The organism is Holdemania sp. Marseille-P2844 (genome assembly GCF_900120005.1).
Lineage (GTDB): Bacteria > Bacillota_I > Bacilli_A > Erysipelotrichales > Erysipelotrichaceae > Holdemania.
Genome location: NZ_LT635450.1, coordinates 1 through 55176 on the forward strand (window position 1 = coordinate 1; position 55176 = coordinate 55176).

Annotated in this window: 61 protein-coding genes (1 of these 61 only partly in view); 24 read left to right on the forward strand and 37 right to left on the reverse strand. The window is 51.2% G+C overall.

Annotated elements, in window-relative coordinates:
* Nucleotides 1-684: 684 nt before the first annotated feature.
* The gene (locus tag BQ7364_RS04705) at nucleotides 685-987 is read right to left on the reverse strand and encodes a hypothetical protein (protein WP_072683646.1); all 303 of its coding nucleotides are present in this window, start codon (nucleotides 985-987) and stop codon (nucleotides 685-687) included.
* A gap of 109 nt (nucleotides 988-1096) precedes the next feature.
* Here BQ7364_RS04705 and tgt point away from each other — a divergent pair, with 109 nt between their 5' ends.
* The 4 genes from tgt to BQ7364_RS04725 all read left to right on the forward strand — a co-directional run bounded on the left by tgt (nucleotide 1097) and on the right by BQ7364_RS04725 (nucleotide 4730).
* A complete protein-coding gene (gene tgt, locus BQ7364_RS04710) occupies nucleotides 1097-2236 on the forward strand; it encodes a tRNA guanosine(34) transglycosylase Tgt (protein WP_072683647.1) in 1140 nt (379 codons plus the stop codon).
* Nucleotide 2237: 1 nt separating this feature from the next.
* Complete coding sequence (queA, locus tag BQ7364_RS04715; protein WP_072683648.1) at nucleotides 2238-3260, forward strand: tRNA preQ1(34) S-adenosylmethionine ribosyltransferase-isomerase QueA; 1023 nt, start codon at nucleotides 2238-2240, stop codon at nucleotides 3258-3260.
* Nucleotides 3261-3263: 3 nt separating this feature from the next.
* On the forward strand, nucleotides 3264-3965 hold the full coding sequence (locus BQ7364_RS04720) for an epoxyqueuosine reductase QueH (RefSeq protein WP_072683649.1): 702 nt from the start codon (nucleotides 3264-3266) through the stop codon (nucleotides 3963-3965).
* A gap of 204 nt (nucleotides 3966-4169) precedes the next feature.
* Nucleotides 4170-4730: a TetR/AcrR family transcriptional regulator gene (locus BQ7364_RS04725; protein ID WP_072683650.1), complete on the forward strand. Its 561-nt coding sequence runs from the start codon at nucleotides 4170-4172 to the stop codon at nucleotides 4728-4730.
* Nucleotides 4731-4810: 80 nt separating this feature from the next.
* On the opposite strand, the gene BQ7364_RS04730 is transcribed toward BQ7364_RS04725, so the two are convergent.
* Nucleotides 4811-6586, reverse strand: coding sequence for a flavocytochrome c (locus BQ7364_RS04730; protein WP_072683651.1), 1776 nt, complete (start codon nucleotides 6584-6586; stop codon nucleotides 4811-4813).
* A gap of 314 nt (nucleotides 6587-6900) precedes the next feature.
* On the opposite strand from BQ7364_RS04730, the gene mgtE reads away from it, so the two are divergent.
* Together mgtE and BQ7364_RS04740 are read left to right on the forward strand one after the other, a co-directional pair.
* Entirely contained in the window at nucleotides 6901-8244 is a 1344-nt protein-coding gene (gene mgtE, locus BQ7364_RS04735; RefSeq protein WP_072683652.1) for a magnesium transporter, read from the forward strand.
* A gap of 99 nt (nucleotides 8245-8343) precedes the next feature.
* Nucleotides 8344-9264, forward strand: a complete 921-nt coding sequence (locus tag BQ7364_RS04740; RefSeq protein WP_072683653.1) for a DUF1848 domain-containing protein — start codon at nucleotides 8344-8346, stop codon at nucleotides 9262-9264.
* Between the two features lie 11 nt (nucleotides 9265-9275).
* Here BQ7364_RS04740 and BQ7364_RS04745 read toward each other — a convergent pair whose 3' ends face one another.
* The 4 genes from BQ7364_RS04745 to BQ7364_RS04755 all read right to left on the reverse strand — a co-directional run bounded on the left by BQ7364_RS04745 (nucleotide 9276) and on the right by BQ7364_RS04755 (nucleotide 11930).
* On the reverse strand, nucleotides 9276-9980 hold the full coding sequence (locus BQ7364_RS04745; RefSeq protein ID WP_072683654.1) for an HAD family hydrolase: 705 nt from the start codon (nucleotides 9978-9980) through the stop codon (nucleotides 9276-9278).
* Between the two features lie 88 nt (nucleotides 9981-10068).
* A complete protein-coding gene (locus BQ7364_RS04750) occupies nucleotides 10069-10764 on the reverse strand; it encodes a TVP38/TMEM64 family protein (protein WP_072683655.1) in 696 nt (231 codons plus the stop codon).
* Nucleotides 10765-10793: 29 nt separating this feature from the next.
* A complete protein-coding gene (locus BQ7364_RS18115) occupies nucleotides 10794-10952 on the reverse strand; it encodes a hypothetical protein (RefSeq protein ID WP_006060135.1) in 159 nt (52 codons plus the stop codon).
* A gap of 108 nt (nucleotides 10953-11060) precedes the next feature.
* On the reverse strand, nucleotides 11061-11930 hold the full coding sequence (locus BQ7364_RS04755; protein WP_072683656.1) for a YitT family protein: 870 nt from the start codon (nucleotides 11928-11930) through the stop codon (nucleotides 11061-11063).
* Between the two features lie 180 nt (nucleotides 11931-12110).
* Between BQ7364_RS04755 and BQ7364_RS04760 the strand changes: the two genes are divergently transcribed.
* The 3 genes from BQ7364_RS04760 to BQ7364_RS04770 all read left to right on the forward strand — a co-directional run bounded on the left by BQ7364_RS04760 (nucleotide 12111) and on the right by BQ7364_RS04770 (nucleotide 14672).
* Entirely contained in the window at nucleotides 12111-13025 is a 915-nt protein-coding gene (locus BQ7364_RS04760) for a LysR family transcriptional regulator (protein WP_072683657.1), read from the forward strand.
* 130 nt (nucleotides 13026-13155) lie between these two features.
* Nucleotides 13156-13632, forward strand: coding sequence for a hypothetical protein (locus tag BQ7364_RS04765; protein ID WP_072683658.1), 477 nt, complete (start codon nucleotides 13156-13158; stop codon nucleotides 13630-13632).
* Between the two features lie 209 nt (nucleotides 13633-13841).
* Nucleotides 13842-14672: a S24/S26 family peptidase gene (locus BQ7364_RS04770; protein ID WP_139248561.1), complete on the forward strand. Its 831-nt coding sequence runs from the start codon at nucleotides 13842-13844 to the stop codon at nucleotides 14670-14672.
* Between the two features lie 42 nt (nucleotides 14673-14714).
* Here the strand turns inward: BQ7364_RS04770 and BQ7364_RS04775 are convergent, their stop codons facing one another.
* From BQ7364_RS04775 to BQ7364_RS04810, 8 genes are all read right to left on the reverse strand, one after another.
* Complete coding sequence (locus BQ7364_RS04775) at nucleotides 14715-14978, reverse strand: helix-turn-helix domain-containing protein (protein WP_072683660.1); 264 nt, start codon at nucleotides 14976-14978, stop codon at nucleotides 14715-14717.
* Between the two features lie 467 nt (nucleotides 14979-15445).
* On the reverse strand, nucleotides 15446-15886 hold the full coding sequence (locus tag BQ7364_RS04780) for a peptidylprolyl isomerase (protein ID WP_072683661.1): 441 nt from the start codon (nucleotides 15884-15886) through the stop codon (nucleotides 15446-15448).
* Between the two features lie 57 nt (nucleotides 15887-15943).
* Nucleotides 15944-16435 carry a GNAT family N-acetyltransferase gene (locus tag BQ7364_RS04785; protein WP_072683662.1) on the reverse strand — a complete coding sequence of 164 codons (492 nt, stop codon included), beginning with the start codon at nucleotides 16433-16435 and terminating at the stop codon, nucleotides 15944-15946.
* A gap of 10 nt (nucleotides 16436-16445) precedes the next feature.
* Nucleotides 16446-18230 (reverse strand): DUF885 domain-containing protein, encoded by a 1785-nt coding sequence (locus BQ7364_RS04790; RefSeq protein WP_072683663.1) that lies wholly within the window; start codon nucleotides 18228-18230, stop codon nucleotides 16446-16448.
* 74 nt (nucleotides 18231-18304) lie between these two features.
* Entirely contained in the window at nucleotides 18305-19858 is a 1554-nt protein-coding gene (locus tag BQ7364_RS04795) for an ABC-F family ATP-binding cassette domain-containing protein (RefSeq protein ID WP_072683664.1), read from the reverse strand.
* A gap of 697 nt (nucleotides 19859-20555) precedes the next feature.
* On the reverse strand, nucleotides 20556-20861 hold the full coding sequence (locus BQ7364_RS04800) for a hypothetical protein (RefSeq protein WP_072683665.1): 306 nt from the start codon (nucleotides 20859-20861) through the stop codon (nucleotides 20556-20558).
* Between the two features lie 14 nt (nucleotides 20862-20875).
* Nucleotides 20876-21463 carry an HdeD family acid-resistance protein gene (locus BQ7364_RS04805; RefSeq protein ID WP_072683666.1) on the reverse strand — a complete coding sequence of 196 codons (588 nt, stop codon included), beginning with the start codon at nucleotides 21461-21463 and terminating at the stop codon, nucleotides 20876-20878.
* Between the two features lie 92 nt (nucleotides 21464-21555).
* Nucleotides 21556-22353: an HAD hydrolase family protein gene (locus BQ7364_RS04810; protein ID WP_072683667.1), complete on the reverse strand. Its 798-nt coding sequence runs from the start codon at nucleotides 22351-22353 to the stop codon at nucleotides 21556-21558.
* Nucleotides 22354-22464: 111 nt separating this feature from the next.
* Between BQ7364_RS04810 and BQ7364_RS04815 the strand changes: the two genes are divergently transcribed.
* From BQ7364_RS04815 to BQ7364_RS04825, 3 genes are all read left to right on the forward strand, one after another.
* Nucleotides 22465-23256, forward strand: coding sequence for a methyltransferase domain-containing protein (locus BQ7364_RS04815; RefSeq protein ID WP_072683668.1), 792 nt, complete (start codon nucleotides 22465-22467; stop codon nucleotides 23254-23256).
* A gap of 69 nt (nucleotides 23257-23325) precedes the next feature.
* Nucleotides 23326-24063: a carbon-nitrogen hydrolase family protein gene (locus BQ7364_RS04820; protein WP_072683669.1), complete on the forward strand. Its 738-nt coding sequence runs from the start codon at nucleotides 23326-23328 to the stop codon at nucleotides 24061-24063.
* A 118-nt stretch (nucleotides 24064-24181) separates the two neighbouring features.
* Nucleotides 24182-25345, forward strand: coding sequence for a glycoside hydrolase family 88 protein (locus BQ7364_RS04825; RefSeq protein ID WP_072683670.1), 1164 nt, complete (start codon nucleotides 24182-24184; stop codon nucleotides 25343-25345).
* A 337-nt stretch (nucleotides 25346-25682) separates the two neighbouring features.
* Here BQ7364_RS04825 and BQ7364_RS04830 read toward each other — a convergent pair whose 3' ends face one another.
* The gene (locus tag BQ7364_RS04830) at nucleotides 25683-26519 is read right to left on the reverse strand and encodes a MurR/RpiR family transcriptional regulator (RefSeq protein ID WP_072683671.1); all 837 of its coding nucleotides are present in this window, start codon (nucleotides 26517-26519) and stop codon (nucleotides 25683-25685) included.
* A 239-nt stretch (nucleotides 26520-26758) separates the two neighbouring features.
* Here BQ7364_RS04830 and BQ7364_RS04835 point away from each other — a divergent pair, with 239 nt between their 5' ends.
* Together BQ7364_RS04835 and BQ7364_RS04840 are read left to right on the forward strand one after the other, a co-directional pair.
* Nucleotides 26759-27187: a PTS sugar transporter subunit IIA gene (locus BQ7364_RS04835; protein ID WP_072683672.1), complete on the forward strand. Its 429-nt coding sequence runs from the start codon at nucleotides 26759-26761 to the stop codon at nucleotides 27185-27187.
* Nucleotides 27184-27669, forward strand: a complete 486-nt coding sequence (locus BQ7364_RS04840; RefSeq protein ID WP_072683673.1) for a PTS sugar transporter subunit IIB — start codon at nucleotides 27184-27186, stop codon at nucleotides 27667-27669. Before BQ7364_RS04835 ends, BQ7364_RS04840 begins: the two co-directional genes overlap by 4 nt.
* A gap of 118 nt (nucleotides 27670-27787) precedes the next feature.
* On the opposite strand, the gene BQ7364_RS04845 is transcribed toward BQ7364_RS04840, so the two are convergent.
* From BQ7364_RS04845 to BQ7364_RS04860, 4 genes are all read right to left on the reverse strand, one after another.
* Nucleotides 27788-28723, reverse strand: a complete 936-nt coding sequence (locus BQ7364_RS04845) for a hypothetical protein (RefSeq protein ID WP_072683674.1) — start codon at nucleotides 28721-28723, stop codon at nucleotides 27788-27790.
* 101 nt (nucleotides 28724-28824) lie between these two features.
* The gene (locus tag BQ7364_RS04850; protein ID WP_072683675.1) at nucleotides 28825-30075 is read right to left on the reverse strand and encodes a metallophosphoesterase; all 1251 of its coding nucleotides are present in this window, start codon (nucleotides 30073-30075) and stop codon (nucleotides 28825-28827) included.
* 311 nt (nucleotides 30076-30386) lie between these two features.
* Entirely contained in the window at nucleotides 30387-30863 is a 477-nt protein-coding gene (locus BQ7364_RS04855) for a DUF1648 domain-containing protein (RefSeq protein WP_072683676.1), read from the reverse strand.
* Between the two features lie 393 nt (nucleotides 30864-31256).
* Nucleotides 31257-33197 (reverse strand): FAD-binding protein, encoded by a 1941-nt coding sequence (locus tag BQ7364_RS04860; RefSeq protein ID WP_072683677.1) that lies wholly within the window; start codon nucleotides 33195-33197, stop codon nucleotides 31257-31259.
* Nucleotides 33198-33353: 156 nt separating this feature from the next.
* Between BQ7364_RS04860 and BQ7364_RS04865 the strand changes: the two genes are divergently transcribed.
* Nucleotides 33354-34274, forward strand: coding sequence for a LysR family transcriptional regulator (locus BQ7364_RS04865; RefSeq protein ID WP_083538432.1), 921 nt, complete (start codon nucleotides 33354-33356; stop codon nucleotides 34272-34274).
* A gap of 441 nt (nucleotides 34275-34715) precedes the next feature.
* On the opposite strand, the gene BQ7364_RS17505 is transcribed toward BQ7364_RS04865, so the two are convergent.
* Nucleotides 34716-34982, reverse strand: coding sequence for a hypothetical protein (locus BQ7364_RS17505; RefSeq protein WP_083538434.1), 267 nt, complete (start codon nucleotides 34980-34982; stop codon nucleotides 34716-34718).
* A gap of 255 nt (nucleotides 34983-35237) precedes the next feature.
* Here BQ7364_RS17505 and BQ7364_RS18585 point away from each other — a divergent pair, with 255 nt between their 5' ends.
* Complete coding sequence (locus BQ7364_RS18585) at nucleotides 35238-35411, forward strand: winged helix-turn-helix transcriptional regulator (protein WP_369802545.1); 174 nt, start codon at nucleotides 35238-35240, stop codon at nucleotides 35409-35411.
* A gap of 229 nt (nucleotides 35412-35640) precedes the next feature.
* Here the strand turns inward: BQ7364_RS18585 and BQ7364_RS04875 are convergent, their stop codons facing one another.
* A complete protein-coding gene (locus tag BQ7364_RS04875) occupies nucleotides 35641-36117 on the reverse strand; it encodes an NUDIX hydrolase (protein ID WP_072683679.1) in 477 nt (158 codons plus the stop codon).
* A gap of 218 nt (nucleotides 36118-36335) precedes the next feature.
* Here BQ7364_RS04875 and BQ7364_RS04880 point away from each other — a divergent pair, with 218 nt between their 5' ends.
* A complete protein-coding gene (locus BQ7364_RS04880; RefSeq protein ID WP_072683680.1) occupies nucleotides 36336-36968 on the forward strand; it encodes a bactofilin family protein in 633 nt (210 codons plus the stop codon).
* A 176-nt stretch (nucleotides 36969-37144) separates the two neighbouring features.
* On the opposite strand, the gene BQ7364_RS04885 is transcribed toward BQ7364_RS04880, so the two are convergent.
* The 7 genes from BQ7364_RS04885 to BQ7364_RS04915 all read right to left on the reverse strand — a co-directional run bounded on the left by BQ7364_RS04885 (nucleotide 37145) and on the right by BQ7364_RS04915 (nucleotide 44181).
* Nucleotides 37145-38188: an Rpn family recombination-promoting nuclease/putative transposase gene (locus BQ7364_RS04885; protein ID WP_072683681.1), complete on the reverse strand. Its 1044-nt coding sequence runs from the start codon at nucleotides 38186-38188 to the stop codon at nucleotides 37145-37147.
* Nucleotides 38189-38469: 281 nt separating this feature from the next.
* A complete protein-coding gene (locus BQ7364_RS04890; protein WP_308560273.1) occupies nucleotides 38470-39669 on the reverse strand; it encodes a MalY/PatB family protein in 1200 nt (399 codons plus the stop codon).
* 50 nt (nucleotides 39670-39719) lie between these two features.
* Nucleotides 39720-40898, reverse strand: a complete 1179-nt coding sequence (locus BQ7364_RS04895; RefSeq protein ID WP_072683683.1) for an NAD(P)-dependent malic enzyme — start codon at nucleotides 40896-40898, stop codon at nucleotides 39720-39722.
* 4 nt (nucleotides 40899-40902) lie between these two features.
* Nucleotides 40903-42366, reverse strand: a complete 1464-nt coding sequence (locus BQ7364_RS04900; RefSeq protein WP_072683684.1) for an aspartate ammonia-lyase — start codon at nucleotides 42364-42366, stop codon at nucleotides 40903-40905.
* Entirely contained in the window at nucleotides 42363-42806 is a 444-nt protein-coding gene (locus tag BQ7364_RS04905) for a 2-thiouracil desulfurase family protein (RefSeq protein WP_072683685.1), read from the reverse strand. Before BQ7364_RS04905 ends, BQ7364_RS04900 begins: the two co-directional genes overlap by 4 nt.
* Nucleotides 42803-43336 (reverse strand): Fe-S-containing hydro-lyase, encoded by a 534-nt coding sequence (locus BQ7364_RS04910; RefSeq protein ID WP_006060099.1) that lies wholly within the window; start codon nucleotides 43334-43336, stop codon nucleotides 42803-42805. Before BQ7364_RS04910 ends, BQ7364_RS04905 begins: the two co-directional genes overlap by 4 nt.
* The gene (locus tag BQ7364_RS04915) at nucleotides 43336-44181 is read right to left on the reverse strand and encodes a fumarate hydratase (protein WP_072683686.1); all 846 of its coding nucleotides are present in this window, start codon (nucleotides 44179-44181) and stop codon (nucleotides 43336-43338) included. The genes BQ7364_RS04910 and BQ7364_RS04915 overlap by 1 nt, the downstream gene beginning before the upstream one ends.
* 201 nt (nucleotides 44182-44382) lie before the next feature.
* Between BQ7364_RS04915 and BQ7364_RS04920 the strand changes: the two genes are divergently transcribed.
* On the forward strand, nucleotides 44383-44886 hold the full coding sequence (locus tag BQ7364_RS04920; protein ID WP_072683687.1) for a flavin reductase family protein: 504 nt from the start codon (nucleotides 44383-44385) through the stop codon (nucleotides 44884-44886).
* Nucleotides 44887-44889: 3 nt separating this feature from the next.
* Here BQ7364_RS04920 and BQ7364_RS18330 read toward each other — a convergent pair whose 3' ends face one another.
* Genes BQ7364_RS18330 through BQ7364_RS04945 form a run of 6 tightly spaced genes read right to left on the reverse strand, consistent with a single transcriptional unit; the run spans nucleotide 44890 to nucleotide 47876 of the window.
* A complete protein-coding gene (locus tag BQ7364_RS18330; protein ID WP_139248562.1) occupies nucleotides 44890-45084 on the reverse strand; it encodes a hypothetical protein in 195 nt (64 codons plus the stop codon).
* Between the two features lie 39 nt (nucleotides 45085-45123).
* Complete coding sequence (locus BQ7364_RS04925) at nucleotides 45124-45645, reverse strand: putative immunity protein (protein ID WP_072683688.1); 522 nt, start codon at nucleotides 45643-45645, stop codon at nucleotides 45124-45126.
* Between the two features lie 20 nt (nucleotides 45646-45665).
* On the reverse strand, nucleotides 45666-46079 hold the full coding sequence (locus BQ7364_RS04930) for a peptide deformylase (protein WP_072683959.1): 414 nt from the start codon (nucleotides 46077-46079) through the stop codon (nucleotides 45666-45668).
* An 8-nt stretch (nucleotides 46080-46087) separates the two neighbouring features.
* Nucleotides 46088-46672, reverse strand: a complete 585-nt coding sequence (locus BQ7364_RS04935; protein ID WP_072683689.1) for a DUF3795 domain-containing protein — start codon at nucleotides 46670-46672, stop codon at nucleotides 46088-46090.
* A gap of 18 nt (nucleotides 46673-46690) precedes the next feature.
* Entirely contained in the window at nucleotides 46691-46990 is a 300-nt protein-coding gene (locus BQ7364_RS04940) for an MGMT family protein (protein ID WP_072683690.1), read from the reverse strand.
* Nucleotides 46974-47876, reverse strand: coding sequence for a LysR substrate-binding domain-containing protein (locus BQ7364_RS04945; protein WP_072683691.1), 903 nt, complete (start codon nucleotides 47874-47876; stop codon nucleotides 46974-46976). Before BQ7364_RS04945 ends, BQ7364_RS04940 begins: the two co-directional genes overlap by 17 nt.
* 139 nt (nucleotides 47877-48015) lie before the next feature.
* Between BQ7364_RS04945 and BQ7364_RS04950 the strand changes: the two genes are divergently transcribed.
* The 3 genes from BQ7364_RS04950 to BQ7364_RS04960 all read left to right on the forward strand — a co-directional run bounded on the left by BQ7364_RS04950 (nucleotide 48016) and on the right by BQ7364_RS04960 (nucleotide 49788).
* A complete protein-coding gene (locus BQ7364_RS04950) occupies nucleotides 48016-48582 on the forward strand; it encodes a chromate transporter (RefSeq protein WP_072683692.1) in 567 nt (188 codons plus the stop codon).
* A complete protein-coding gene (locus BQ7364_RS04955; RefSeq protein ID WP_072683693.1) occupies nucleotides 48579-49136 on the forward strand; it encodes a chromate transporter in 558 nt (185 codons plus the stop codon). The genes BQ7364_RS04950 and BQ7364_RS04955 overlap by 4 nt, the downstream gene beginning before the upstream one ends.
* A gap of 118 nt (nucleotides 49137-49254) precedes the next feature.
* Nucleotides 49255-49788 carry a hypothetical protein gene (locus BQ7364_RS04960; protein ID WP_072683694.1) on the forward strand — a complete coding sequence of 178 codons (534 nt, stop codon included), beginning with the start codon at nucleotides 49255-49257 and terminating at the stop codon, nucleotides 49786-49788.
* A 125-nt stretch (nucleotides 49789-49913) separates the two neighbouring features.
* On the opposite strand, the gene BQ7364_RS04965 is transcribed toward BQ7364_RS04960, so the two are convergent.
* Nucleotides 49914-50129: a hypothetical protein gene (locus BQ7364_RS04965; RefSeq protein WP_072683695.1), complete on the reverse strand. Its 216-nt coding sequence runs from the start codon at nucleotides 50127-50129 to the stop codon at nucleotides 49914-49916.
* Between the two features lie 250 nt (nucleotides 50130-50379).
* On the opposite strand from BQ7364_RS04965, the gene BQ7364_RS04970 reads away from it, so the two are divergent.
* Nucleotides 50380-51126, forward strand: a complete 747-nt coding sequence (locus tag BQ7364_RS04970) for a copper homeostasis protein CutC (RefSeq protein ID WP_072683696.1) — start codon at nucleotides 50380-50382, stop codon at nucleotides 51124-51126.
* 96 nt (nucleotides 51127-51222) lie between these two features.
* On the opposite strand, the gene BQ7364_RS04975 is transcribed toward BQ7364_RS04970, so the two are convergent.
* Nucleotides 51223-51711, reverse strand: coding sequence for a helix-turn-helix domain-containing protein (locus BQ7364_RS04975; protein ID WP_072683697.1), 489 nt, complete (start codon nucleotides 51709-51711; stop codon nucleotides 51223-51225).
* Nucleotides 51712-51744: 33 nt separating this feature from the next.
* Entirely contained in the window at nucleotides 51745-52002 is a 258-nt protein-coding gene (locus tag BQ7364_RS17705) for a hypothetical protein (RefSeq protein WP_139248563.1), read from the reverse strand.
* A gap of 230 nt (nucleotides 52003-52232) precedes the next feature.
* Here BQ7364_RS17705 and htpG point away from each other — a divergent pair, with 230 nt between their 5' ends.
* Entirely contained in the window at nucleotides 52233-54128 is a 1896-nt protein-coding gene (gene htpG, locus BQ7364_RS04985; protein ID WP_072683699.1) for a molecular chaperone HtpG, read from the forward strand.
* A 161-nt stretch (nucleotides 54129-54289) separates the two neighbouring features.
* Nucleotides 54290-55176, forward strand: the 5' portion of a protein-coding gene (locus tag BQ7364_RS04990) for an HD domain-containing phosphohydrolase (protein WP_072683700.1). 469 nt of this gene lie beyond the right edge of the window; 887 of the gene's 1356 nt are visible here — the first part of the coding sequence; the start codon lies at nucleotides 54290-54292; its stop codon lies off the right edge, out of view.

The following is a 55176-nucleotide window of genomic DNA, read 5'->3' on the forward strand; positions in this document are numbered from 1 at the left end:
TTCCTTAGAATAGCTGCTTTATGAATTGACGTTGTATTTGTGCTTTTCTTCCTGTTTAGTTTTCAAAGATCGACGCCCTCTCGCGAGGTGCTCATTAATATTACCAAATCACCCCTTTTCTGTCAACTGATTTTTTAACTTTTTTTTCGATTTCTTCTTCCCCCTTTCATATCCCCTTTTGTTATCGTGTTTTTCGCTTATTTGATTATTTTTTTCTTTTATTTTGATGTTCAACAAGGAGCGCGTTTCCTGAATTCAAAGTTTATTCATGGCATCATTTTTACCCTTACGGATCCTAATCCTCTATTTATCTGCGATGAACTCAATTTTTATTCCGTCCCTCTTTTCCAGTTCGTCTTTTAATTCTGGATAGGGAAAACTTCCTTGTATAGTGCGAAACCACGCTTTGCTTTCGATAAGAATCGAATCAGACCCTGCATCAATTAAAAAGCAAGAGGATGGATTTCCCCTCGCTTAATTCTTCCTTGTAATAAATATCAATCAGTTAATTTCCAAGCGGGACTTTCAGAAGCAACACTTTCCTATATAATAGGATGAACGCGTTGGTTATCATTTTTCCCTTTTCTTCTTTACACTTTCCGCGGACCTTTTTTTATCCCGCTCCGTTTTCAGACAGCGGATAGAGTCTCATCGGTTAATTTAATTCAGTTTTCAACGTTTTGGTTAAAACATCGCGTCCAGAAAATCCTGTTCTTCCTCCCCCTGCTTCAGCTGCCGGATCTGCTGCTCCAATTCTTCGATCGTCGCCAGCCGCTGCCGGATCAGCGATGACAGTGCGGCGATCTCCTCGCTTTCCTTTTGATTCAGAAAGCATTGGTACGTCACCTTCCCTAACTGCAGCGTCGTTTGGAGGACCTCCTTTTTACATTGCTTGATCGTCTTGCGGCGGTTGTAAATTTCGATTCGCAGATGAAAATGCCGGCGAATCTTGCTGATCCATTGAATTTCTTCTTTGTTTTCTTCCATATTCCAGGCCTCCTCTTTCTTTAGACTTATGCCGGCGGGATTCAGCTTATTCCGGCTTTTCCTTTCAGGGAAGGGGCTTTTATGATAGAATAGTGGCGGTGAAAAATATATGAGTGCAATTCGATTTGAGATTACCCATGTGTGCAAACAGTCAGGCGCCCGCTGCGGCATCCTGCACACGCCGCATGGCGATGTAGAAACGCCGATGTTTATGCCTGTCGGCACCTTAGCGACCGTCAAGTTTCTGTCGCCGGAGGAAATCAAGGCATTGGGGGCCGGCGTTATTCTGGCCAACACCTACCACTTGTGGCTGCGGCCGGGCGAAGACATTGTTGATAAAGCCGGCGGCGTCCAGAAATTCATGAACTATTCCGGGCCGATGCTGACGGACAGCGGCGGATTCCAGGTCTTTTCGCTGGCGGACCGACGCAAGATTAAGGAAGAAGGCGTAACCTTCAAGAGTCATCTTGACGGCTCTACCTTATTTTTGAGTCCGGAAAAATCAATCCAGATTCAGAACAAGATCGGCGCGGATATCATCATGAGCTTTGATGAATGCGCTCCGTATCCCTGCTCCTATGATTACATGAAAAACAGCGTGGAGCGGACACTGCGTTGGGCCAAGCGCGGCAAAGACGCGCATCAGCGTCCGGAGGAACAGGCGTTGTTCGGCATCGTCCAGGGTGGGGAGTATCAGGATCTGCGCGAGATGTGCGCCAAAACGCTGGCGGAGATGGATTTCCCGGGGTATTCGATCGGCGGTACGTCCGTCGGTGAATCCAAGGAAACGATGTATAAGATGATCGATTACAGCGTCAAGTATCTGCCATGGGAGAAGCCGCGCTATCTGATGGGCGTCGGCTCGGTGGACGCGATTCTGGAAGGCATTCTGCGCAATGTCGATATGTTCGACTGCGTGCTGCCGACACGGATTGCCCGGCATGGCACGTTGATGACTTCGCAGGGCCGGATCAACATCAAGAAGCAGGAATACGAAGAAGATTTCGGACCGCTGGATCCGGAATGCGACTGCTACACCTGCAAAAATTACAGCCGCGCGTATCTGCGGCACTTGTTCCGCTGCAACGAAGGGCTGGGCAGTCGTCTGATGTCGATTCACAATCTGCGGTTTTTGTTAAGTCTGACGGAACAGGCCAGAAAAGCGATCCGGGAAGACCGCTTCGGTGATTTCAAAGCAGAGCTGTTTAAGAAATATAATCTGAACAGCGTGGACTCGAGGGGGTTCTGATATGAAAACAAGTGAATTTGATTTTGAGCTGCCGCAGGAGCTGATCGCGCAGACGCCGCTGGCGAAGCGGTCAGCGTCGCGGTTGTTAGTCCTGCATCGTTCCACCGGCGCGATTGAACACCGGCATTTCTACGATATCGTCGATTATTTAAAACCGGGCGACGTGCTGGTGCGCAACAACACGCGCGTCATTCCAGCCCGGCTGTTCGGCACGAAAGAGGAAACCGGCGCGCACGTCGAACTGCTGCTTTTGCGGCAGGAAGGCGACGAGTGGGAATGTCTGGTCGGCAACGCCAAAGTGGTCAAGCTGGGCACTATCATCTCGTTTAACGAAGGCGAGCTGAAAGCGGAATGCATCGGGATCGGCGAAAAAGGGCTGCGTCAGTTCCGGATGATCTACGACGGTATTTTCTATGAGATTCTGGAAAAACTGGGCAATGTTCCACTGCCGCCATACATCAAGGAAAAGCTGGAGGATCCGGAGCGTTATCAGACGGTTTACGCCAAGGTCAAAGGTTCCGCCGCTGCGCCGACAGCCGGTCTGCATTTTACGCCGGAGCTGTTCGATCAGCTGAAAGCCAAAGGCGTCGAGGTTGAGGATATCACGCTGCATGTCGGTTTGGGCACGTTCCGGCCGATGGATACTGAGGATATCGCCGATCATCACATGCATTCGGAATTCTTCATGATGGATCAGGCCACGGCAGACCGGCTGAATCAGGCAAAAGCGGAAGGCCGGCGAATCATCGCGGTCGGTACGACCAGCTGCCGGACATTGGAAGCAATCATGAGCAAGTATGGCAAGTTCCGCGAGTGTCATGAAGATACCGATATTTTCATTTTCCCTGGTTATCAATTCAAAGCGATCGACGGTTTGATCACCAATTTTCATCTGCCGAAGTCGACGTTGGTCATGCTTGTGAGCGCGTTTGCGACCAAAGAACAGATCATGACGGCTTATCAGGCGGCGATCGACGAGAAATACCGCTTCTTCTCGTTCGGCGACAGTATGTTCATCGAATAGCTTATGGAACAGAATAAACGACCGGCAAGTTCCAAACCGAAGATCAACTATTGGAAAATGAGCGTGGAGGAAATGGCGCGGATTGAGGCGGAAGGCCGACATCCGCGGCTGCTGATGCATGCCTGCTGCGCGCCGTGCAGCGCGTTTCCGCTGGAATTTCTCAGCGGCGTGTTTGAAGTTACGATTTATTACAACAACTCCAACATTTATCCGGCGGCTGAATATCAGCGCCGGCTGAATGAATTAAAACGATACCTGGACGAGGTGAATCCAACGCTGCCCCATCCGGTCAGCTTGATCGTCCCGCCTTATCAAAACGAGGAATTTACCGCACGGTTATCCTTTCTGAAGGATCAGCCGGAGGGAGCGGGCCGCTGCTTTCTGTGCTATGGTCTGCGAATGGACGAAGCTTACCGGTACGCCAGCGAGCATCACTTCGATTATTTTACGACTGTCATGACGATCAGCCGGCAGAAGGACAGTCAGAAATTAAACGAAATCGGCCGGCAGCTGTCGCACAAATACCCGGACGTTCCATATTTCTATTCGGATTTCAAAAAGAAAAAGGGCATCGACCGGGGACAGGAGCTGTCGCGGCTGCATCAGCTGTACCGGCAGGATTACTGCGGCTGTCTTTATTCTTATGAAAAACGGCAGGCTGATTTAAAACGCAAAGCTGAGGAAGCTTCATCGGATACCCGATGAAGTTTTTATTTGGCCGGCTTGTCCCGGTCAGGATGGTTAAATACAACTTGCGAGGTGGGCGTTCTTGTCCAGCGTCCGCTTTTTTTTGCGATCACGCTCACAGCGATTCATGGGCTATCCTGTTGTCACTCCTAATAGACATGACGTAAAAAACCTTGCAATCCGGGGGAATCCAAAAAAAGCAGCTTGTGGTATAATAAACCCATGAAAAAGAAGTCAAACAAAGAGAAAATTTTAGAACAGGTGCGGCAGCTGATCGCCGACGGGGCCTTTTCGGAGATCACAATCCGCGGAATCTGCGAACAGGCGGGGGTTTCCATCGGCAGCTTCTATCATTATTTTCAGGCAAAGGAAGACGTGATCGTCGAATTATTCCGCAGCAACGCCCAGCGGGCGCGGGAAAACGAGCGATTGAATCTGACAAGTGCCGACGAATGGGAAAACCTGCGGGCTTACGTTCGTTTTCAAATTTCATTCTTGGAAGAAACGTCGTTGGATCGCCTGCAGTTTCTATATGCTTACAACATCACACATTATCAGTCAGACAGTCTGTCGCAATACCGTCAGATCGTGCGGGAGCTTTTAATCCGGGCTGCGGAAAAAGGACAGATGAAACCGGAGTACGCCGCCCAGGAGGTGCTGGATCATCTTTTTACGCTGATCCTTGGCAATTCAATCCGCTATTGCATGGAAAACGGCGATTATCCTGTCGGCGAGCAGCTGATGAAACAGGTGAATCACCTGATCACGCTGATTGCGGCTTAACCAGAGCACAATCAAAAAAAGTGAAGCAGCTTCCTTACAGGAAAAACGGCTTCACTTTTGTTATGACTTACGCGCGGTCTTTATTTCGTTTTTTCCAAAGCGTATTGGGCGGCCTGCTGCCCCGCGATCCGGCCCATTGTAATAAACGATTGAATCGCAGTGCCGCTGCCTGGATATTCCTTATAGAACAGATCGCCGCTGCTGACTTCGCCGGCGGCATATAATCCCGGAATTACCTGATTTTGTTCGTTCACAACTTCGGCGTCCATCGTCGTCAGCGGACCGGCAAAGGTTCCGGACGTGTTCATCGTACATAAAACCGCATAGTACGGGCCTTCCTCGACCGGCTGCATCAAGTCGGCGTTTTTGTTGAAGTCTTCATCGTTACCGGCCGCGCAGAGTTCATTATACCGCTGAACCGTCTGCGTGAGTTTCTCCGGATCCATCCCGGCAGCGGCTGCCAGTTCTTCCAAGCTTGCGCCGGAATACGCAGTGCCGGCGTCCTCGGCGGCCTGAACATTCTCCGTTGCCCGGGCCGCATCCAGCAGAATGAAATATTTCGGCTGACCGGTTTGCGCCAGAACGACCGGCGTCCGGGCCGGGCGCGGCAGCGATTCGTCCATAAACCGCTGGCCGTCCAGACTGACAAACAGCCCGGCATAAGTAAATAAGTCCTGCATCGCCGCGCCAAACGGCAGAATCTGTGCGATCGCGCTGTCGTTGCCGACGATCTGCGCGCCGATTTCCCGCGCCATCAGCAAGCCGTCGCCTTCATTGCCTGCGCCGACATTGGTAATGGAATCCGCATAGGTCGGCGAATATTCTTTTTTTAATTCCGGATTGCGATCATAACCGCCGCTCGCCAGAATCACGGCCTCCGCATGGATGAGCACGGAGGTGCCCGTCGATTGCGTGGCTTCTACGCCGACAACCTCGCCTTGTTCATTCACGATCAGTTTTTCGCCGCGGGTTTCGGTCATGATTTCCACGCCCGCTTCCTCAGCTTTTTTCTGCAGCGGCAGAATAAACCCGGCGCCGCTGCCCGCGGCTGCGTTCAAGCCGCGGTTGGGCTGCATTTTCGGGTTTGGCGTGTCGATCTGATCGGAGAATTCCACGCCGTTTTCAATCAGCCAGTCAACATTGGCGCTGGAACGTTCCGCAATCATTTTCAGTTTGTCTTCATCGACATGATGCTGGCCCAGCTCGATCAGAAAATCAGAGAACAATTTGGGGCTGTCCTCAATCCCCTGTTCGCGCTGGAATACGCTGTCCGCAGCCAGAAGCTTGCCCCCGGACAGACTGGTGCTGCCGCCCAGCACGCCCATTTTTTCAATCAGCAGTACGGATTTTGACGCCGCCGAAGCTTCAACCGCGGCTGACAATCCAGCCACGCCGCCGCCAACGATCACGACATCGACGTCTTTTTCAATTTTTTCTTCCTTCGCGGTGGTTTCCACTTTGACATTCAGTGCGTCAATGTCCGCGCCCGCCGCCCTCAGAGCGGCTTCGCATGCCTGCAGGATCGCGTTGGATGTTTCCGTCGCCCCGGTCACCGTATCGACGCCCAACGACTGCGTCTCCATAATCCGAGCTGGCATTTTTTCCAGCGCTGCATCGCAGATCCCGGCAGTTTCCTGATGGTCGCCGACCGTTACTGCAGTGATTTTATGGTCTTTGACCTCAACCTGAACGGCGAGCGTTCCGCCGTGGCCTTCGCCTGTTCCCGGATAAGTTCCGTCTTTGACTGCCAACAGCGGCGAAGCTGGCGCCGCTTCTGATTTTGGTGAACCGCAGCCGGCGGCGCTGAAAGTGATCGACAACGCCAGAACCGCGGTGATTGCTTTTCTGATGCTCATTTTTTATCCTCCCTCTGGATTCTCTGACTCAAAACCGAACATGTTCGGTTTCATTGTACAGACTTCCCCTCACTTTGTCAACACCTTCACATGATCGAATGGCGCTTTCGTGTTGATCACCTTCAAATTTCCCTGAAAATAACTGCGTGAACAGTTGTTTTGACGTGGGAAATAAGACTATAATGAAAGCATTGGAAACGCAGTCCAGCCAGTCCGTCAGACTTTAACGCCGCGCCGGCATGATCCGGCGGCAGATTGACCTGGACGACGCTTTTTTACGCACAGCGCCGGTTCTTCCGGATCAAGGAGATCGTATGAAATTAGAAATCAGTAAAGAAGAACTGCGAAATTTTCTGCTGCACGCCACGGATGATCAGCTGGCAGAGATGATCGAGTTTATCCACCCGGTTGACATTCTGGAAGTCATTCATGAATACAAAGATGACGAAGACGTCATCATGAAACGTCTGCCTTCGGACATCCTCGCCGAAATTGTCGATGAGGAAGAAGATGAGGAGAAATATGGCTTGTTGTCGCATTTCTCCGATACCGAGCAGATGGTCATCCTCGAAGAAATGTCGTCCGATGAAATTACCGACCTGGTTTCCGTTCTGGACGAGGCGGAATCAGAAGACGTCTTAAGCAAGATGAACGTCGAAGACCGCCAGGAGGTCCGCGAGCTGTTGAGCTACGATGCCGATACTGCCGGCGGATTGATGGCGACGGAGTTTATCAGTCTATCCCAGCACATGAGCGTGCTGCAGACGTTGGAATATCTGCAAAAGGCGGCGCAGGACGCGGAAATGGCGTACTACCTGTACGTCGTCGATCAAAGCAACGTGCTGACCGGAGTCGTTTCCCTGCGGGAAATCGTCGCTCACAGCTTTGACACGCAGATCCGCGACATCGCCAATCCGAACGTCATCTCCGTGCCGGCCTCGACCGATCAGGAAGAAGTCGCGCGGATATTCAGCAAGTACAGCTTCCTGATGATGCCGGTTGTGGACGAGCAGGATCATATTCTCGGAGTCATCACCGTTGACGACGTCATGGACATCATTGAAGAAGAAAACACGGAAGATATCCACCGACTGGCGCAGATCAATGAGGAAGAAAAAGTCGACGGCAGTCTGATCGAATCGTTGAAAAGCCGTCTGCCGTGGTTGTTTATCAATCTGCTTACAGCGTTTCTGGCCTCTTCCGTCGTCGCCGTCTTCTCCGGCACAATCGAAAAGGTCGTCGCGCTGGCGGCGGTCAACCCGATCATCGCCGGAATGGGCGGCAACGCCGGCACCCAATCGTTAACGATCGTCGTCCGCGGCATCGCATTGGGCGAGTTAACCGGCGACAACGCCCGGCGGGTCTTCTTCAAGGAGTTCGGCGTGGGTATTCTCAGCGGCGTCAGCATCGGTCTGGTCGTCGCCTTGCTCTGCGGCGTCATGCAGCAGAATCCGATTTTCGGACTGGTCGTCGGGCTGGCGATGCTGCTGAACATGGCGTTTGCGACAATCGCAGGTTACGCCGTGCCGGTCATCCTCAAGAAAATCAACGTCGATCCGGCGCTGGCCTCCTCCGTCTTCGTGACGACGGTCACCGACGTCCTGGGATTCTTCTTCTTTCTCGGACTGGCGACGCTCTTTCTGCCGTATCTGCTTTGATCCGGCGCTTCGCTCTCATAAGCTGTCTTTCCGGCAGTCACAGGACTGCCTTTTTTAATGTCTTTGTGATATATTAAACCGGAAAAGGAGGCTGGCGGCATGCTTTTATGTTGTTCCCAGCGCACCGATCTGTGCGCATTTTACAGTGACTGGCTTGTAAACCGATTCCAGGCCGGCCTCGTCGATATCCGCAATCCGTTCGCGCCCCGGCAGGTGCTGCGCGTGGATTGTTCGCCCGGTCAGGTCGACGCGGTCATCTTCATGACCAAGAATCCAACGCCGATGCTGGATAAGATGGACGTCTTCCGTGACTATGCGGTCGGTTTTCAGATCACGGTGACGCCCTATGGCCCAGAGATCGAACCGGGCTTGTCGGATAAGCGGCAGGTTCTGGACAGCTTCCGGCAACTCGCCTGCAAGCTTGGCCCTTCCCACATGATTTTGCGGTATGATCCGATTTTCTTATCCGAACGTTATGACGAAGCGTTTCATTGCCGGGCGTTTGAGCGCTGCTGCCAACAGCTGGCAGGTTCCTGCACGCAGGTCATCATCAGTCATCTCGACTTCTATAAAAATACCCTGAAGCATCAGCGCGAGCTGAACTGGCAGCCGGATTCGCTGCAGCGATTTACAGCTCTGGCATGCCGGCTGGCTGACATCGGCAGCCGTTATGGAATGCGCCTGCAGCTGTGCGCCGAGAATCTGGATCTGCGCAGCGCCGGCATTGAAAACCGCAGCTGCATCGACGCAGAATGGCTGCGGGAGCTGACCGGGAAAACGTTGGAATATCCGCTGACCCAGGCGCGGGCGCATTGTCATTGCCTGCAGGTCACGGATTTGGGCGAATACAACTGCTGCGCCCACCATTGCCGCTATTGCTACGCCAACTTTGACGAAGCGCAGATCGCCTCGCGGCAAGCCCGGCACGATCCTGAATCCACGCTGCTGATCGGTCATCTGCAGCCTGACGATCAACTCATAACGAAAAAAAAGTCTGAACGGCAGCTGCGTCTGTTCTAGACTTTTTTATTTTATTCCAGCGTTTCAATTTTTTCCTGCAGCTTAGCCAGCGTGCCTTCAAACTCGCATTCCACCGGCAGGTTTTCCGTGTTTAACAAACAGTCGGTGATCAGCCAGCCTTCCATCCCCAGCGAACGGGCCGTCATGTCTTCCTTAACGTCGTTGCCGATCATGACGCACTGCTTCGGATCCAGATTCAACCGGGTGAGAATTTCTTCATAATATTTCGGATTCGGCTTGCAATAGCGGCAAACCTCAAAGGTTGTGATCCAGTCAAAGTCGTTTTTATCCAATCCGGCCCAGCGGATCCGGTTTTCCGTAGCGATCCGCGGAAAGATCGGATTGGTCGCCAGCACTAACGTATAACCTTTTTCTTTAAACCGTTTTACAATCTTATTCGCCAGCGGCGTCGGCGCGCAGGCTTCGACCGCTTCGTTGAATTCGTTGCGGTAGTAGTCGAGGAATTCATCCTCCAGCGTTTCATGATGCAAGCCGGTCAGGCGATCAAACACCTGCCAGAACACCTGTTCATTGGTAGCCCGGCCATCGTTGGTCACCATTGCGCCGGTGCCTTTCCATATCGTATCGACCAGCTGCTTCGGGTCGATCTTCCCCGCCATTTTCTTCGCCAGGCGGGAAAAATAACTGTGGACAAATTGATCTTGATCCATCGGCAGCAGCGTGCCGTCCAAATCAAAGAAGTATGTTTTTTTCATCGTCAGATTCCTTTCGCAATGGCTTTATTATACACAAATTTCCAGTTTCATGAAAGCGGACAATCTTGTTTGATTGTCCATTTCTCATTCATTTTCCCGATTCACTCCCGCGATCAGCGCGGCGTTTCTGGATCCAGGCGGCCGCCAGCGCGGCGAGGACGGCGGCAAGGGCAACCATCATCGCTTCCCGCACCCTGCCTTCAATCAGGAAGTTTCCGATCAGCGAACCGGCCAGCACCGGAATGATCGAGCCGAATGCGCAGGAAAACAGAAAAACCGGCCAGCGGACGTCCGACACCGCCGCCAGATAGGGCTTGACCAGATTGGGCAGGACCGGCAGAAGGAACATTAAAAAGCAATAGAGTTCTTTGTTTTTCCCCGCCAGCCAGTGACGGAAACGTTCCAGCATCCGCGTGATCTTCGACTTTGGCGACAGCTGGCCGAGCAGTTTTTCCGCAAACAGATAGACAACGCCGTTGCCCAAAACCATCCCGGTCAGAATTATGATCGTCCCCAACAAAGGCCCATAACTGGCGCCGGCCGCCGCCTGCAGCGACAGCGCGGGAATCAGCGACGTGATCACCTGCACCGCCTGAAGCAGAATCAGAAACAACACGCCCTTCAGCCCCAGCGCGCGAAAGTACAGCCGGATCGCCTGTTCGTCGCCGCTTTTCAATAGCGCGTTGACCGCCGGAAGAAAATCCAAAGCCGCCAGCACAAGCAAAAGTACGCCCGCGATTGCGGCGATTCCCTGCAGCCGATTCCATTTTCGTTGCTTCTTCATAAGAAAAAATCACCAGGGATCCCGGTGATTTATAGATGAATGACTTCCTGCGTCGTTTTAACAATCATCGTAATATCAGCGCCTGTTACATCAAAATCAACGTCTTTCACCGTTAAGCTGATTTCCTTTAACAGTTTCTCTGCTTTTTTCTGCGCGAGTTCATTTAACTGTTTAAACTCAATTTTCATATCTAACACCTCGCTTCTATTTTATCATGAAAGGCCCACTTTGAATATAGCGGAATTCTGACAAGTTTTGTCGAATTCTTAACTTTTTTATTGCATTTTGCGGGTTGTTTATTCTACTAACCGTTTGATAAAGTTGCCTGTGATCTGCAAGCCCTCGTTGACGATGATGAAAGCTTTGGGATCCAGCTGCGTAATCATCCGGCGCAGTTCATTGACCTCATCCTTCGACACAATGGTGACCAGAACCTCGGTTTCCGTCTGGGTATAGGCGCCTAAGCCCTTCCAATACGTCACCCCGCGCACAAAATCCTTGAGGATCCGGTTTTTGATTTCCGGGTTCTTGGTAAAGATCATCAGGCTCATCTCGATGTTCTGCAGGTGAACCTTATCGAGCACAAATGAATATACCGCCGCATAGATAATGCTGTAAATCGCGATCGGCAGATCAAACAGGAACGCGCACAGACTGTACACCAGCGCGTTGAACAGCAGCTGGATCTTCCCGACGCTGAACGCTTTCCAATGCAGCGCGGCATACACGCCGACGATATCTGTTCCGCCGCCGCTGGCCCCGCTGACCAGCGTCATCCCGATGCCCAATGCCCCGACGATCGCCCCGATGATGAGCGAAGCCAACACATCGTCCAGAATCGGCACGACTGGAATGGGAATCAGCGAGAAGCAGACAGTCTGGGTGATCAGTGAAAGTAGCGTCCCAAGAAAGAATTTCCGGCTCAGCGAGCGAAAGGCCATAAAAAACAGCGGCACATTGATTAAAAAGTTGATCACGCCCGCGATATCGAAACTGAAACGCATTCCCATCCGACTGACCAGCACGGACCGGATAATCTGCGACAGTCCGACAATTCCGCCGTTATAGAGATTGACCGGAACGACGAAAAGATTAATCGAAGCCGCAAACAGCGCCGAGCCGAACAGAATCATCGTGTAATCATAAATTTGTGAATGGCGTTTCATGAAATGGTTCCTCCTGGGTTTCCCACGGATCTTCTCTTATTTTATATGAACTGGGGTAATTCTGCCAGCCTATTTTTGAGTTTTCATCTTTCTCTTTTATCTTGTTCATTTCCCGATCAAATTAATCGGGAACCGGCTTGTTTTATGGTATGATAAAGATAAGTAAAGCAGGTGATTTGAATGGACGTCAAAGCGTTATCCTACTACGTCGCCATCGCCGATCAGAAAAGCATCAACAAAGCGGCTGAAATTCTGTACATCAGCCAGCCGGTTTTATCCCGAACCGTTCAGGCGTTGGAAGACGAGCTGGGCGTCCAGCTGTTAATCCGCAATAATCATGGGATTGAAATGACTCCGGTCGGCCAGAGCTTGTATTATTATGCCCACAGCATTCTTTCCCAGTTTGAGGAAATCGAACGGTTAAAGAAAACGTACCACGCGGTTGTGGAAACCCGCCTGCAGGTATCAACGGCAATGCTTCTGCTTCAGGATGCGATCGTGCAGGAATACTTCAAGTCAGTCCCCAGCGATCATGCGGTCATCAATATTCAGGAAACGGGCATCGAACAGGCGATCAAGAACGTCAGCGATCAGGGATCCGAGATCGCGATTCTGACGTTGAACTCCGTGCAGCATCGCGTCATGACCAAGGTGATCAAAGTTCAGGGCTTGCAGATGCATTCGATCAAGAAGGATGCGGTTTATGTTCATCTCGCCCAGTCGCACCCATTAGCCAGCCGAAGTACGATTACCACGTCCGAGCTGTTGGACATGACCTATCTGCGGATGCCGCAGGATTTCTACACCCAGCTCAATTACACCTTCAAAGTTGGCGATCAGGAACTGACCAATTTCAAGAAGACCGTGACTGTTAACAATTACCACACGATGATCAATCTGTTGAAGCACAGTGATTCGTTCATGTTCGGCAACTGTTGGCAGGCCGCCGATCTCAAGAAAGGCGGCATCGCTTCCATCCCTGTGGAAACTGACAATGTCTCTCGTCATTTGGTCTGGATCGAACGCCAGCGGCATACCTTATCTAACGAAGCCAAGCTCTTTCTGGATTTGTTTTGTTCATCACTTGCGGTATAACGTTATTTTACTAAGGTATATTTTCACAAAAAGCATAACCAGGCTATACTTTATTGGTATTACTCTCTCCCCTTTTTCCCCATTATAATAAAGATGTAAACATATTCTAATTAAGAGGAGGAATATTATAATGAAGAAAAAAGCGATTCTTGGTTTCATGACCGGTGCGGCGATCGTCGCGGCGACCACGGGGTCTTATGCGGCGTGGGATAAATTGAGTGTTACTAATGCACATCTAATTACAATTGCTAAGCCCGTTACAGTCACGTCCACATTATCAGGGGCTGATGAATTTAGTGTTTCAAACAACGAAGATAGTCGTGCTTTAGAGTCAGCTCCTGTATATACAGTTGAGATGCCAATTTCTGTTGAGCCATCAAATCATGAGGTTAAATTGACTCCTTCCGCAAGTTTATCTGGTGATATTACTAATAATAACCCTACTATTGAGGTATACAAGGGGGCGGAAAAGATTGATCTTACCAAACCGATTGATGCAGGAGATTATACTATAAAAGCTGCATTTACTATGCCAGATGATGCTCCTACTAGTTTAGATGATGTAACTGCTACAATAACAGCGACGCTCGTTCCAGCGACTAATTAGTATATATTTAAGCCATCTTCGGATGGCTTTTTTAAAAGTATCTTTGATTCTAACCTGAATACTGATAAAATAGAGATAACTGCGGGGATAGTAACATGGGGACAAAGAAAAAGTGGAGAGTTAAACCGAAGATTGTAAATTGGATATTCCGATTTATATCTTTTGTTTTGTTCTGCTATATCTTGGGAATGTTGTTCTTTCCCGATACCATGATCAAACTAACCGGTTTTCAATTCTATACGGTATTGAGCGGAAGTATGGAACCGAAGATTCCAACCTATTCGCTGGTGTTGTCGAAGAACATACAATCCGATGATGAGCTGGTTCCCGGTACAATTATTACCTTCCATGCGAACCGGCTGGGGGAAGATACAGTATTGACGCATACTTTAGCCAAGACCGAAGTAGAATCGGATGGCCGGGTACGGTATTATACACAAGCCTATGCTTATGAAGGGCTGGATGAATATCACACATACCGGCAGGATATCGTCGGCATCTACGTCATGCACGTTCCTTTCCTGGGGAAGATCGTCTTGTTCTTACAGAGTCAGTATGCCTGGTTCATCATTCCGATAGTGGTTGTCATCCTGTTCTTATCGTGGATCGTAGAACTGTTGATGGAGCGCAACGAACTGATCGGCAAGCGCAACGCGGATAAGTTAACCAGCGATCTGAAAGAGATCGAACAGGCTGAGTTCACCTTCGACAGCACAACCATTCAGAATTCCTTCCTTGTCGTCAAAGGACTGGTCGTTTATTCCGGACAGTGGCAGACGCCGATCGCCCGGATCGACTTTATGAATGAGAAATATGAAATTCTCGATACGGCACTGTTGTATCTGCGGCCGAAGAAATCCAAGCTGGAGCACAAGCTGAAGTGGGTAGCGGTGGTCAAATATGACAAGAAAATCAAATATCAGGACGCTCATCTCTACTCTCTGGATTATCCGTTAAGTGAGAAAGAGAAAAAACAGCTGAAGAAAAAGATCAGGAAAGAAAATCGCATGCTGAAAAAATCCAAGTCGAGGGCAGTCTGAAAAAGACTGCCTTTTCGTTGGATTCCTGTTAAAAGCCCGGCGTCAGCCGGCGACTTCGTTTTCCTCCTCGACGAATTCATACATGTTCATTTCGTCAAAATCACAGAATTCAGCGATGGTCATATTAAAACCTAACGCTAATTGATGAATCGTCGCGATTCCCGGATTCTTGGTATGTCCTTTGATGATGTTCTCCAGAGTGGACGTGCTCACGCCGGACATTTCGGATAATTTGTAGAATGAAATATTTCCTCTTTGTTTGCATAATTCCCGAATTCTATTCGATATCAATGTGACGTATTCCATAGTTCAGCTTCCTTTCTTTTGTTTTTTGCGGTTCTATGATAGCAACGTGGTTTCCAGATTATTCCCATATATGGAAATAATATTTTTGCAGGTAAATAATTTTGAAAGAATAGCTGAAAAAGAGAACGAAGAATTATCACGTAAACTAAAGATAAGTAGAAATTTCAAATAACATTTATTGCGAAAGAAGGAGGTAAAAAATAAATTTATCATTTTTTCTTATTTCTACTAATTTCAATTAAATAGGAATTACATCCTCTATCATAATCAATTTTTACAGATAATAAATACATTGTTTATTTCAAGTTTTTCATGAATTTATTCATTTTTTGATATATATTTTTTATGATGCCTGAAAACTTAGGAATATAAGTGCCGGCAAGAAGGAAATCAGACCCGGCCAAAGAAAAACTCTGCTTCTCCCGAAATCCTTGCTTTGGGAGAAGCAGAGTTAAATTAAAGATTGATTATTCTTCAGTGATTTCCACCTTGGTCATGACATCGCCGTTGCGCATGGCACGGACAGCGCCGAGGTTGTCCGTCACCTGACCGAAGACCGTATGCACGCCGTCCAGATGCGGCTGCGGATCATGACAGATGAAGAACTGGCAGCAGCCGGTATCCTTGCCGCGGTGAGCCATCGACATCGCGCCCGCGATATGCTTGTGCGGATTGTTTTTTGTTTCGCAGGGAATCGTGTAGCCCAGATCGCCCGCGCCGGTGCCGTAAGGGCAGCCGCCCTGGGAAACGAAATGCGGAATGACGCGGTGGAAAGTCTTGCCGTTGTAATAACCTTCCTTAATCAGCTTGACGAAGTTGGCGACGGTGATCGGCGCTTCGTCCGGATACAGCTCAAACGGAATTTCCGCTCCGTTGGCCATCGTAATTTTACCTTGAATTAAACCCATAATTTGTTCGCTCCTTTTCTTTCCTTCTTATTCTACTCTATTTTCAAAATCCTTGCATTAAGATTCGCAGGTCAGCCGGTACCGCACAACGATCTGCGGCGTACCCATGTCTAACGTCTTTTCCACAGGCTCGGCCGTAAATCCGCAGTGTTCATAAAACTGGCGGGCCTGGACATTCGACTTGAGAACCCACAGGACAAATGTGGAATAGCCGCGCTGGCGCAGCTGATCAATTCCTGCCTGCATCAGCCGCCGGCCAATCCCCTGACGTTGAAACTGGGGCAGCAGATACAGCGCCACGATCTCACCCAGCAGTTCACCGTTGTCTTCTTCCCTGCCGATCCGGCAGAAACCGACGATCTTGTCCGCCTGTTCCGCCAGCCAGATCTCCGCGCAGCCATTTCGCTTAAACGTTTCCAAGCTGCGCTGAAGGGTGCGGGTTTTCAGAAATTGGGGGTCGATCAGCCCGGCGTACGCGGCCTGCCAGCTCAGTGCGTGAACTTCTGCCAGACCCTGTGCATCCTGCGGACTGGCTTGACGGATTCTCATTCAGCATTCCTCATTTCTGGGATTGGATATACGTCTGGACGTCTTGTTCAATCAAGTCAAACGGACGCGGGCCATTATCCAGAATCACGCTGTAAAAGGCTTTCTGATCAAACCGATCCGACAGGGCTTCGCGGGCTTGATCGCGCAGCTGTTCCATCTTCATTTCGCCCACGCCGTATGGCAGCAGCACGCCCGGGTTGGCAACCAGCTGAGGATAAATCTGTGCCGCTGCGTCTTCATAGCCGAAATTGCTCAGGTAGCTTGTCAGATCTGCTTCGCTCCAGCCTAAGCCGTTCACCCCCATATCGCACAGGGATTGCAGATAGTAGCCGAACATTGCGTTGATCTGCAGGGTTTCAATCAGATTTTCATCGTCGATGCCCAGCCAGCGGTAAGCTTCCAGCGCGATGATTTCCGCCCAGCCTTCCGCGTAGGCAGTTTCCGAAAGGACACGGCGGATCGGGTGAGGATCGGTATTCTGAAAATAGTTATGTTGGTAACAATGTCCCGGAAAGCCTTCATGCGCCAGCGTAGTCCACAGTGTTTCGGAATTGTCGGCATAGGCAGGGTTGACCTTCATAATATTTTCCGTTTCCTGATCCAGCGGTGGAATCAGATAGTAGGCGATCGTATTCTCGCTGGCGATACTCGCATCAAGGAAGCTGACGGTATAGCGGATCGAGGGGATTTCCGGCACCACTTCCGTCATTTTCTTTTCAAATTCCGCTAACAGCTCCGCCGCGTCGACGGTCGGGAATTCCACAGCTTCCAGCTTCTCCAGCAGGCTTGGATCCTGCTGGAGAAGCGTCTGCATGCGCTGCAGCTTCTGAATCAGGAAATTCTCCAGCTCACTGGCCAGCTCCATGATCGTCTGATCGGTGCCGGTTTTGGCTTGCATCAACAGCTGGTAATAAGCGCGGCCCTGCTCGCCATACGCTGCCGCCAGACCGCCCTGCCCCTTGGCGCTGCCGCGCAGGGCTTCCAGTTCTTCCCGGACATGACGGTAGCTTGGCAGATAGGTTTCCTTCATCAGCGTTTCATTCTCGTTGGCATAGCGCTGACGCTGCTCGTCGCTCAGGCTGTCAATCGCGGCCAGCTTTTCCTGAAAATTAACGATCAGGGCATTGTCGTCTACCTTTTCCACAAACCGGTCGATTTCGGCCAGCGTGCTGTCGAGGGTTTCATCCTGCAGGAAGTAGCCGCGCCGAGCCTGGTTTTGAGTATAGGTCACAGCTTCGTTAAGATAGCGTTCTACATCCGCCAGCAGCGTCAGATACAGCTGGACGTCCTCTTCCGTTTCCATGCGGAACTCGAGGAAGTTCTGATTTAACGCGCCGATCAAGCCTTGGTTCGGCTCGAACAGAAATTGCAGGGGCATGTATTCGTTCATCGCTGACGTTTGTTCCAGATCGCGCTGCAGCAGCTGATAATTGAGCTGCTGGACGGCCGTGAGATCCTCCGGCTTGAACTTCAGTAAATTCTGCAGCGCGGCTTCGGTTTCCTGTTGATGGCGCAGTTCATCGGCTTCGCTCAGACTGCCCAGCGTCATCGGTTTCTCACGGATGCCCAGAGCCGCGGGATCCGTCGCTGAAAAATGCAGCGTCAGGGCGTCCTGCGTCAGCTGGCGGCGGGTTTCCTCCATCAGGAATTCATCGAAAGCTTTTTGAACTTCCGTGGTTCCCGTCTGCGCTTGCGGCGCGGGACTCGCTTTTTTTGCGGAAAACAGCGCGCAGCCGCTGCCGGACAGGATCAGCGCGGATGCCGCCAGCGCCAGTCCGATTTTTTTCAGGTTCATGTTTTTCCTTCTCCTTTCGACGACGTCGGTTCGTCATCGTTAGTTTAGCATCAAAGCGGGCGGCGCATACGTGATCAGCGGCGCAGACTGACTTCGCTTAAATCCCAGACGACGTCTGCCAGATCGGTGTAGAATTCTTTTTCATGACAGACCAGCAGCACCGTTCCCGGATATTCAGCGATTGCTTTGTGCAGCTCGTCCTTGGCGTCCTGATCGAGATGGTTGGTCGGTTCGTCCAGAAAAAGCACGTTATACGGCGTGTTCAGCAGCTTGCACAGCCGCAGCTTCGCCTGTTCCCCCCCGGACAGCACCATCACCTGACTTTCGATCTGATCCGTCGTCAAGCCGCACCGGGCTAACGCGCTGCGGATTTCATATTGGGAATAGGCGGGATAGGTCTGCCACAATTCCTCGATGCAGGTGCGGCGGATCGGCTCGGTGATTTCCTGTTCAAAATAGCCGATCTGTACATGCTCACCCAGCTGGACGGAACCGCTGACCGGTGGGATCAGCCCCATCAGGCTTTTCATCAGCGTTGTCTTGCCCAGTCCATTCGCGCCGGTAATCACCACTTTCTGACCCTTTTCCTGCACCCGGTTGATCGGTTTGGACAGTGGTTCGTCATAGCCGATCACCAGATCGCTTGTGGAAAAGATGACCTTGCCTGGGGTTTTTCCCATCTGAAAGCGGAACGTCGGCTTCGGCTTTTCCGCGCTCAGCTCAATCCGTTCCATCTTCGCCAGCTTCTTCGCACGGGAATTCGCCATGCCGCGGGTCGCGACCCGCGCCTTGTTGCGGGCGACGAAATCCTCCATTCGGGCAATTTCCTGCTGCTGACGCTGATACGCCGCTTCCAGCGCCAGCTTGTTCTGTTCGTACAGGCGGTGGAATTCGTCGACGTTGCCGACATAGCGGGTCAGCCGGCAGTTTTCCACATGGTAGATGAGATTGACGACCTCGTTGGTAAACGGCATATCGTGAGAAATCAGGATAAACGCGTTTTCATAGTTCTGCAGATAGGTTTTCAGCCAGCGGATATGCTGCTCGTCGAGATAGTTGGTCGGTTCGTCCAGAAGCAGAATGTCCGGTTTTTCCAAAAGCAGCTTCGCTAACAGAATTTTCGTGCGCTGGCCGCCGGACAATTCGCTGACGTCCCGATCCAGCCCGATCTCGCTCAGCCCCAGCGCCTGGGCGACTTCCTCAATCTTGACGTCGATCTGGTAGAAATCATGGTGTTCCAGCGTATCCTGCCATTCGCCGATCTGTTCCAGCAGCTCGTTCATCTCGTCTTCCGTGCAGTCTGCCATCTTTTCATAACCGGCCGTGATCTGTTTTTCGATATCGAATAGCCCGGCAAAGGCCTGCGCCAGAGCGTCATGGATCGTCATTCCCGGTTCCAACACGGCGTGCTGATCCAGATAGCCGACCTTCACGTTCTTACTCCAGGTGATTTTTCCTTCCTCCGGTTCCAGCTTGCGCGTAATGATTTTCATAAACGTGCTCTTGCCCTCGCCATTGGCTCCCAGCAGCCCGACGTGTTCGCCTTTTAACAGGCGGAACGAGACGTCCTCAAAAATACTGCGGCCGCCAAAGCTGTGGCTGCAGTGCTCCAGTGTTAAAATACTCATAGTCTAACCCTTCCTTATTTAATTTGATACGATAACGGATTCAGTGTAACGAATGGCGGTGAGGTTGTCAATTCCAAGCACGGATTTCAGCATTTTTCTTAGGCTTCAAAATAAAAGTTTGAAGACCTTACTGAATTTCAGCGGACGCCAAACTTTTCACTTTTATTCATGTTCGGGATGATCGGCTCAAGCTCATAGTGCTGCCCCCTTCTTATCAGCTTCAGGCACGCATGACTGCATCCTTAAACTGGATTCCGGTTGTTCGCGCACCCTTATCAGGACACAGCCGGGCAAGTTCCCGCCTTATCACTTTGCCCCATCCCTTCCGGCAGGATCCTGCGTCAAAAGTTCAAGAACCCCAGATCCGGTCTTTTACCGTACATTCCGAGAAAACGACATTTCCCATTGCTTGAAGCTGTTTTCAGCTTCTCATTTTGTGAAAATTTCGCAGACAAGCCTTGTAAATTACGCTTTGACGAATCCCCCTTCAATGATGATCCTTGTAATGGACACAAATCTGCCAGGTTTCTTGATCACAACACCATCCTCCTGCCCCGCAATCTGCGCCCCCCGCAAGGGAAGGAAGCAAAAGCAAATCTTGTGGTACATCATAAACTGCTTTTATCCGCTGTCCTTTCTTTCAATCCTAAATAAAACCCGGTAAAATCCCGGGTCAACTTTGTCAGATCATCGTTAATTAATCAATGTTTTTGAGCACGGCCAGCTGGCGCTGAAGATCGGCGATCGTCATCTGCGAGGTGCGCACCTGTTCCAGCCAGTTTTCCACATCTTGCATCTCCCGCTCTTCTTCCCGAGCCGACACATAAGCCCGGCCAATTTCCATGTACGCCGTATTCAACATCTCTTCCGTGGCTTTCAGCTGCCGTTTCAGTTCGATCTGGCGTTTCGTCTGATCCAGCTTGTCCTTCGCCCGCTCCGTGCCCTTTTCCGCGGCCTGCGCAACGTTCTGGACAAGCTTTTCCGCCTGTTTCTTGAAATCCATTTCTGATTCCTCCCTTACCGGTTTTTAAAGGAAAGCATTTCGACAAACAACGCGATGCCTCCCAGTATACAATATGCCGCAATCAGCGTCGTCAGCACGATCGCCGAGCTTAACGGACTGATCAGAAAGCAAATTCCCGCGATCACCGAAAGCACGCCGCCCGCCATCGCCATGCCGGAACCCTCGACCCGAAAATAGTTCAGCTTCATCGCGTAATCAAGCTTATGAATTCCAATCACAATCGCGCTGACGCCCAGGAGGACGGCGAACACCGTGATGACCATTTCCGCATCGGCCCGCAAAAGCAGAACTGCGATCAACAGATCGAACAGCCCGCGGACAATCGTCAAACTTTGCCGAAACAGCGCGCTGGTTGACAGGTAATCAAGAATTTCCACGATCCCCACCAATCCGAGGATCACCGCAATCCCCCGCTCAATCCACAGGACGACCGATTGCGGACAGAACAACAGCACGATGCCCAGCACGACCAGCGCCGCCGCCAGACCCAATCCCATCCGGCGCAGGGAACGTAATTTACGGTTGATTTTATTCTGCATTTCATAAAAACTTTCCTGACTGCCTGAACTAAAAATAAACATAAAACCGCCTCCATTTTTCATTCAGCGTTATTTCTTTCTTTCATTATTCGCTTCTTTTCCCAGCTTGTCAACCTGCGCAGCCGGAAGTGCTCTCAATCTGCCAGCAGCCTGTCGATTAAATCTGCTACCCCTTCCTCACGGCAGCTTGCCAGCTGCGGCCAGCCGCGGTCTTTCAGAGTTTGGGAAGCGTTGGCGACGATATAAGGATGACCGACAATTTCCAGCATGCTCATATCGTTCTCACTGTCGCCAACCGCGTACAATTCGCTTAACTCCAGATGCAGCTTGTTTGCCAGAGCCCGCACCCCAACCGCCTTGGTCTGGCGCTGATCATGGATTTCCAGCAGCTCGCTGCTGGTGCGCATCAGCTGCAGCCCCAGCGCTTCCGGATGCAGCTGATGGCGCAAACGCCGCGGAGTTTCCTCATCATGAATATCAATGAACATCAACAGTTTAACAACCGCCTGAGGATCGATCGAATCGCGCAGCACTACATGCGGATCCTTTAAAAATTCCAGATGATCGATCTGCGACTGCGGCATCGGCCGGTTGATCACAATCTCATCCAGCGTGTATGCGAAATAAGGAATCCCCAGCTGATCCATCACGTCCATGCACCGCCGGCTCCGCGCCCCGACGCACGCCAGCCGCTCAAACCGGCCGGTCGAGGGTTCTGCCAGAACACCGCCGTTGGAAGCAATATGCCAGCCTTGCCGCATTCTCAGCAAGGCGATCAAATCGTCAAACGCACAGGCGTTCTTGCCGCTGGCAAACACCAGCCGATGTCCGGCCGCCAGCCACCGCCGCAGCGCGGCTTCACTGCGGAGCGGAAGTTCCTTCATCGCTTCAATCAAGGTGTTGTCAATATCCAGAATCAACGTTTTCACCATAACCTGTTTCTCCTTTGCGCTTCGTATGAACAAGACTTGTTCGTTGGAATTATTTTACCGTTTTTTATGTAAATATGCTACACTATCCCCATAAAAGAGAGGTCTTTGCTTATGATATCCTTCTTATGTCCGGTCTGCCGTCAGCCGCTGACGCTGAAGCAGTCGGTTTATCAATGCGAAAAACGCCACAGCTATGATCTGTCGCGTTTTCATTACGTCAATTTAATCCGCTCATCGAAGAAGATCCACGGCGATAACGCGGAAATGGTCAAAGCCCGGACACGCTTCCTGCAAAGCGGTGCTTACCAGCCGCTGAAAGCGAAGTTAACCGAATTCGTTCAGGCGCTCAATCCGTCGGCGGTGCTGGATTCCGGCTGCGGCGAGGGTTACTATACCGCGCTGTGCGAAACATTGAAAGATTGCGAATGCTTCGGGATCGACTTATCCAAGGAAGCCCTGAAACAGGCAGGCCGGAGTTGTCCTTCCGTTCATTTTGCGGCGGCGTCAGTCTTTGAGCTGCCGCTGCCGGATCAGTCGATTGATGTCATCTGGTCCTGCTTTGCGCCGCTGGCAATGGCGGAGAATGCGCGCGTGCTGAAAGCTCAGGGCAAACTGATCGTCGTGAGTCCCGGACCGCGGCACTTATGGGGCTTAAAAGAAGTCTTATATGATACTCCGTATCTCAATCCGCAGGAAACGATGACAACTCCGGAGTTTGATCTGATCGAAGAACAGACGTTGCATTATGAAATTCAGTTGGAAAGTCAGGCGCAGATTCAGGATCTCTTTACGATGACCCCGTATTATTACAAGACTTCGATTCAGGACAAACAGAAGCTGGCCGTTTTGACGCAGCTGTCGACGGAAGTGGAATTCATCCTGCGGATTTACGAGAAAAAATAATCCTGATTACAAATTAACGAAATCCCGCTCTGTTAAAATTACCCGGGAAATAATTGAGGTGAGTTCACCATGAAAATCACGCTGGCCGCCGCTTTCTCGATCCAGGGAAACATCAGTCAGAACATGGACAAAATTGAAGCTGTACTGCGGACGCATCCTGATCAGGATTTCGTCCTTTTCGGCGAGGCGTTTATTCAGGGCTTTAACAGCCTGAATTTCAATCCGGATCATGACCAGCAATTTGCTTTGGATCACGGCGATCCGCCGCTGCGCCGTCTGCAGGAAATGGCGAAAACGTTTCATTCCGGAATCGGCGTCGGGTATTTCCGATTTCATGCAGGAAAATGGACGAGCAATGATCTGATCATTTCCAATTCGGGAGAAATCCTGTTGGATTACGCGCGAATGTCGCCGGGCTGGAAAATTCCCGGCGCAAATCCTCAATTTTACACGGAAGGAAAGCAGAGCGGGATCTTCAGCTATCGGGGAAAACGAATCGGCGTACTGCTGTGCGGCGACGGCTGGACGGACGAGGTTGTTTCCGCGATGGTTTCGCAACAGCCGGACCTTGTATTCTGGCCGGTCTTCGTCTGCTTTCCTCTTGATGAATGGAAGCAGGGACAAGCTGAGGCGTATGCCGCTCAGGCCGCAAGCTTCGCAAAGCGGGTTGTGCTGATCAACAATCTGGACTCACCGGGGGTAAAGGAGCCGGCGCTGGGCGGCGCTTTCGATATTCAAAACGGACGGATTCGGGCTTCGCTGCCCTGGGCTCAGGAAGGCTGTCTGACACTGGAAATACCGGAATAACAATCCGGTTTTTTCTTTACCAGACAGGCAGATTAAATTTTCATTTCAGCTTGTATACAAGATTGTTGAACTTCTTGCATAAACTTGCTACAATAGGAACATAGAGAGGAGATTTCTCATGAACTTTGCAAACTATCCTGAACTGACCGATACCGAGCTCAACGACGCGATCCATTACGCCGTCGAACAGGTGCGCAGCGGCTTGAACGATTTCACCACCAGCATGAAGTATCCCAACAGCGTCAACAATTTTTATCCGCAGATGGACAATACCGAATGGACCAACGGTTTCTGGACCGGCGAGGTCTGGCTGGCTTATGAAGCGACGAAGGAAGAGTGCTTCAAACAGACCGGTCTGACGCATGTCGAAAGCTTCTTAGACCGCGTCAACCGCAACATCGTGCTGGAACATCATGACCTCGGTTTCCTGTACTCCCCTTCCTGCGTTGCGGCCTATAAACTGCTCAACGATGAAAAAGCCAAAGAAGCGGCGTTGAAAGCAGCGGACAAGCTGATCACCCGGTTTCAGGAAAAAGGCGGCTTTATTCAGGCCTGGGGTCCGTTGGGGGCGAAGGACAACTACCGCTTAATCATCGACTGTCTGCTGAACCTGCCGTTATTGTATTGGGCGACGGAAGTCAGCGGCGATCCGAAATATCGTGAAATCGCGCTGAAGCACATTCATACGGCGTTAAGCGTCGTCATCCGTCCGGATTATTCGACCTATCATACCTATTTCTTCGATCCGGAAACAGGCAAGCCGAGCCACGGCGTATCCCATCAGGGCAACCGCAACGAATCGGCCTGGGCCCGCGGTCAGAGCTGGGGCGTTTATGGTCTGGCGATCAGCTACAAATACACGCATAACCCGGAATATCTCGAGCTGTTCCGCCATGTCACGAAATACTTCATTGATCATCTGCCAGGTGATCTGATTCCATACTGGGATTTTGATTTCACCGACGGCAGCGATGAACCGCGTGATTCTTCAGCCAGCGCGATCGCAGCCTGCGGCATGCTGGAAATGGCGAAATACGTAGAAAAGGCAGAAGCTGACGAGCTGATCAGCGACGCCAGGCGGATGATCAAGGCTTTGTATGATCACTGCGCCGTCAAGGATCCGAAAATCTCCAACGGCCAGCTGCTCAACAGCACTTACTGCCGCAGCACCCCGACCAACGGCTGCCGTCAGCACGGCGTCGACGAATGCTGCAGCTGGGGGGATTACTTCTACTTTGAAGCGCTCACCCGCTTAAGCAAAGACTGGGAAATGTACTGGTAATCACTTTCCTGTACCGATCAAAGAAACAGCGTCCAACGGCGCTGTTTTTCTTATGGAGCCAGAAAGGGCTTTGCTTACAAAAAAAGGCGGCTGCTTTCCAAGAAGGCCCCATACTCTGAAAACGAGCCGGATTTCCAACGGCTTCTTCTTAGCTTCTTTCCCAACGCCTCGCTGAGCCTGCTTTTTTTATTTGATTGCATGCTGCTTTGTCAAAGAGGGCCGAAGCTCCCGCATTTCCCGCGGTTTTAGAGTTAAAAAAAACGCAAAAGCGATCTCAGCCTTTACGCTCCTGCCTGCTTATCCAGCCGTCCGCGGAAGGGACGAATTCTGGTTATCCTTACAGATACGTTTTCTTTTTCCGGTATTGCCAGAACTGATCATAATGTTGTTGAAAATAAGCGGAGAAGATGAGATCACAGAGAAACTGCGCCGAACAGGCCGATGAAAAATTGGCGATCTTGATCTGCGGATTTTCCTTGCTGCAAAGAAATAACCGGTAGTCCGCATAATAATGCAGCTTCGGATCCAGCCGGCTGGAGATCAGCACAATCTTCGCCTCATGCATCCGCAGCGCCTTTACGCATTCCAGCATGTAGCTGGAAATTCCCGCATAAGAAACCACCAAAGCCACGCTGTCGCGATCGGCGGTACTGCACACCAGCCGCCCGTCCGTCAGTTCTGAAGGCATCTGGATATTCACCCCGATTTCCTGCAGCTTCTGCATCAAACTCCGGCCGATCAACAAGTTGCTTCCGCTGCCGATGAAAAAGATCCGCCGGGCCTGCGTCAGCGTCTCAACGATCGCCCGGAATTCCTTAAAATCCAGCATGCGCAGCGTGTCGTCGACCGTCTGCTTGTAAATATTGGCGATGTTGGCCGTCAGGCTTTCAAGGCTGTCGTCAGAAGAAAAGGGCACGCTGAAGTCGACGTTCTGATACTGGCTGAGTTCTTCGTTCAACTCTTTCGACAACAACAATTTCAATTCGTTGAAGCCCTTCACTTCCATTTTCCGGCACAAGCGGAAAATACAGCTGATGGAGACATGACATTGTTCAGACAACTGGCGATAATCCATTTCAACCGCTTCCGTCGTATGCTTCAGAAGATATTCCGCAAGCGTTTGTTCATTCGCACTCAGCGAATGGGTATTTCTTAACCGTTCCCGGATATTCATGACAATCCCTCCTTCATTATAAAGAGACAATCGGGAAATGCAAATTTATCGGCTGAAATGACAATATTTTTTCGCTGGATTCTCTTATCTCACCAACAACTCAAAATTCTTTTCCAACCCCTTCCCTAACGCTGTTCAACCTCTTTTTGGCCGTTATAATAAGAGTAGAAGCGAGATACGGAGCCGGCAGCCTCTCGCCGGCGATCGATCTTCCTCTGAAGAAACGAGGAGATGAGTTTATGATTGGAATTCTGATCTGTGGTCATGATCACTTTGCCTGTGGGATGCGGGAAGCGGCGGAAATGTTATGCGGTCCGCAGGCTTATCTGCAGGCGCTGGACTACAAGCTGAACGAGGATCTCGACGTCTATCGTCAAAATCTGCGTAACCAGATTGAAGCCTGGGAGCCGGAAACCGAAGAAATCCTGTGTCTGTGCGACATTCAGGGCGGCTTTCCAATGGAAGCCTGCCTGACACAGCTTCCGGATAAGAAAGTTAAAATCATCACGGAGACGACCTTAACCTTACTGACCTATCTGCTTGTTCATCGCAATGGCAGCCAGAGTTCGCGTCAGTTAATTGACAACGCGCTGCTGGAAGCCAAAGAAGCCATTCATGTCATCGACCCGCAAATCTTGTTTGCGGATCAGAAAGGAGAAGCATCATGAGTATATTGAACATCCGCATCGACGAACGGCTGATCCATGGTCAGGTGGCTACCGTTTGGACAAATCAGCTGAATATTACACGTATTCTGGTCATTGATGATTTAGCCGCTGTTGACGACATCCAGAAAATCGCATTGAAAATGGCCTGTCCTTCTTCTTCCCGCTTATCCATTCTCAATGCGGAACGCGCGGTTCAGCGATTAAATGAAAATGCTTATGATAAAGACCGTCTGATGATTATCATGCGGGGGCCGGCTACCGCCAGAAAGGTTCTGGATCTGGGTTATTTCATGCCAACCATCAATGTCGGCAACATTTCGAATAAAATCGGATCCACGCGCATCAAGCATACTGTCTGCGTTACGCCGCAGGAAGCGGAAGATTTCCGTTACATCGAATCCAAAGGTGTCAAAGTGACGATTCAGATGCTGCCTCAGGATGAAAAGCTTGATTTTATGCCAATGATCGCCAATATTCATTAATTTTCTTTTTCCATAAGTGCGCTGAAAAAGCGAAACCCAGCCCGGCTGCAACCCGGGCTGGGTCTTTTTCATTGGGCGGCAACAGCGCGGCGATTAAGAAAGACCTCGATTTCTGAAATCAAGCCTGCTCAATCAAAAGTCTGCGCTGGCGCGTCAGCTTTGCGCTTTCACGGCAGGCCTGATCCTGCAGCGCCATCAGATGATCCAGCAGCGCTTGAATCTCCCTGCGGGTCCGTTCAGCCTGAACGCAAGCTTTTTCCACCCGCTCCGAAACGGTCCAGTCCGTAACGAAACTGTCAAACAGGATATCCAGAATTCGTAAAAACGGATCGAGCGTTAATCCCAGCGAGGGGTGAAGCTCCACATCCGCCAGCTCGCTTTCAAAACAACGCAGCTGCTCTTCCAGCTGCCGGGCCAGCTGCTGCGCCTCATCCAGACAGCGATGCTTCACAAAGCCGGTGATCATTCCGCCGCCAAATAAATCGACGGTCGCCCACGTCCGCGCTTCATCCATTTTTTCAACCAGCTGGCAAGCCAGACCCCGCGCCATTTCCCCGGCGTCGGCGGCTTCCCGCAATTCCTTCTGCTTTCGCTCCCATTCCCTCTGCCGCATTTCCAGCCGCAACAGGGCGGCGGCTTTCTGCGGATGTTCCTCCGCCAGCTGATCCGCTTTCTGTTCCAACAGCGATGCCCAACGTTTCCCGCAATCCTTCAGCGTATGAAGCTCCTGTTCGATCCGGGCGATCCGGGCTTCCAGTTTTTCCTGCTGCCGGCAGGCGGCCTCAACTCTGACGGCGGCGACAACCGCTTCCTGACGCTGCTCTGACAGTTTTTCATGCCACTGACCGTTAAGCCGTGCCCACAAAGTGGTCCAGCTGAAGGCTTCAAGCTGATCAACATCCTGTTCTTCCTTCTTTAATCGCTGCTTCCGCTGCCCGACTTCTCCATTCAACGTTACCTGCTGAGCTTTCAGGCGCTCCAACTGAGCCTTCAGTTTCACCTGTCGGTCCCGCTGTCTGCGGATTTCTTCCCATTCCTGATCCAATGCCGTCATCTTTGATTCTCCTCATCCTGTCTTTGTTTAACATGTTGCTTGTCCTATCGGTATTTTCAGTTTTAACGTCGCCCGTGGATTATCGGATTGGGCGCCGGACTTCAATACGCCACATGAACGTGATCTCCAGGACTTTGTTCAGTCCTGGTTAACAACGCCTTTAGCCAGCGTTTCCAGATGGTATCCGGTCCCAGCGTCTGCCAGGCTTGATAGCCGGGATGCGCAAGCAGCTCGGCCCGGACTTGATCGAGCTGACCCTGACGGTAGCTGAACATCGTCTGCTGAAACAAATCCTCCATCGCTTGCCGCTGTTCACAAGTCAGTTCCACATTTTTCAATGTAGAATCCAGCGTGTTTTGATTTGCCTGGCGTTGAGCCTGGACCGAATAGGCGGGAAAGTCGAGCAGATCGGGGTTGGAAAGTCCCTGCTTCTTCGCCCAGGTGGCGACGTCGATTGTCCTTTGCGTGTAGTCCAGCTCTCCCTGCGTGCTGATCTCGATGCGGCCATAGGTATTCGGCCAGGCAATCGGCATCGGCAGTACGATTTCCGTCAGACTTTGGGATCCGATCGTTTCCGTCTGAATATGCCCCGTGTGGCGGTGACCGCTGATGTGCGTCCTGATATTCAGCTGTTCCAGCAATGTCTTCGCCGCATCGGCCGTATGGACGATATCGTTGGATGTGGTCACGGTGTGATCGAGCAGATTGTGATGGCTGAACGTCAGTGTCAGCCAGCCTGACTCGCGCGCCTGATTTCCCAGTGTTTTCAGCCATTCCAATGTCGAGGCGGACAGTGTTCCTTCACTGCCGCCGGGTCGTTCACTGTTGGTATCGAGCAGAATCAACAGCACGCCGGCCTCGGTAAGCTCCGCGTAACTCAGCGACGCGGGATCGCGCGAATAAGCCTGATCATATCCGAATTCATGATACAGAGACACAAATTCCTCGCGGGTTACCATCGCCAGATCATGGTTGCCGCAAATCACCCGCACCGGTACGGTTTCATTCACTTTCCGCAGCAGTTCAGCCATTTTCTGATGATCCTGTGCATCGCCCTGATTGACTAAATCACCTGTCAGGATAATGTAGTCGGGTTTCGCCGCTTCCATCTGTGCCAGCATCGCCGAAGTGATGGCTTCGTTGTAGATCATCTGCGGCACTACGGACACCTGCGACTGCAGCCGCTCGCTTTGATAATGAAGATCTGACGAGAAAAGCAGCGTTAATGGCGTCTTAAGTTCTGCAAAAGGGATCGCCGAGAGGGCCTGCGGTTGAGAGGGAATGGCCGGAACTGCCGTGCAGCCGCTAAGGCAGAGCGCCAGTCCCAGTATTTTCATCATCTTTTTTAACATCGGTCTTTTCCTCAGATTCTTTTTTATCCCATGATCCCATGCCTCGGACAAAACCGCAAGCGGCGGCGGACATGGAATTTTCTGATCGCAGGCTTGTAGAATCCCGCGATTGGATATTTCTGGTTCTCATTGTAGCCAAATTTCAATGTCATTGCCACGACTTTGACCACTTTTTTTCGCAGTTTGGCAGCATAACCAATTCTCGGCCGCCAGACAGTTTCCCATACGCTTTCTTTCCAGGCCGCCGCGGATCTTTGATTGATTTTATCATCGGTATCCCAAACGTTGTCCTCACTCTCCGGCTATTGGGATCAGCGGTATTTTTTCGCAGTATGCACGCACCAGAAAATAGCGGCGCAAATTCCGACAGCCACGCTCAGCACAAACCCGAGGATCAACCCGGCGGGCAGTGAACGGCCAGTCATGCTGAAATATTCCAGCAGTGCAAACCAGAGGACCACAAGCAGCTCTGCCAGGGAGAGAATCCTCAATGTAACTGCCTCAAGCGCTTCGCGGTTATGTTCCGTAACTGCAACCGGAATATTCCACAGCTTCGGATGCCGGCTGACCCATTCCAAACCCGCCATCATCAGAATTGAAATCCATGGCAGAACCAGCAGCTCAGCTTTGCTTCCCCAGCGGTCGACCTTTCCGGCCGCGTCGAAATGAGCCGGGATCCGATCAGGCAGAGAAGCCCATCGCAGAAATAAACCTGTCAGCTGGACGATCACGATCAGCCAACATCCGTTTCGGCACCTTTGATGAAATTGCTTCGCTTTTTCTTTCATTTCACATTCCTCCCCATGGACTCCATCGAATTCCAACCTCCGCGCATTTTCCTTAGCTCCAGCCTTCCACTGATCCCAAACCTTTTCAAGCCCTTTTTCAACGGAGAGCGCCTGCGCCTGATTCTTCGTTTATTGTACGCGTTTCCGCATTCCCAATGCAATCCCCGACCTCGTGCAGAACTTTAAAATTGCAAAAAAAGAGTCTGCCCCTTATTTTGGGAAAGACAGACTCTTGTCAGGAAGCTATAACATTGAAGGATTGACGTGAAGGAAAGGCGGAAGTTGACTGCCAAAGCCGGAGGGAATCGCAGCCAGCCTCCCCGCGCCTTCCGGAATAGGGATCCTGCGGATTGCTTTCCTTTCTGCGGATGAATTTGTTTTTACCGCTGAAGCTTATTTGAAGATTGCCTTTAACGCGTCCAACAGGTTGTTGGAATCCAGCGTGGCGCCGGAGATCGCGTCGACTTCGACATTCTGACCGTTGATCACTTCGTCGAAGAAGGCTTTCAGCTGGTCGTCGTCCATAAACATATTTTCGCGTCCGGATACGATTTCCAGATTGGTAATCTTGCCACCCTCAACCGTAGCCCGCAGTGTGTACTCGCCATGATTGCCCTTGATCAGCTGATCATACTGACCATCCGGTTTCTTGGTGATGTCGATAGTTTCCTCAACCTCGCCGCTGACCTCCGTCGTGACCGTCGAACGGCCGCCGAATGCCGTATCCGCCGCAGCACGTCCGGTTGCGATGGCTTCCGCCAAGAACATTCCATTTTGATACAGGTTGGAAACATACGAGCCTAACTCGCCGGCTTCGTACAGATTCGGAATCGGATTGTCATTCCAATCCAGCACCTGAGCTTTGACGTTGCGTTCCGCGCCGCCGGTCGTCGCCACCAGCGTCGGAGTAATGCCGACGGCATAGAACGGTGCGGTATCAATCGGTTCCATTGTTTCCACGCTGCGGCCGAATTCGTCGCGTCCGGATTTGCATCCGGCATTGTAGTCGTCGATCGTGGCTTTCAGCGCTTCTGGATCGCGGCCCAGTTTTTCTGCCAGTTCTTCAATCGTATCGGCTTTGATGATCCAGCCCTTCGCCACTTCTTCGGAGTTATCGTCGGACCAGACGTAGCCTTCAGTTGTGATCGGCCAGCTCAGCCACTTCGTGACGATCGCGCCGGCCGTGCGGGTCTTTTCATCGAAGATCAAATCAACCGGCAGAGCGCGGTCATGCGGCAGATCGACATAATGGCCGTATTCCTTAAATTTCATGTGCTGACGATGATACGCCGCGGATTCGTTGTAGAAACGCTTGTTATCGGCGCAGACCTCGATCCAGCTCTTGCCGGCCATCGAGAAGTTGCGCATGAATGTCGCTTCGTGTTCCGGCACCTTGATGCCCAGCCAGAAGCCGCCCGACTGCGTCTGATTCTTCATGTGCCAGATCTTCGCGCCAGTGTTCATCAACGCGTGGATGCCATCGCCTGTGTTGCCCGGAGTCCCGCCGGTGTAAACAACGTCCATCCCATGGAAATCGCGCTGCATCTGTAAATTATTTTCGTAACCGCCGCAGGCCAACAGGACACCCTTATTGGCTTTGATGCGGATTTCCTTGCCATCCGCGCCCTTGGCGACGACGCCCTTAACCTCTTTGGTTTCCAGATTCTGAATCAAGCTTGTAAAGGCCGTTGAGAACATCAGTTCAATATTTTCACCGCGGTCACGAACCGCCAGATCGAAACCTCTCCAGACGCCGCCGTATTCGAACGTCGTTCCGGCTTTGCGGACATGCGCGGAACAGCCCTTAAAGCTGGATCCGTCCAGATCCGGGAATTCCGTAACTAATGAGCCCCAGGCCAGCGGTCCTCCGCCGACATAGCCCAGCTCATAGCCCACTTTATCAACCGTCGCCTGAATCCAGCCGCGCTGATCAGAGAATTCCTTCGCCATGAAATCGACATATTCTTCCGGAATCGGATTCGGCTGACTGCAGGCGATCAGGTATTTCTTAAAGGTCTCCAGATCATCCGGCGCCGGCACGATCACGGTCTGGCCGGATGCGATCGAGTTGCCGCCCGCCTGCGCTTCTTCCATTTTTTCCAGAATACAGATCTTGGCGTTGGGGTCAATGTCGTTGGCTTCCAGCGCGGCGGCTTCCCCCGCCAAACCATAGCCGACGATCAGGAAATCGCATTCCTTGTCAAACTTTTCCTCCGTTGTCGCAGCCGCCGGTGCGTCGTTGGACGAACAAGCACCTAACAGCCCCAGTGCCGCAGCCCCCGCGACGGTCGCGGCGCTGCCTTTCAAAAAGTCCCGTCGAGAAATATTCTTCATTTTCTTTCCCTCCTCTGGTTTCACATTGTGAAACTTTTGTCGATTTCATTATAGGATTGCAAGGGGTTTCAAACAATCGAAATACTTTATCGTTTAATAAAATTTTTTTATTATACATCAAGAAATCTGATACAATGTGATTAGCTGATCGTCAATATGATCACAAAGGGGGAATTGTCGTTGAACACCAGCCAGATCCGTGCTTTTCTTACCGTCGCTCAAACCTTGAGCTACATCCGTGCCGCCGAACTGCTCTATACCACGCAGCCGGTCGTCAGCTATCAGATCAAAGCGCTGGAAACGGAGCTGGGCGTCACCTTGTTCAACCGCACGCACCGCAGCGTGGAGCTGACAGCCGCCGGGTCCTATTTTTATAAGCAAATGGAACCGCTGCTGCGGCAGCTGGAAGCGATCGTTCAAACTGTACAGTCGATGAACGCCCAGACGCCGAAGCTGATTAACTTGTTAGTCCGCCGTCTGGCTGATTACGGCAAGCTGACGCAGATCATCAAAAATTACTCGGAGACATGTCCGCTGATTCATGTTAATATCCTGACGCAGGAGGATCGCGGCAGCCGTCAGCTGCTGATCACCGGCGAAGTGGAGATGGCCTTCTGTTATCAATACGAAGTGGAGAGTGATCCCAAGTTGAAATTTCTGCCGATTATGGAATCGCAGTATTACGTGCTTGTCAGTAAAACGCATCCGCTGGCAGCGTATAAATATCTGACTTTCGACGATTTGGCAGGCCAGAAGCTGATCCTGGCCAATACGGAGCTGCACCGCAATCCGCGGCTGATCACAAGGCCGCAGCTGCAGGCAAAAAAGATCGTAGTACAGACCGTTTACACAAGTTTTGACAGTATGTTGATCGCGGTGCAGTCGGGAATCGGTTTCACCATTCTGCCCTGCTCGCGGTCAAAGAAATTCTCCGGCTTATTGAAAATTCCGCTGAAGGATGTCAGACCGATGCCGTTAGGCATCGCGTGGTATGGCGCGCGGATGTCGCCGGAACTGGAAGCATTCATCGCGCTTGCTGAAAAGCAGAATGTCGAACAACCGCCCGCCATTGTATGATCCGTGAATCAAAAGTAACCAAAGCCGCAGCTTAAGAAAATTCAGCTGCCCGATAATAAAACGTTATGGCAGCACTGTACCTCTTTATGATGCTGTTCTCTTCAATTCCAGATTTGCGTTTAACGTCAGACTCATCGTGAATCCGTCGTCATTACCGTTTTTCCCTATTGACAGTTTTTTTCAGATAACCATTCTGTGCGATTTCAGGCATTCTGTTGGTATTGCCATGGACGCCGGAAAAAAGCATTCCAAGATCATAAAAACTGATATCATTGACAATCGCAAACTGATAATAGAACACTGCCTGCTCAAAGATCCGAAAATAAGCGTCTGCCGAAGCCATAAGGAGGGCACAGTCATAAACCTTATACTATTATAACGGATCAGCGGCAAATTCTGATCCGTTTTACGCCAGACAATAAAAGCGGCCGACGAAGGCTTTCAGCTTCGCGGAAAATGTCCAAAAATAAAGCGGGGGGAGCAAACACAAATCAACAACACTGTTTTGATTTTCAAAATCAGTGAATGCAAATCGTCGTGCTGAACACAAGGGTTGCCATAATGATAGACATTGCGGCCCGGGCATCCTTCGTCACGGGCTTCATCCGAAGAAACATCTTCTGTCGGATAACCCGCATCCTTCTCCCCCTGATCAACGAGCTGGCGGATATTTTCCTTTGGACGACCGCCGCTCAGGATCACTAACACATGTTTTATTTTGATCTCCCTTTCCTTTCTCGAATGCTTTTTATCGTGGAAATTCTATTATCGGTTCTTCCCTGATGAAGTACATACTTTTCTGATATATACCCTCCTTCAGAGAAGTGATATCCATGAGTATCGAATAAGTCAGCCGAAAAAAGCAATCGGTGTCAGATAGCCATCTGGTTATACTTTGACGATGATCGGAAGAAAATGGCGACTCATCAAATTATATTATGTTGATTAGTTGAACATTAAAAAATCAGGTTTAACAAGTTGTATCGGAAAAGGGGAACGATTCTGTATGAAACCTTAAGCGGACTATTAAAGAAAATGGAAAGAGACGCACTGATCCTGCGGCAAAAGTATCCGCAAATCCAGGTGAAGTTAGAGAACAGCCCACAGATAAAGGCCGTTCGCTCTATCCAATCATAGAAACAATGTGTCCATGGGGATTGATAGATCATGAACCAGCCTATAAGTCCACTCAGGCTGCGCCTGTCCTTTCAAAGAAAAGGCCTTCAATCCAAAAAGAACAGGATGCCATGCAGAAATAATCATCTGCCTGTATCCTGTTTCCCATACTGTTTTTTTGTATATAGATTTGATTGAATTCTGGCGAAATTTTTTAAGCAGACCTTATCTAAGAGGACAGGATTCATCTTCAATTTTGATCCAGTATCAATTCCACATGGTCCGGTAAGGTTCTGACATGGGTTTTGACGAATTCCGGCTGAAAATTGAGATGACTTAATTCATTGAAAGCAACCCATTCAAAACGATGTTCTATTTGGCCTTCCCAACGGGAAAAAGAATTCATCGACCGCAGCAAGGAGGATTTACGCAAGGAAACGAGAAAATAAAAACAGATTTCATGAAACCGCCGTTGGCTGGCCGCTTCCGTGAAGAACGCCTGCGTCACCCATAACGGCCTTTCAATTACAGCCTGGATCCCGATTTCCTCTTGTAATTCACGAATCAATGCCTGTTGAGCTGTTTCATTCAGCTTTACGCGGCCGCCTGGCAAATAGGCATAAGGCAGTTTCTTATCCTTCATCACAAGCAGATTTTCACCGCAAAGCATCACCGCACAGGTCCTGACATTGAAACAGGATGTTCCGACATCAAATGAAATATCCATGTTCATCGCCTCCTGATTCTCAGGATAACGAATGCTCTGGAAAAACGCAAGCGGAATTCAGGAAAAGTCGTATTCTGATCCAAGTCAGAATTATCCGGTATAACCGTAATCGAACCGCAAATTCAGGGCGTAAATAAATCGTAAGATTTTTTCCAGCTTTCAAGAATTGACTTTCGCGTTAAAACTGGAATAATGAATAACAGAAACAGGAGGGCTATATGTTTAGAAATCGCAAAAAACAAGAAGAACTGGATGATGAACCAGCATTCTTTGAAAACGTTGCAGCTCCTGCAACGGAAATGATACCCCAGCCAAAACAGGAGGAAGTGGAAAAAATGGAAAATAAGCAGACGATCAGCGCGGAGGAATCCGTATTAACCGAAGACGTAACGATCAACGGTGATCTGGAATGCGATTGCAGCCTGACGATTCTCGGTACCGTTAACGGCAGTGTGCATTGTGGCAAGGATCTGTTAGTGAAAGGCCAGATTAATGGCGATGTAACTGCGATGAATCTGGAATTGCGCAACGGTCAGATCGAAGGCAATGTGGTTTGCACGAATTCGTTAACCATGGATCGGGAGTGCAGCATCCGCGGCAATGTTAGCGCCGGGGAATGTCTGACCGACGGTCAGATCTATGGTAATCTGATGATTGCGGAAGACCTGCATGTTCAGAAAAACGCCTGGATTGAAGGCGATATCACAGCGAAACAGTTCAGTGTGCTGCAAGGTGCGCATCTGGAAAGCAAGATCGTCATGATCGAGCAGGCTGCTGCGGAAGAAACTGCCGAAGAAAAGGAAATCGAAGAAGTTTTCCAAACGGCGGACGAGGAAGAAGCATCTAATTAACCTAAAGGCACGCTTCGGCGTGCCTTTTCCTTAGCTTTTTTAATTTTAAAGATTTTGAAACTGGAAAATAGTTTAACGGTATTGAAAGAAGGTGGAATACCACTGAGAGATTCTTCATATTCTACCGGTATTTTACTCCTCTTCTCTCACTTCATTACAGCATCAAAAAAAGAAATTCATGCGTAATTTTTTATCTTCTCCGCAATCTGTTCCGCAGTCAATTCAGGATAGTTTTCATGACAGGAAAATATCTGTCGGATTACAGTTTCATCTTCATCTAAAATCTCCGCAATTTCTGAAATGGGCTTGCCTTTTTTCATATTTTTCAGCACCAGTTTAATGACTTTGCATAATTCGCCTCGTTCCAAACCTCGTTCCATGCCCTGTTCCAGCCATTCCCGCTGACGATCCGCTCTTTCCAGTTCCGCCATGATCGCCTTCGTTTCTCTGAAATAAGCTTCAAAGTCCATCGTCATCTCACTCATCTTCCTGACCACCTTTCTGAGATTCTCATCTTGATTACAAATCTGCTCGATCCATTCCCGCTTTTCCGGTTTCGCCAGGTTTCCATACAAGATTGCCCACCGTTCCAGTCCGCTCAGTTTCCAAACCGGCTTCGCCGTCAGATAATCGGTTCTTCCTGTCTCCATAATACTCAAATGAGTTATTTGTGTCAAGGGGATCTGCATTGTTCTTAAACTCATTTCCGTCTCATCCGTCACAATCCCGGATCGGGGGAAAAACGGATAATCCGCGATCAGGATCAGCCACGCCGCTTTCATCTGTCCATATTCCTTCCCCCGCAGCTTCTGTCCCGCTAAAAGCCGGGCCAGGTAATACTGCATCCGCTTCATGATCGTTTTAAAATCGCCATGCCGCTGCGATTCGATCACAAAGAAGATTTCGTCATTGATGATCCCATGGATATCGTAACGGATGGCTTTCTGGTCCGCGTGATCTACACGGGCTTCCTGCGCCTCAACGGTCAGCGAACGAATCGTGCAGTAATTCCATTGCGACAAAAAACAAGTCAGCGCTTCGGTATCTTCAGGATTGCCCAAGACAGACTTCAGGATCCAGTCGGTGAGAATGGACGACTTCGATACGGACGGCTGTATTCCGATATTTTGATCTCCCTTTTCTTCGGTACGCCATCTCGTTGGTCTGTACCCCGCTTTGTCTTCATGAATCTGGTTGGCTTCAACGATCATTTCTTTCATCTCCCATCACTTCTAATATTGCGGTTTTTTTGAAAAAGCCCCGCTCATTTCGATGAAATTTGATAAATATTAACAAATTTTGAAGAAAGTAATGAAACTATTTTCAATAGTTACTCCTTGAAGGTAATCTCCTGCCCTCCCTCCAGCAGGAAAACAAAAAAGCGGCTCCAACGATGTCCGCTCTGCCTCCTTGAAGCGAGAGGCCGGTTTCATTCGATAAAGCCACTTTTTTACGATTATCTAATATTACGGTGAAATGCTATCCGATCAGGAAAATCCGCTTATGCGGCGGCGGAGTCCTTTTCGTAAGCCTGCGCCATCCGGGCCAGACTCTCTTCCAACAAAGACGTCGGACAAGCCAGGTTGATCCGCTCGAAGCCGCTGCCTTCCTCACCGAACAAATACCCTTCGTCCAAGAACAACAGCGCTTTCTTTGTCATGAATTCTTCCTGTTCGTTTTGATCCGCGAAATAAGCCCGCAGATCCACCCATAACAGATATGTTCCTTCCAGCGGAGATACAATCGCCTTCGGGAAATGGCTGGCGAAGAATTCGACAGCCGTTTTACGGTTGGTTTCCAACAACCCCAGCAGCTCATCCAGCCAGCCCTCGCAATGACGATATGCCAGTGTCGCCGCTTCATAGGCCATGATGTTCAGATGACCGTTGATATAACTGCTCATCGTGGCCTTGTAGGCTGCGCGCAGCTCAGCGTTGGGAATCACGATATTCGAGCACTGCATCCCCGCCAGATTGAACGTCTTCGAGACCGACGTGCAGACGATCATGCGGTCGCTCAATTCCGGCGACAACGAAGCGAAGACGGTATGCTCGTAACCTGGCAGAATCAGATCGAAATGAATCTCATCGGAAACGATCAGAACGTCGTGTTTCAGACACAGTTCGCCGACCCGCGTCAGTTCCGCCTTCGTCCAGACGCGGCCGATCGGATTATGCGGACTGCAGAAGATCAACATTTTCACTTCCGGATCGGCCAGCTTGGCTTCCAGATCGTCAAAATTGATCGAATATACGCCTTCCTGATTGATCAGACTGCTGGTCACCGGCGTGCAGCCGCAGGCTTCAATCGTCTTTTTAAACGGATAGTAGACCGGTGTGAGGATCGCAATCTTTTCACCCGGTTTTACAAACGCGCGGACGGCGACGTTGATGGCCGTGACGACGCCCGGAAGCAGAACCAGCCACTCTTTTTCGATTGTCCAATGATGGCGGCGCTGCATCCAGTTCACCGTTTCCGTGTAGTAATCTTCACCGGCGTCGGTATAGCCTAAGATCCGGTGATCGAGAAACTGTTTCAGACCTTCAATGATCTCCGGCGGATTCATTAATTCCATATCCGCGACGGATAACGGAACGATTCCCTCCGGCACTTCCGGGTTTTGCTTACGCATCCCTTTCCACTTGCTGGAATTCTGGGACTGTCGGTTGATTCGAGTTGTGAAATCATAGCTCATACTCATTACCCCCACTTTCTGACTTCAGCTTACAACCAGGACTTGAAACACAGAACTTATTTCCGGATATAACCGCTCTTGATGCAGGCTTCTCTGACCGCTTTGGAAACAGCCGGGACAACGCGGGAATCAAACGGCGATGGAATGATGTATTCTTCCGTCAGTTCCTCCGCCGGAATCAGATCGGCGATCGCCTGAGCGGCCGCAATCTTGACGTCCTCGGTAATCTGGGTCGCTTTCGCATCCAATGCCCCGCGGAAAATGCTCGGGAAGGCTAACAGGTTGTTGACCTGATTCGGGAAATCGGAACGGCCGGTCGCGGCGATCAGCGCTCCGCCCTTTTTCGCTTCATAGTAATCAATTTCCGGTGTCGGGTTCGCTAAAGCGACGATGAAGCAATCTTTGTTCATCGTGGCGATGTCTTCCTTCGTCAACAGGTTGCCCTTGGAAACGCCGATGAACACATCCGCGCCGACTAACGCCGCCTTTAAGTCCGCCGGACTTTCGCCATGCAGATTGGTGTATTCGAGCAGCTCCTGCTTCAGCGGGTTGTAGCTGTCCTTTTTATCCGGATGCAATACGCCCTTGGAATCAAACGCCAGAATGTTCTTGAAACCGTAGTTGTACATCATCTTGATAATCGAGCTGCCGGCCGCGCCGACGCCGTTGACGATGACCTTCATGTCTTCCGGCTTTCTGCCTGTTAACCGCAGACCGTTGATCAGTGCCGCCAGAACGACGATCGCCGTACCATGCTGATCATCATGGAAAACCGGGATGTTCAGTTCTTCAATCAAACGCCGTTCGATCTCCACGCAGCGCGGAGCGCTGATGTCTTCCAGATTGATCGCGCCCAGGCCCGGGGAAATCAGCTTGCAGACCTTGATGATGTCTTCCGGATCCTTGGAATCCACGCAGATTGGGAACGCGTCCAGCCCGGCGAAGCGGTGCATCAATAACGCCTTACCTTCCATGACCGGCAGACCGGCGACCGCGCCGATATCGCCTAAGCCCAGCACCGCAGTACCGTCGGTGACAACCGCAACAGTGTTGCCCTTGCCGGTATAGCGGTAGGCATTTTCCGGATCTTTGTTGATTTCCAGACACGGCTGAGCGACGCCCGGCGTGTAGGCCAGCGTCAGATCTTCCGGTGTTTCGCAGGGAACCTTCGGTTCGATGGATAATTTGCCATGGTGCAGTTCGTGCAGTTTCAGTGCGTCTTCATAAACAGTCATTGTGTTATCCCTCCACTTTTTCTTTCTTCTTATTTTTGGCTAAACGTTTCTTGCCCGGAATGCCCGGCTTGGTCATTTCCTGAACGTCCATGATGATTTCCAGGTCATGCTCGGTAATCAATCCGCTTTCCAGCAGCACCTCGCGCAGCGTGCGGTTTTCGATCAGCGCCTGCTTGGCGATCCGGCTGGCATTGGCGTAGCCGATATGCGGGGCAAAGGCCGTGATCGGGGAAACCGAGCGTTCAACGAAGAACAGGCAGTTTTCCTTATTCGCCTTAATGCCGTCGATCGCGTTCAGACGCAGCGTATGGCAGGCGTTAGCCATAATCTCAATCGACTCGAACAGATTCTTAAACAGCACCGGTTCGAAGACGTTCAGCTCCAGCTGTCCGGCTTCCGCCGCCTTGGCGATCGTCACGTCGTTGCCGATGACGTTGAAGCAAGCCTGGTTGCAGACCTCGGCGATGACCGGATTGACCTTGCCCGGCATGATCGAGCTGCCCGGCTGCCGGTCCGGCAGCTTGATTTCCGCTAAGCCGGCTTTCGGCCCGGAGGCCATCATTCGCAAATCGTTGCACATCTTGGACAGATTGACTGCCAGCACCTTCAGCGCGCCGGAGGCAAACGCCAGCGTATCGCAGTTGCGGGTGCCGTCGACCAGATCCTTGGCGGAGCTGAGCGTGATGCCGCTGATTTCTGAAAGCACAGGCACGATCATCTTCTTGTATTTTTCATCGGCATTCAAGCCTGTGCCGACAGCCGTCGCGCCCATATTGACGGCCTTCAGATCATTGAAGGCGACACGGATTCGCTTGATATCGCGGCCGACCATCGTCGCATAGGCATGAAATTCCTGACCTAAACGAATCGGAACGGCGTCCTGCAGGTGTGTCCGGCCCATCTTGATCACGCCGTCGAATTCCTTCGCTTTTTTAAGCAGGGAATGCTGCAGCTCGGTCAATTCGTTTAACAGCACCTCGACCAAAGCCAGCGCCGTCAGACGGCCGGCGGTCGGGAAGACGTCGTTGGTCGACTGACCGAAGTTGATATGATCGTTCGGATGGATATAATCATAGACGCCGATCTCGCGGCCGGCCAGCTGCGCGGCCCGGTTGGCGATGACTTCGTTGGCGTTCATGTTGAACGACGTGCCCGCCCCGCCCTGGATACAGTCGGTGATAAACCACTGATCCAGCTTGCCAGCGATGACCTCGTCGCACGCCTCGGTGATATACTTCAGACGTTCATCATCCAGAAATCCGCACTGGTTGTTGCAGTAGGCGCTGGCTTTTTTGACCTTGCCGATCGAGCGGATCATCTGCGTATGCATCCGCCGGCCGGTGATCTGGAAATTGGTCATGGCCCGCTGTGTCTGCGCGCCGTAGAGGGCCTCTTTCGGGACTTCGATTTCGCCCAGTGAATCATGTTCCCACCGGAACTGTTCCGGGGTTTGTTCTGTTGCGTTCATGCTTTTTGTGAATTCTCCTTTTCTTCTTGCCACTCATCTTCCGTGAACACCCGGACGCCGTTTTGGATCAACAGCTCGGTTGTCAAACCGTGGCCTTCCCTCAGCGTGCGGGTGAAACTTCCATCATAAATCAAACCTTTGCCGCAGGAGGGACTTTTGGCTTTCAGCACCGCCAGCGTGATATGATGTTTCTGAATCAGCGCCAGCGCGGCTTCGGCGCCCTTGCGGTACTCGGCAGTGCAGTCCTTACCGGACTGCGTGCAGATCTGGCAGCCCTGGCGTTCGCACGGATCGCGCGGGATGCCCAGTCCGCCCAGCACTTCCGGACAGATCGCCACGGCTTCCCCGCGTTCAACCATTTCCTTCAGCGCTTGCACGGTATTGGCCTTGCCGTCATAGCGGCAGGCCCTCCCCGCCAGACAGGCGCTGACGGCGATCATTCAAAATCCTCAGCGTACAGATCGTTTCCCTGACTGTCGAAGCAGACGAAGACCGGGAAATCCTCGACCTCCAGCCGCCGGATCGCTTCGCTTTGTAAATCCTCAAACGCGATCGTTTCGGCTTTTTTCACGCGCAGGCCCAACAACGCGCCGGCTCCCCCAACCGCGGCGAAATAGACCGCCTGATTGCGGATAATCGCCTGCTTGACCGCATCGCTGCGCTTGCCCTTGCCGATCATACCGGCCAGGCCCAGATCCAGCAGCTGTGGGGTATAGACGTCCATGCGCGTCGCCGTGGTCGGGCCGGCGCTGCCAAAGGTCATCCCCGGAGGCGTCTGGGTCGGACCAACATAATAAATAATCTGATCCTTCAGATCAAACGGCAGCGGTGCTCCGGCGTCCAGCAGCTCCTTCATCCGTTTGTGCGCCGCATCCCGCGCCGTATAGATCACGCCGCTTAACAGCACCTGTTCCCCTGCGCGCAGGGACCGGCGGTCTTCCATCGTTAACGGCAGTTGAATTTTCTTCATTACAGCACCACCTTTTTATGCCGGGTTACATGGCAGTTGATGTTGACCGCCACCGGCATGCCCGCGATGTGCGTCGGAAACCATTCGATGTTGACCTTCAGCGCCGTCGTGCGGCCCTTCAGCCCCATCGGTCCGATGTTGAGCTGATTGATCTGTTCAAGGCATTCACGTTCCAGCTGGCGGTATTGTTCGTTCTCATTCTCACTGTCCAAAGGCCGGACTAATGCCCGCTTAGCCAGGTAGGCGGCATAATCCATCGTCCCGCCGACACCGACGCCGACGACCATCGGCGGACAGGCGTTCGGGCCGGCCAGCTTGACGGTTTCCAGGATGAAATCCCGGACGCCTTCGACGCCTTCGGCCGGCTTGCACATTTTGATGCGCGAGCAGTTCTCCGAGCCGAAGCCCTTCGCCGCACATTCGATCACGACCTGATCGCCTTCCACAATCTCCGTGTAGATCACCGCCGGAGTGTTGGTCAGCGTATTTTTCCGCTCAAACACCGGATCGCTGACCACGGAATTGCGCAGGTAGCTTCCCTGATAGGCTTCTTCTACGCCCTTGTTGACCGCGTCCTTTATCGATCCCCCGGTAAAGTGAACATCCTGGCCGATCGTCAGCCACACGACCGCCATCCCGGTATCCTGGCAGATCGGCAGCCGCTTCGTCCTGGCCAGCTCAGCGTTTTCCATTAACAGCGCCAGCGCCTGTTTGGCCCTGGGTTTGTCTTCCTTTTCGGCATAGGTGACCAGTTTCGCCATCACGTCGTCAGGATATTCAAAGGCGATGCCGCTGCAGCAGTCCCTTACGATTTCCTGTATTTCTTTGACTTCAATTTCTCGCATACTCCTAAGCCCTTTCTGTTTGTTATTGTAACACAAACAAATCGGGGAATGAACTGCTTAATCCGCGCATTCCAGGATGTTCCTTGACAAGATATAAATTCTTTCATCAAGGAACGCAGCACATTTGAAACCACTTTCAGAAACATCGTTTCACTGCCATTTTCAATGATTCGGGAATACAATAGAAATTGAGGTGAAAGCATGAAAAAAATTGAGATTGAAAAACTGGATCGGAATCTGATTTCCCTGATCCATAACGACTGGGCCGTGCTGACGGTTCAGGACGAGGGCAAGGTCAACGGCATGACCGTCAACTGGGTTCAGATGGGCTGGCTGTGGAACAAAGCGGTGGTCACCGTGTACGTTCGGCCGCAGCGTCACACCTACCCGCTGATCGAACGGGAAAACAGCTTCTCGCTGGCGTTCTTCGACAACGATCAACGGGAAAAGCTGGCGTATCTGGGCAAAGCCAGCGGCAAAGATGAGGATAAGCTGGCGCATGTCGGCTATACGACAACTCTGCTCGACGGAGCGCCGTGCATTGATCAGGCGCGTCTGGTGCTGGTTCTGAAGAAGCTGGCGACGATGGAAGTCAGCGACGCTGAGTTTATCGACAAAGCCGTGGAAGACGCAAGTTATCCAAACCGTGATTACCACAAGGCTTATACGTGTGAAATTGTCGCCGCTTATCTAAACGAGGCATAATTTTCAAACAATTCGCAAACGGATTTGATTTTCTTGTACTGTTTCCTTGTGCAGTGTCCTTGTGCAGTGTTCTTGTGCAGTGTCCATAAAAAAAGCTGTGGTCGCTCCGGCTGATTCCTGCCTGATTGATGACCACAGCTTTTTATCTTCTTTCTCAAAGTATGCAGGCGCGCATCTTTTTGCGATGCTGCTTTCCATGTCGATTTTTTTAAATTATAAGGATTGCGCAGATTCAGCCTAACAATGCCACTGAATTTTTGCCGGACAGGGTTCGTCCTTGACGGATTGAGCTGAAAGCGAAGCATACGCATCCTGCCAGATTTGACGGGTCAGCTCCTCCATTTCAGACGCAGGCAAATCCAGTCCCTGATCATAGACAAGGGCCGCGGCCGCATAGAACAGAAACCCCAGCGCATTGGTCGGCGTGGTCAGTGTGCCGCAGGCCGCAGCGATCGCGCGGGCAGCGGCCTGGGTGATCGGATCTGGGGTTTCCCGGGCGATCTGGCCGGCTTCCTGAATCCACGGTTTTCCTGTCTTTCCCGGCTGATTTTGCTGCACAACCATTTGACACGCCTGAATCAGCGCAGTCAGCCGGTTATCCCCGCCGGCTTTTTTCTGATAGATCGGCAAGATCCTGCTTTCAACATACCCAAGAGACCAGCGCGCCAGTGTGGTTTCACTCTGAGTTTCGATCAGCCGCATCATTGCGATGCATTCCGGCGAATTGACATCGCCCAACATTTTTCGTAATTTTGCCATTTTCCTTATTTCCTTCTGATTTAAATCAAAATGCCTTCGCAATGATCCAATTCGTGCTGAATCACCTGCGCGGTAAAACCGCTGAATGTCCGTTGCTTGATTCGGCCCTGTTCATCCTGATAGCGCAGCTGCAGCTTTTCAAAGCGCTGCGCCCGGCGCGTGCCTGACAGTGATAAACAGCCTTCCTCAGCCGTATATTTTCTCCCTTCGACCTTAATGACCTGCGGATTGATCAGCACCAGCGGCTGATCCGCAACAAAAACCGCGATTATCCGGACGGACTGACCGATCATGTTGGCGGCCATTCCGGCGCAGTGATCCGCATGCGCCCTCAGCGTGTCCTTCAGATCTGCCGCAACGGCCAGATCCATGTCCGTTGCCTCCCGGCTGGGGCGGCTGAGCAGAATCGGATCCGTTACTATTTCTCGAATCATGAAATAAATCACCCTTTCTTTTCAACGTTTGTTTTCTCCTGAACCGGTTTCTTCAAATTTCGTTTCAGGAGAATATCATGGCGCTGCGCCGCTGCCTGCAGCTGATTTACCGCCGCGGCAGCTTTTTCCTTTACTGGCATCGCCGGATCCAGCGTCCGCAATCTTGTCATGACCGTTTCCAGCTCCGCCAAAGGAAGCAGCGTCACGGCCCGACAATAAAAGCTTTTGCGGCGGCCTTCGTTATAATCTTCCAGCAATTCCGCCAGGATTGCCAGTTTCTGTTCCATCTGTGCTTCAAAAGCGGCAGGCCCGATCCTTTTCAACTGATCCAGATCCTTCAGCCGGTGATGGCAGGTCACAAACGAAACGGTATCCTCAATGGCGGACATCAGCTTGCAGGGATAGTGTTCACATTGGCTGCAATATTCAATCCCGCCTTGTTCTGCGGCGCATTTCAAAAGCTTGCAGCGGGGTCTGCCCGGCGCTCCGCAGCCGGGACAATGACCGCCCAGATACAGTGTGCAGCAGCCGCAGGCCAGACCACACAGCGAGAACTTCGGATAGGCCCGCAAGCCTTCATTTTTTATCGTCATTTTGTTTCTTCCTCTCCTTTACCGGAGCTGCCATTGATATTTTGCCATATCTACGCAGCCGTTGGGCTTAAATTCAACGCCTTCTGCTTCCAGCAGGCACCGCTGTTCATCCCATCCCGGCGCTGTCCGGCCCTGACTGTTGACCACGCGGTGACATGGATAATCGCCATAGAATTCAGAATGTGAACAAGCTTTGCCGACATGCCGGCCATGGCGGGGATATCCGGCCAGCTCGGCGATCTGGCCATAGCTGGCAACCTGGCCATAGGGTATCTCGCTGATCACCGCCAGCACCAGCGCTTCAAAATCTTCCTTCATCGCCGTTCTCCCTTTCAGTTTGCTTGATTAATTGTTTCCAGCAGCGAATCGCTTCCGATTCAAATTTATCGCGGTGATAGATCATCCAGTTCTGATTTTCCAATTCGATTCCTTCGATCTTTACTTCCGTCAGCTCGCCAGCCGCCAGGGGTGAACGAACCATCTGCCGGGGTAATAACGCGATCCCCAAGCCGGCCAGCGCGGCTTGCTTCAGGACTTGGGAATTGACGCTTTCCCAGGCGGGTTTGACCTGGATCTGGCGCAGCCGCAGCGCACTGTCCAGACTGTCGCGGATCGCGCTGCCCGGCTCCCGCAATAACCACGCCTGATCCCCCAGCTGATCCAGCTTCAACGTTTCAAATCCGGCAGCCGGCAGGTCCGGACGGCAGACAAAGGCCAGCCGATAGCGGGAAAATGGCAGCTTCACGATGCTTTCTTCCTCACATATTCCTTCGGTAAAGCCCAGATCCACTTCATTCGCCAGCACTTTCCTGACGATTTCCTTCGCCCGATCCACCTGTACCTGCACCGGCGTCTTCGGACATTGCCGACGAAACTGCGCTATCAGAGAAGGCAGCCACATATTGGCGATCGTAATGCTCGATCCGATCCGTAATGGCGCCTGCTTTTCCAGATCAGCTGTGCTTTGTTCAAGATCTTCAATCGCTTCAAGAATGGGAACAAGCTTATGGTACAGCTGCATACCGCATCCGTTGACCCTGCAGTGACGGCCGATCCGGTCTAATAACGTGTAGCCTAACTGCTGCTCCATTTCACTCACCACATGCGAGACCGCCGGCTGACTCATATATAAGATCTGCGCTGCCCGGGTAACGCTTCCCTGCTCGACCACGGCCCGAAATACTTTCCACTGCCGGATTGTCATCCTGATCCCTCCTTTGCGGCACGCTGTCCTATTTTGCCGCTGTCTTTTTAGCATAACTAAATAGTAATGGAAAACATAGATTTTTGCAATTTTACTTCATCCTTTATTTTACAGATAATAGATCCGGAGGGTGAAACTTATGAAATCATGGAAAACCGGACTCTGGCTTTTCGCCGTCAATTTGTATATCAGTACGTTTACGTTCGGAGGCGGATACATCGTCATTCCGATGATCCGCAAGATCTTTGTGCAGCAGAAACAGCTCTTTACGGAATCCGAGCTGTTGGAGATGGCGGCGATTGCCCAATCCTCACCCGGTGCGATCGCTGTCAACCTCTCAGTTCTGGCCGGCCGGCGTACGCTGGGCATGGCCGGAGCCTGGATCAGTGCGGTGGGGGCCGTTATGCCTTCGTTTATCATCCTGGCGCTGATTTCTTCCTGTTATGATGCCTTCCGCACCCAGCCGGTCATCAATGCCTGCCTTAAAGGCATGGAAGCCGGGGTTGCGGCGCTGATCGTGCAGCTGGTCTATGAGATGAGCGCTGTGATCTTGAAGCAGAAGCAAACGCTTCACAGCTTGATTTTACCCGTCACGTTTTTCTGCGGTTTTGTCCTGGAAATTCCGGCGATGACGCTGCTTTTGTTCTGGACGGGGATCTCGCTTGTACTCAGTTTTATCAATAATCAACGGAGGAACAGGGCATGAATCTGATTCTGGACTTGTTTGTCACCTTTTTAAAAATTGGTTTGTTCAGCATCGGCGGCGGTTATGCGACCCTGCCTCTGATTCAGCAGCAGGCTGTCGTCGTTCATCCGTGGCTGACGCTGCAGGAATTCACCGACATCATCACGCTGTCGCAGATGACGCCCGGTCCGCTGGCAGTCAACACCTCGACGTTTGTCGGCATGCGTTTAGGCGGGCTGGCCGGGGCGATCGCGGCGACCGGGGGCTGCGTGCTGTGCGGAATTTTGATCAGTCTGGCGCTGCAGCGCTTTTTCAGCCGCAACGGCGATCAGAAAGCGGTATTGCATCTGCTTGAAACGTTGAAATCGGCTTCTGTGGGTCTGATCGCCGCCTCCGCCGCGACGATTGTTCTGATCGCGCTGTGCGGGGTTTCCTCATGGAAGCAGCCGCTGCAATTCAACGGGACGGCACTGATTCTATTTGCGCTGTCGCTGGCGGCGATCGTCAAAGGAAAACTGGGTCCGATTCCCGTTTTGATCCTCAGCGCGCTGGCCGGTTGTCTGTTTTATCTCTAACCTTCCTTATTGAGAAAATCTTAAGTTCCAAAAATGAACGAAATCAGGTAGAATAAAAGCGCAAGACCACAGATTAAAATCAGGGAAATTCTAAATCTGCGGGTATGGAGGAGGAACTATGAAAAAACTTGCTGCTGCTTTATTAACAATCGCTTTATTACTGACCACTGGCTGCTCCGGAGGCACCAGTAAAGAAACCGGCAACGTCATCGCCCGGCACTCCGAGGATGAAGACGGTCTTTATTACGGCAACCTTGGCGATACGATGCGCAACGAATTCTTCGACTTCATCGTTGAAGACGCCGCGCTGACCGACAGCTTCGGCGGGTATACCGCAAAAGAGGGGATGCAGCTGTTATGCATCACCGTGAAAGAAACCAACACCTTCGGCGAAGCGCTGCCGATGTTTGATCAGGATTTCATGCTGACTTGGGAATCGACGGAGGAATTGTACTATCCGTTAGTCAATCTTGACGACAAGTCGGTCATGCCGGAAGAATTTGAGCTGTCCAAAGGCAAGTCCGCGACGTACAAGCTGGTCTTTGAGGTTCCGGCGGAGGAACCGGAATTCCTGTTGATCTATCTGGAGGAATTCGACAATGATGAAACTGGCGACATGTTCGTCGTCACGCTCAACCCGAACGCTCAGTAAATCATCCAGGCTGGTTTTCTAACCGGGGCGTTCGTAATCCGACAGGAAACGGGGTGCGGCTGAGCTTGAAAATCAGCCGGTAAGGGAGCATCGGCACTTATCTTTATTTAGTTACAAACAGTAAATCAAGCAGAATCAGCGCGGCCCTTTCGGGTAAGCCTTGGCAGGCGCTGGATTTCTGCCTTTTTTATATTCTGCTTTTTCTTGATTTTCAGCTTTTTTAACATTCTGTTGTTCTTGATGTCCTGTTTTTTCCTTGGTTGTTTTCTCCTTAGTTGTTTATTCCTTATGTCCTGCTTTTCCCTTATGTCCTGCTTTTCCCTTATGTCCTGCTTTTTCATGAGGCTTTGTTTTCTCGCACGACTTTTCCCTGATCCTCCCTCTTATTCAAAACCTTCCCCGGCAATTCTGCTGCGCAAGCCAAAACACTGCCAGACCTGCCGCTCCGCGCCGGTCCCGGATTGGCATGGCTTCCTTCTGCTTTTCATTGGTCTGCCCACAGCGTGTCCGTCATGAATCACCCGATACCTTGCATTCCTTCCTTCATCTCGATACAATGAGGGTAACAGGAATGAGAAGGAGAATCGACGCATGAAACCGAAAATAGAAATTTGCTGCGGAAGCGCGCAGGATTGTCTGGCCGCTCAGGCCGGGGGCGCGGATCGGATCGAGCTGAACTCCGCCCTGGCTTTGGGCGGCTTGACGCCGACGCTGGCCAATCTGATTCAGGCGAAAAAAGCCGTGTCGCTGCCGATCATTGCAATGGTACGCAGCCGGGGCGCAGGCTTCTGCACCACCGACGCGGAATTTGAAATCTTATTGACCGACGCCGAACTGCTTTTAAAGCATGGGGCGGCGGGTCTGGCCTTCGGCGCATTAAACGCCGACCGCACCATCAATGCCGCGCAAACCCGGGCCATGGCTGACCTGGCCCACCAGTATGGCAGGGAGTTTGTTTTCCATCGGGCGTTTGACTGCACCGTTGATTTCGACGCCGCGATGCGGCAGCTGATCGACTGGAAGGTGGACCGGGTGCTGACCAGCGGCGGGGAAGCGAAAGCGGAACAGGGAATTGAAACGATCGCGAGGCTGCAGCGAAACTATGGCAGTCAGATTGAAATTCTGGCCGGCAGCGGCGTCAATGCGGACAACGCGCAGCTTTTGTTAAAGCAGACTGGCGTTTGCCAGCTGCATTCCTCATGCAAAGACTGGCTGACCGATCCGACGACCGCCGGCAATCACGTCACTTACGCCTTTGCTTCGGCGCCGCATGAGCTGGATTATGATGTGGTCAGCGAACAGAAGGTTCGTGAATTAGCGCTGGCCGCCGCTGGATGAGTCCCTCTTTGGGATTAAGCAGCTCTTGCCTGGTGCACAAAGCGGCGGCTGAAAAGCCAAACGAAAACCGATTCTTCACCTTTGCATCAACCAAGGTCAGGAATCGGTTTTTTTCTTCTTCCGGGAATGTCCCGGCTGTTTTATGATTTTCACTTCGGGTTGAGGTTCAATCCATTCTTCTTTGTCTTCATTGACCAGACCCGCGGTTTCCAGCGACGCCAGTTCACTCAGCTTCGGCCACAGTCCATCCTGCCGAGCCAGCTCTTTGGTCAGCATCCGGATCACGCGCTGATGCCCCGAGGAACATTGATGAAAGCAATTCAACAGCTCCACGTCTTTGTTCTGCAGCACGATCTCCTGGCTTTTCCGCACGCGCCCATGATAATCCAACAGATAGTTGAAATCGACGCCGAAGATTTCCGCCATGCCGAACAGCGTGTTGATATCCGGTTCCGCGACATTATTCTCATACCGGGAAATCGCGCCGTCGCTCAAGCTTAAATCCTGCCCCAGAGCTTCCTGGCTGATTCCCCGTTCTTCCCGCAGCAGACGCAGATTCTCGCCCAATGAGAGTTTTGCTTTCATCCGGCCCCTCCCTTCCTTGTTTTCGTATAAGAATCATATCGTAAAACAACGTAAAAATTTGCCATTTCTCGCTAATGGATAATCTTTATTTTTCTCTTTATCCGAGATAAAATAGAGTTCGACCAGGAGGTGCTTATGGAAAATCCATTTCAGGTTAATTTGAACCTGCTGCCAAACGACGCAAAGACTGATCTCCCCCGGCTGGAAGCTCTGCTTTTCCTCTGCTGCAGCCATGCCGCGCTGCGTTGTCCCTACACAAAGACTCCCTGCGATCAGCGCTGCATCGCCCATATCGAGCAGACGCGAAAAGGTGCAGCCGAAACAGACTGACCGGACATTTACAGAATTCCGTCTGACTTCAAGGGTGATCTTCCTCCTTTTTCTTTTGTCCTGCAGTCTCCTGAAAAGCCGGTAAATTTTAATTTGTGGAAAAGTAGCGCAGCGGACTTGTCAGGACGGGGGAAAAGTGTTATATTATCTTAGCAGTCACTTATCAAGAGTGCTAAAAGGAGGAAATCATTATGGCTAAAAAACAGTTTAAAGCTGAATCCAAGCGTCTTTTGGATCTGATGATTCATTCTATCTATACCAACAAGGAAATCTTTCTGCGGGAGCTGATCTCCAACGCGTCAGACGCCCTGGACAAGCGGTATTACCTGTCGCTGACCGATGAAAATCAGCGCGTCGATAAGAGCGAATTAAAAATCCGGATCGATCTGGACAAGGACAACCGCACGATCACGCTGACTGACAGCGGCATCGGCATGACCCAGGAGGAACTGGAGACCAACCTCGGCACGATCGCTCACAGCGGTTCGCTGGAATTCAAGCAGAAGCTGGAGGAAGGCACCAGCGATGTCGATATCATCGGTCAGTTCGGCGTCGGTTTCTACTCCGCGTTCATGGTTGCCCAGCGGATCATCGTCGAAACCCGCAGCGCCCAGAGTGAACAGGGTTATTCCTGGATCTCCAACGGCGAGGACGGCTACACCATTTCGCCGATCATGAAGGAGACTGTCGGCACGAAGATCATCCTTGAATTGAAGGAAGAAAGCGAAGACGACAAGGTCGACGAATATCTTGACGAATACACGATCAAAAACCTGATCCGCAAGTATTCCGATTATGTCCGCTGGCCGATTGAGATGGAAGTGGAAACGACCAAAACCGTCGAAGGCAAGGACGAACCGGAAACGGTAAAGGAAATCCAGACGCTGAACTCGATGGTTCCGTTATGGAAGCGCAACAAATCGGAAATCAAGGAAGACGAATACAACGAGTTCTATAAGAACAAATTCATGGATTGGGAAAATCCGGCCAAAGTCATGCATTATTCCGTGGAAGGCACGACGTCCTACAACGCGCTGTTGTTCATCCCGGCCAAAACACCGTACAACTTCTACAGCGCCGATTATGAACCGGGACTGCAGCTTTACTGCAAGGGCGTGTTCATCATGGACAAAGCCAAGGATCTGGTACCGGATTACTTCCGCTTCGTCCGCGGTCTGGTCGACAGCGACGATCTGAATCTGAACATCTCGCGTGAAATCCTCCAGCAGGACCGGCAGATGAAAACGCTGGCCAAGAGCATTGAGAAAAAGATCAAGAACACCTTGGAAGACATGCTGAAAAACGATCGGGAGAAATATGAAGAATTCTTCAAGAACTTCGGTCTGTCGCTGAAATTCGGCGTTTACCAGGACTATGGCATGCACAAAGACCAGCTGCAGGATCTGTTGTTGTTCAAGTCCACGCACAACGATGAATACACGACGCTGGACGAATATGTCTCCCGAATGAAGGAAGGCCAGGATCAGATCTACTTTGCCAGCGGCGAGAGCATCGAGCTGATCAAAAAGCTGCCGCAGATGGAAAAGCTCCAGGACAAAGGCTATGAAGTCCTGTATTTCACAGACGACGTCGACGAATTCGCCGCCAACATCATGATGGAATACAAGGAAAAGAAGTTCAAGTCGATCAATCAGGGTGATCTGGATCTGGACGATGAGGAAGAAAAGAAGGCCAAGGAGGAGAAGACGCAGGAAAACAAGTCGATGCTGGACAAGATGAAGGAAGCACTGGGCGAAAAAGTCAAGGAAGTCCGCCTGTCCTCCCGTCTGAAATCCCATCCGGTCTGCCTGGTCTCCGACGAAGGTCTGTCAATGGAAATGGAAAAAGTCCTGAATCAGATGCCAAACCAGAATGAAGTCAAGGCTGGCAAAATTCTGGAAATCAATCCGGATCATGAGATCTTCGCGACGCTGCAGAAGATTTATGACAAGCATCCGGAACTGATGGACGAATACACCGATCTGCTTTATACGCAGGCGATGTTAATCGAAGGTTACAAGATTGAAGATCCGATCGCGTATGCCAATCAGGTCTGCGATCTGATGATCCGCGCCAACCAGGAATAAGCTTCAATCAAAACCCAGATAAAAAACAAGGAAGAAATGGAAGAACACCTGTCTAAAGCGTGTTCTATCCCTTCTTCCTTTTCTTTTCCCCCAGCTTAATGCTATAATTACATTTATTCAGGTTAGATTATTATTTAATGAATAACAAGGAGGAATAAGGCATGAATTCTCTGACAGAGATCAACGCCCGGCAGCTTCTCGGTCTGCTTGCGAACTGTTTCGATATGATCGATCCGCGCCTGATCGGCCATGAGCTGCGTTCAGCTTCCTATGCCGACCAGCTGCTGGAAGCCGCGGGGATCGAGGGAGAAACCCGGCGGGATCTGGACTGCCTTGTTTTTCTGCATGATATCGGCGCTTACAAAACGGAAGAAATTGCGCGGATGATCCAGTTTGAAACAGAAACGTGTTGGGATCATGCGATCTACGGCATGCTTTTCCTGCACCATTACTCTCCGTTTTCCACGATGGCCGACGCGGTCATGTTTCATCACAGCCGCTATGACAAAATGCTGGAAGCGGGAATTGACCGCAGAACAGCCCAGACTGCCAGTCTGATCAGTTTCTGCGACCGTCTGGATATCTTTCTCACCTATGGTCACGGAACCCTCGCCCAATTTTTACAACGAATCCGCCGCAGGGAGTACGCAGGCTGGTTTTATCCTGCGCTTCTGGAACTGGCTGAGAAAGCCGACCTGAAATCCGTTGCGGCCGCGAGGCCGGATTTTCTGTTTCAGCGGGAACGGCAGTTCCCATTTTCATCGCGCCAGATAGAAACGCTGCTGACGATGTTGATCGTCGTCATCGACTTTCGTTCCCGCCACACGGTTACGCACACGATGATCACCGCCTCGACGGCAGTGCAGCTGGGACGCCGGTGCGGCGTTTCCGCTGATGATCAACAGGCGCTGAAAATTGCCGGAATGTTCCATGACTTGGGGAAAATCGGCATTCCGCTGGACATTCTGGAAAATCCCGGACGGCTGACCCCAGCGGAAATGACAATCATGAAGACGCATGTGGAAAAAACAGCGGCAATCCTGAACGG

Bases quoted from the DNA above. Each gene is read 5' to 3' on its own strand.
- BQ7364_RS04705 (WP_072683646.1), bottom strand. From the start codon at position 987: ATGGAAGAAAACAAAGAAGAAATTCAATGGATCAGCAAGATTCGCCGG.
- tgt (WP_072683647.1), top strand. From the start codon at position 1,097: ATGAGTGCAATTCGATTTGAGATTACCCATGTGTGCAAACAGTCAGGC.
- queA (WP_072683648.1), top strand. From the start codon at position 2,238: ATGAAAACAAGTGAATTTGATTTTGAGCTGCCGCAGGAGCTGATCGCG.
- BQ7364_RS04720 (WP_072683649.1), top strand. From the start codon at position 3,264: ATGGAACAGAATAAACGACCGGCAAGTTCCAAACCGAAGATCAACTAT.
- BQ7364_RS04725 (WP_072683650.1), top strand. From the start codon at position 4,170: ATGAAAAAGAAGTCAAACAAAGAGAAAATTTTAGAACAGGTGCGGCAG.
- BQ7364_RS04730 (WP_072683651.1), bottom strand. From the start codon at position 6,586: ATGAGCATCAGAAAAGCAATCACCGCGGTTCTGGCGTTGTCGATCACT.
- mgtE (WP_072683652.1), top strand. From the start codon at position 6,901: ATGAAATTAGAAATCAGTAAAGAAGAACTGCGAAATTTTCTGCTGCAC.
- BQ7364_RS04740 (WP_072683653.1), top strand. From the start codon at position 8,344: ATGCTTTTATGTTGTTCCCAGCGCACCGATCTGTGCGCATTTTACAGT.
- BQ7364_RS04745 (WP_072683654.1), bottom strand. From the start codon at position 9,980: ATGAAAAAAACATACTTCTTTGATTTGGACGGCACGCTGCTGCCGATG.
- BQ7364_RS04750 (WP_072683655.1), bottom strand. From the start codon at position 10,764: ATGAAGAAGCAACGAAAATGGAATCGGCTGCAGGGAATCGCCGCAATC.
- BQ7364_RS18115 (WP_006060135.1), bottom strand. From the start codon at position 10,952: ATGAAAATTGAGTTTAAACAGTTAAATGAACTCGCGCAGAAAAAAGCA.
- BQ7364_RS04755 (WP_072683656.1), bottom strand. From the start codon at position 11,930: ATGAAACGCCATTCACAAATTTATGATTACACGATGATTCTGTTCGGC.
- BQ7364_RS04760 (WP_072683657.1), top strand. From the start codon at position 12,111: ATGGACGTCAAAGCGTTATCCTACTACGTCGCCATCGCCGATCAGAAA.
- BQ7364_RS04765 (WP_072683658.1), top strand. From the start codon at position 13,156: ATGAAGAAAAAAGCGATTCTTGGTTTCATGACCGGTGCGGCGATCGTC.
- BQ7364_RS04770 (WP_139248561.1), top strand. From the start codon at position 13,842: ATGATCAAACTAACCGGTTTTCAATTCTATACGGTATTGAGCGGAAGT.
- BQ7364_RS04775 (WP_072683660.1), bottom strand. From the start codon at position 14,978: ATGGAATACGTCACATTGATATCGAATAGAATTCGGGAATTATGCAAA.
- BQ7364_RS04780 (WP_072683661.1), bottom strand. From the start codon at position 15,886: ATGGGTTTAATTCAAGGTAAAATTACGATGGCCAACGGAGCGGAAATT.
- BQ7364_RS04785 (WP_072683662.1), bottom strand. From the start codon at position 16,435: ATGAGAATCCGTCAAGCCAGTCCGCAGGATGCACAGGGTCTGGCAGAA.
- BQ7364_RS04790 (WP_072683663.1), bottom strand. From the start codon at position 18,230: ATGAACCTGAAAAAAATCGGACTGGCGCTGGCGGCATCCGCGCTGATC.
- BQ7364_RS04795 (WP_072683664.1), bottom strand. From the start codon at position 19,858: ATGAGTATTTTAACACTGGAGCACTGCAGCCACAGCTTTGGCGGCCGC.
- BQ7364_RS04800 (WP_072683665.1), bottom strand. From the start codon at position 20,861: ATGGATTTCAAGAAACAGGCGGAAAAGCTTGTCCAGAACGTTGCGCAG.
- BQ7364_RS04805 (WP_072683666.1), bottom strand. From the start codon at position 21,463: ATGTTTATTTTTAGTTCAGGCAGTCAGGAAAGTTTTTATGAAATGCAG.
- BQ7364_RS04810 (WP_072683667.1), bottom strand. From the start codon at position 22,353: ATGGTGAAAACGTTGATTCTGGATATTGACAACACCTTGATTGAAGCG.
- BQ7364_RS04815 (WP_072683668.1), top strand. From the start codon at position 22,465: ATGATATCCTTCTTATGTCCGGTCTGCCGTCAGCCGCTGACGCTGAAG.
- BQ7364_RS04820 (WP_072683669.1), top strand. From the start codon at position 23,326: ATGAAAATCACGCTGGCCGCCGCTTTCTCGATCCAGGGAAACATCAGT.
- BQ7364_RS04825 (WP_072683670.1), top strand. From the start codon at position 24,182: ATGAACTTTGCAAACTATCCTGAACTGACCGATACCGAGCTCAACGAC.
- BQ7364_RS04830 (WP_072683671.1), bottom strand. From the start codon at position 26,519: ATGAATATCCGGGAACGGTTAAGAAATACCCATTCGCTGAGTGCGAAT.
- BQ7364_RS04835 (WP_072683672.1), top strand. From the start codon at position 26,759: ATGATTGGAATTCTGATCTGTGGTCATGATCACTTTGCCTGTGGGATG.
- BQ7364_RS04840 (WP_072683673.1), top strand. From the start codon at position 27,184: ATGAGTATATTGAACATCCGCATCGACGAACGGCTGATCCATGGTCAG.
- BQ7364_RS04845 (WP_072683674.1), bottom strand. From the start codon at position 28,723: ATGACGGCATTGGATCAGGAATGGGAAGAAATCCGCAGACAGCGGGAC.
- BQ7364_RS04850 (WP_072683675.1), bottom strand. From the start codon at position 30,075: ATGTTAAAAAAGATGATGAAAATACTGGGACTGGCGCTCTGCCTTAGC.
- BQ7364_RS04855 (WP_072683676.1), bottom strand. From the start codon at position 30,863: ATGAAAGAAAAAGCGAAGCAATTTCATCAAAGGTGCCGAAACGGATGT.
- BQ7364_RS04860 (WP_072683677.1), bottom strand. From the start codon at position 33,197: ATGAAGAATATTTCTCGACGGGACTTTTTGAAAGGCAGCGCCGCGACC.
- BQ7364_RS04865 (WP_083538432.1), top strand. From the start codon at position 33,354: ATGATCACAAAGGGGGAATTGTCGTTGAACACCAGCCAGATCCGTGCT.
- BQ7364_RS04875 (WP_072683679.1), bottom strand. From the start codon at position 36,117: ATGGATATTTCATTTGATGTCGGAACATCCTGTTTCAATGTCAGGACC.
- BQ7364_RS04880 (WP_072683680.1), top strand. From the start codon at position 36,336: ATGTTTAGAAATCGCAAAAAACAAGAAGAACTGGATGATGAACCAGCA.
- BQ7364_RS04885 (WP_072683681.1), bottom strand. From the start codon at position 38,188: ATGAAAGAAATGATCGTTGAAGCCAACCAGATTCATGAAGACAAAGCG.
- BQ7364_RS04890 (WP_308560273.1), bottom strand. From the start codon at position 39,669: ATGAGTATGAGCTATGATTTCACAACTCGAATCAACCGACAGTCCCAG.
- BQ7364_RS04895 (WP_072683683.1), bottom strand. From the start codon at position 40,898: ATGACTGTTTATGAAGACGCACTGAAACTGCACGAACTGCACCATGGC.
- BQ7364_RS04900 (WP_072683684.1), bottom strand. From the start codon at position 42,366: ATGAACGCAACAGAACAAACCCCGGAACAGTTCCGGTGGGAACATGAT.
- BQ7364_RS04905 (WP_072683685.1), bottom strand. From the start codon at position 42,806: ATGATCGCCGTCAGCGCCTGTCTGGCGGGGAGGGCCTGCCGCTATGAC.
- BQ7364_RS04910 (WP_006060099.1), bottom strand. From the start codon at position 43,336: ATGAAGAAAATTCAACTGCCGTTAACGATGGAAGACCGCCGGTCCCTG.
- BQ7364_RS04915 (WP_072683686.1), bottom strand. From the start codon at position 44,181: ATGCGAGAAATTGAAGTCAAAGAAATACAGGAAATCGTAAGGGACTGC.
- BQ7364_RS04920 (WP_072683687.1), top strand. From the start codon at position 44,383: ATGAAAAAAATTGAGATTGAAAAACTGGATCGGAATCTGATTTCCCTG.
- BQ7364_RS18330 (WP_139248562.1), bottom strand. From the start codon at position 45,084: ATGGAAAGCAGCATCGCAAAAAGATGCGCGCCTGCATACTTTGAGAAA.
- BQ7364_RS04925 (WP_072683688.1), bottom strand. From the start codon at position 45,645: ATGGCAAAATTACGAAAAATGTTGGGCGATGTCAATTCGCCGGAATGC.
- BQ7364_RS04930 (WP_072683959.1), bottom strand. From the start codon at position 46,079: ATGATTCGAGAAATAGTAACGGATCCGATTCTGCTCAGCCGCCCCAGC.
- BQ7364_RS04935 (WP_072683689.1), bottom strand. From the start codon at position 46,672: ATGACGATAAAAAATGAAGGCTTGCGGGCCTATCCGAAGTTCTCGCTG.
- BQ7364_RS04940 (WP_072683690.1), bottom strand. From the start codon at position 46,990: ATGAAGGAAGATTTTGAAGCGCTGGTGCTGGCGGTGATCAGCGAGATA.
- BQ7364_RS04945 (WP_072683691.1), bottom strand. From the start codon at position 47,876: ATGACAATCCGGCAGTGGAAAGTATTTCGGGCCGTGGTCGAGCAGGGA.
- BQ7364_RS04950 (WP_072683692.1), top strand. From the start codon at position 48,016: ATGAAATCATGGAAAACCGGACTCTGGCTTTTCGCCGTCAATTTGTAT.
- BQ7364_RS04955 (WP_072683693.1), top strand. From the start codon at position 48,579: ATGAATCTGATTCTGGACTTGTTTGTCACCTTTTTAAAAATTGGTTTG.
- BQ7364_RS04960 (WP_072683694.1), top strand. From the start codon at position 49,255: ATGAAAAAACTTGCTGCTGCTTTATTAACAATCGCTTTATTACTGACC.
- BQ7364_RS04965 (WP_072683695.1), bottom strand. From the start codon at position 50,129: ATGAAAAAGCAGGACATAAGGGAAAAGCAGGACATAAGGGAAAAGCAG.
- BQ7364_RS04970 (WP_072683696.1), top strand. From the start codon at position 50,380: ATGAAACCGAAAATAGAAATTTGCTGCGGAAGCGCGCAGGATTGTCTG.
- BQ7364_RS04975 (WP_072683697.1), bottom strand. From the start codon at position 51,711: ATGAAAGCAAAACTCTCATTGGGCGAGAATCTGCGTCTGCTGCGGGAA.
- BQ7364_RS17705 (WP_139248563.1), bottom strand. From the start codon at position 52,002: ATGGGCGATGCAGCGCTGATCGCAGGGAGTCTTTGTGTAGGGACAACG.
- htpG (WP_072683699.1), top strand. From the start codon at position 52,233: ATGGCTAAAAAACAGTTTAAAGCTGAATCCAAGCGTCTTTTGGATCTG.